Below are 57245 nucleotides of genomic sequence, written 5' to 3' on the forward strand. Positions count from 1 at the left end.
GGCCGGGGCGAGCGGGCCGGGCAGCAGCCGACCGGGCAGAGGTCGTGACTGGGCCCCAGCGCACCGAGCGCGCAGCGCTCCGGGGAGCGGCCGCGCTCGGCCGCCGCGCGCTCCAGCAGCAGGTCGCGGACGGCCGCGGCGAACCGCGGGTCGGCGCCGACGGTGGCGGAGCGGACCACCGGCAGGCCCAGCTCGGCGGCCTTGGCCGTGGCCTCCGTGTCGAGGTCGTACTTGACCTCCATGTGGTCCGAGACGAAGCCGATGGGGGCCATCACGACGGCCGGGACGCCCTGCGTGTGCAGCGTCTCCAGGTGGTCGCAGATGTCGGGCTCCAGCCAGGGGATGTGCGGGGCGCCGCTGCGGGACTGGTAGACGAGCCGCCAGGGGTGGGCCGTGCCGGTCTCCTCGCGCACCGCGTCGGCGATCACCTGGGCCACGTCGAGGTGCTGCGCGACATACGCGCCGCCCTCGCCGCCCTCGGTGTGCTCCTCCGGGCGCCCCGAGGTGTCGGCGGCGGCGGTGGGGATGGAGTGCGTGGTGAACGCGATGTGGGCGCCCGCGCGGACGTCGTCGGGCAGCTCGGCGAGCGAGGCCAGCACGCCGTCGACCATGGGGCGGACGAAGCCGGGGTGGTTGAAGTAGTGCCGCAACTTGTCGACCTGCGGCGGCTCCAGGCCCTCGGCCTCCAGGGTGGCCAGCGCGTCGGCCAGGTTCTCCCGGTACTGCCGGCAGCCCGAGTACGAGGCGTACGCGCTCGTGGCCAGCACCGCGATGCGGCGGTGGCCGTCACGGACCATCTCGCGCAGCGTGTCGGTCAGGTACGGCGCCCAGTTGCGGTTGCCCCAGTACACCGGCAGGTCCAGGCCGTGCTCGGCGAAGTCCTTGCGCAGCGCGTCCAGCAGCTCGCGGTTCTGCGCGTTGATCGGACTCACGCCGCCGAACAGGAAGTAGTGCTGTCCCACCTCCTTGAGGCGCTCACGGGGGATGCCGCGGCCGCGCGTCACGTTCTCCAGGAACGGGACCACGTCGTCGGGGCCCTCGGGCCCCCCGAAGGAGAGGAGGAGCAGGGCGTCGTAGGGAGCGGGCACTGGCTGTTCGGGCATGTTCCGATCCTCCCACCCGCCACTGACAGCCGGAAAACGGGAGGCGCCGACGGAGTGCCACCCGTAAGCTGTATCGCTGCAGTACGTTCCTTACTGCGGTCCTGACGCAGCTCACCGCGGTTCCCGCGGACCTCACCCGGCGGAGCGCCCCCTTGCCCAGTCCCTACCGTGCCCTGTTCGACCGGCCCGGCACGAAGTCCTTCACGGCCGCCGGGTTCCTGGGGCGCATGCCGCTCTCCATGACCGGCATCGGCATCGTCACGATGGTCTCCCAGCTCACCGGCCGGTACGGCCTGGCGGGCGCGCTCTCCGCGACCGTCGCGCTGTCCGCCGCCGTGCTCGGACCGCAGATCTCCCGGCTGGTGGACCGGCACGGCCAGCGCCGGGTGCTGCGGCCTGCCACCCTCGTCGCACTGGCCGCGCTCGCCGCCCTCCTGACGGCGGCCCAGCAGCGCTGGCCCGACTGGACGCTCTTCGTCTTCGCGGCCTGCGCGGGCTGCGTGCCCAGCGTCGGCGCGATGGTGCGCTCCCGGTGGGCGGAGGTGCACCGCGGCTCCCCCGGGATGCTGCACGCCGCGTACTCCTGGGAGTCGATCGTCGACGAGTTCTGCTTCATCGTCGGCCCGATCCTCGCCATCGGGCTCTCCACGTCGTGGTTCCCCGAGGCCGGGCCGCTGCTGGCCGCCGTCTTCCTGGCGGCGGGCGTCTTCTGGCTGACGGCGCAGCACGCGACCGAACCCGTACCGCACCCGCGTGAGCACCACACGAAGGGCTCCGCGCTGCGCTCCCGGGGACTGCAGGTCCTGGTCGTCACCTTCACGGCCACCGGCGCGATCTTCGGGGCGATCGACGTGGTCACGGTGGCCTTCGCGGAGGCCCAGGGCCACAAGGGCGCGGCCAGCCTCGTCCTGGCGGTCTACGCGCTGGGGTCCTGCTCCGCGGGCGCGGTCTTCGGGATGCTGCGCCCCTCGGGCCCGGCCGCACGGCGCTGGGTACTGGGCGTGCTCGCCATGGCCGTGAGTATGATCCCGCTCCAACTGGTCGGGAACCTGCCGTTTCTGGCCGTGGCGCTCTTCGTCGCGGGGCTGACCATCGCACCGACGATGGTGACCACCATGGCCCTCGTCGAGCAGCACGTACCACGCGCGCAACTGACCGAGGGAATGACCTGGACGAGCACCGGGCTCGCGGTCGGGGTGGCGCTCGGCTCGTCGGCCGCCGGCTGGGTGGTGGACGCGGCCGGGGCCCGTACGGGGTACGTCGTGCCGGTCGCGGCCGGAGCGCTCGCGGCCGCGGTCGCGTTCCTCGGATACCGCCGGCTGCGGCCGGCGGCGACGCGGGCGGGGGCACCCTCGCCCCGGGTGACGGGAGGGCTGGGCGCGCATGACAGTGACCGGAACGACTCGGGAGAGCGTGTGGCGTAACTGGGCGGGGAACGTCGAGGCCCGCCCCGTACGGAGCGTGGCACCGGCCTCCACGGAGGAGCTGGCGGCGGCCGTGCGGCAGGCGGCCTCCGAGGGGCTGACCGTGAAGGCGGCCGGCACCGGCCACTCCTTCACGCCCGCCGCGGCCACCGAAGGGCTCCTCATACGCCCCGAACGGCTGACCGGCATACGGAAGGTGGACCGCGCCGCCGGCACCGTCACCGTGGCCGCCGGCACGCCCCTGAAGGACATGAACGCGGCACTGTCGGCACACGGCCTGTCGCTGGCCAACATGGGCGACATCATGGAGCAGACCGTCTCGGGCGCCACCAGCACCGGTACGCACGGCACCGGCCGGGACTCCGCCTCGCTCTCCGCGCAGATCGTGGCCCTGGAGCTGGTCACCGCCGACGGCTCCGTACTGCGCTGCTCCGCACAGGAGAACGCGGACGTCTTCGCGGCGGCCCGGCTGGGCCTGGGCGCGCTCGGCGTCCTCACCGAGCTGACCTTCGCCGTCGAACCGGAGTTCCTGCTCGCGGCCCGTGAGGAGCCGATGCCGTTCGACCGGGTGACCGCGGACTTCGACGCGCTCGTCGCGGAGAACGAGCACTTCGAGTTCTACTGGTTCCCGCACACCGGGAACTGCAACACCAAGCGCAACAACCGGAGCCAGGGGCCCGCGGCACCGAACGGCGCCGTCAGCGGCTGGGTCGAGGACGAGCTGCTCTCCAACGGCGTCTTCCAGGTGGCCTGCGCGGTCGGCAGGGCACTGCCCGCCACCATCCCCGGCATCGCCAAGCTCTCCAGCCGCGCGCTGTCCGCCCGTACGTACACCGACATCCCGTACAAGGTGTTCACCAGCCCGCGCCGGGTGCGCTTCGTGGAGATGGAGTACGCCCTCCCCCGGGAGGCGGCGATCGCGGCGCTACGGGAGCTGCGCGCGCTGGTCGAGCGCTCCGGGCTGCGGATCAGCTTCCCCGTGGAGGTGCGCACCGCACCCGGGGACGACATCCCGCTGTCCACCGCCTCCGGGCGGGACACCGCCTACATAGCGATGCACATGTACCGGGGCACGCCCCACGAGGCGTACTTCACGGCCGCCGAGCGCATCATGACCGCGCACGGCGGCCGGCCGCACTGGGGGAAATTGCACACCCGGGACGCGGCGTACCTCGCCGCCGCCTACCCGCGGTTCGGCGAGTTCACCGCGCTGCGGGACCGGCTGGACCCGCAGCGGGTGTTCGACAACGCGTATCTGCGGCGCGTGCTCGGGGACTGACGCGGGGCGCGCCCCGGGCCCGGCTCAGGAGGAGCCGGGGGCCGGGGTCTGTCCGGCGTCCTGTGCGCCGTCGGCGCCGCTCCCGGTGTCCGGGCTGCTGCTCGCGCCGTCGTCCGAGCCGTCGGTCGGCGTGGGCGCCGGGTCCGAGGACTCGTCGCCATCGCTCGGCGACGGGCTGGGCGCGGTGGACTCGTCGTCCGAGCCGCTCCCCGTGTCGCTGCCGCGCTCCGCACCCGAGTGCGCGTCGGAGCCACTGTCCGTACTGCCGTCCGTGGCGTCAGGCTGCGGGGTCGGCCCCTCTGTGGCGCCGCCGTGGTCCGTGTCCTCGGTGGACGTGCTCGGCTGCGGCGTCGGCGTCGTCGGGGCGCTGTCGCCGCCCCCGCCGGAGCGGAAGAAGTTGCTGACCGACGTGCCGTTGCCGCCGGCGGCGTCGTGCCCGGTGGCCAGCTCGAAGGCGGTGACCCCGGCCATCGCGAGCAGGAAGACCGCGAGCGCGGCGAGCAGGGTGCGGCGCCGGCCGCGCAGCCGGGTGCCGTACAGCGTCCTGAACTCCGCGTCGGGGGCCGCCACGTCCGGGGTCTGGGCCACAGAGGCGCCGCCGGGCGGCTCCGCCACGGTACGCAGCGCCATCGTGCGCGCGTCCTGCTGCGGCGCCGGCCGGGTAGCGTCCTCCGCGCCGGGCGGGACGAGGACCTGCGTCTCGTCGGCCGTGGGCGGGGCGCTGAGGACCTGCGTCTCCTCGGCCGTCGGCGGGACCGTGAGGGCCTGCGTCTCGTCGGCCGCAGGTGTGGCCGTGAGGATCTGTGTCTGTGCCGCCTCGGCAGCCGAGGAGCGGGGCATGGCCCGGGTCGCGTCGGCGCTCCTGGCCGCCGCCACGGAGGTGATCTCGTCCTCCGTACCGCCGCGGTCGAACGTCGGGAGCACCATCGTCACGCCCGCCGAGGGCGCGGACCTGACGCGCGTCGCCCCGCGCGCACCCGTACCGGAGGCCGTCGTCCGGCTGCCGAGCTCCTGGCGGCGGCGCGGCCGGGGCCGCGTGCTGACCGTCGCCTCCTTGACCTGTTCCCCGGTGCGCCGGAAGAGGTGCTGGAAGATCGACCCGCCGGTGGTCGCGACCACGCTGACGATGCCGGCGCCGATGACCGTCCCGTAGACGCCGAGCCGTCCGGCCAGGTATGCGGCGACCGCCGCCGCGAGCGCGCTGCCCGCCACCTGGGCGACGCTCAGGTCGATCCGTTTCTCCTTCCCCGTCTTCTTTGTCTTGCTATCGGTTCTGTCGTCCATCCTCGGCCCTTGATCGACGCTTCGATCCGTCTTGCACAGAGAAGGGACATTTGGGCGGACTGGATAGTTCCATTTCTGGCCATTTTGTGAACCAGGTCACACCATTCCGTAAGACCTGCCGTCCGGTCGTATAAGTAGAGAGGTCGACAAGGCGACCGAACTCCCCTGGACAGGGAAAACTCGGCGGCGCGGCGCCCCACCCCGGTGGTCCGAATGGAGTACTGTTGCGAATCCTGGCCCCGGTTTCCCGTCCGGCTGCCCGGACCCACGGGAGGGGCCCGCAAGGCGGCTCTCGCCCCGGGGCGCCGCCACTCGGCACGGGGTGCTGGTACACAGGGCAACCGGTACGGTCACCGGAGGTTGCAAACTGGTTACCGTGTCATAACGGCGTTTCAGGGCCACAACCTGACACGCCGGGCAACTCGGCAATGTTGTGGCAGGCTGCACCCGGGCAGGCCACACTCGACTAGCGGAAGCAGCGACGCACGTGACGTCGGCAGGCACCACCCGGGAGGTCCCCATGCCCGAACTGCGTGTCGTGGCCGTTTCGAACGACGGCACACGGCTGGTGCTCAAGGCTGCGGACAGCACCGAGTACACGCTGCCGATCGACGAGCGGCTGCGTGCCGCGGTGCGCAATGACCGCGCACGCCTGGGCCAGATCGAGATCGAGGTGGAGAGCCACCTCCGGCCACGCGACATCCAGGCCCGTATAAGGGCCGGCGCCTCCGCCGAGGAGGTCGCACAGCTCGCCGGCATCCCCGTCGACCGGGTACGGCGCTTCGAGGGCCCGGTGCTCGCCGAGCGCGCCTTCATGGCCGAGCGCGCCCGCAAGACGCCCGTGCGCCGGCCCGGCGAGAACACCGGTCCGCAGCTGGGCGAGGCGGTCGCCGAGCGGCTGCTGCTGCGCGGCGCCGACAAGGACAGCGTGCAGTGGGACTCCTGGCGCCGGGACGACGGCACCTGGGAGGTACTGCTCGTCTACCGCGTCGCCGCCGAGCCGCACTCCGCGAGCTGGACGTACGACCCGCCCCGGCGGCTCGTGCAGGCCGTGGACGACGAGGCGCGGGCGCTGATCGGCGAGACCGACGACACCCCGGAGCCGAGCTTCCCGTTCGTGCCGCGGATCGCCCGGCTGCCCCGGGACCGGCCACTGGACCGGACCCTGGACCGTCCGCTGGAACGGCCGCAGCCCGCGGAGCGGCCCGCGCCGCCGGCCGCCGAGGAGGACGACGTGCCCGCGGCGTCGGCCGCCGTCGAGGAGACCGAGGAGCGGGACCCGCGCGACTCGCTGACCAGCCTGCTGGAGGCGGTGCCGAGCTTCCGGGGCGACCTGGTCGTCCCCGAGCCGAAGACGGCGCCGGACGACGAGCCGGCCACGGAGGCCGAGGTCGAGGAGCCGCCCGCCCCGGCGGCGAGCGCGGGCGCCGGATCCGCGTATGCCGACGTACTGATGCCGCGCGCCGTCGCGGGCCATCGGGACCGGCTCACGGGCACGACCGACCGCCAGGCCGAAGCGGACGGCGTCCGCCCCGGCCGCCGCGCCGCGGTGCCCAGCTGGGACGAGATCGTCTTCGGCACGCGGCGCAAGAAGCCGGACGCCTGACCCCGGAGCGGTCGGCTCAAGGCCTGTACGGCCTTGGGCTGCCCGCGAGCGGAAACGGTCCTGCGGGCAGCCCGGCCGGGGCTGAAACGGTTCTGCGAGCCGTCCGGCCGGGACCGAAACGGTTCTGCAAGGCGGTCCCGACCTTCGCGCGACCGCGCAAGCGGCCCCGCGTCCGTCCGCCGGGCGGCCTCGGCGGGTGCGATGCCCTCGCACCCGCCTGCGTACCGCCGTACCGCCTCCGGCGCGCGCTCTCAGCCCGCCTCGGGCCCCGTGGCCACCGGCCGGGACGCGTCGCCCGACCACTCGCTCCAGGAGCCGACGTAGAGGGCCGCCGGCACGCCCGCCACGGCGAGCGCCAGCACCTCATGCGCAGCGGAAACACCCGAGCCGCAGTAGACCCCGACCTCGGCGCCCGGCGCTGCCCCCAGGGCCCTGAAGCGCTCGGCCAGTTCGGCGGCCGGCCGGAACCTGCCGTCGGAGCCGACGTTCTCGACCGTCGGGGCGGAGCGTGCACCGGGGATGTGGCCGGCGACCGGGTCGATGGGCTCGGCCTCGCCCCGGTAGCGCTCCGCCGCCCGCGCGTCCAGGAGCACCCCGCGCCGGGCCAGCGCGGCCGCCTCGTCGGCGGTCAGCAGCGGCACCGCGCCGGGCGCCGCCGTGAAGTCGCCGGGCTTCGGAGCGGGTTCCTCGTCGGTCAGCTCACCGCCGGCTGCCCGCCAGGCCGCCAGGCCGCCGTCCAGGGCGCGTACGGCCTCGTGCCCCGCCCAGCGCAGCAGCCACCAGGCGCGGGCCGCCGCCCAGCCCTGTCCGCCGTCGTACACGACCACCTCGCGGTCCCGGGAGACGCCGGCCGCGCGCATGGCCGCCGCGAAGTCCTCCGGGTCCGGCAGCGGGTGGCGGCCCCCGGAGCCCGCGGGCCCGGCCAGATCGGCGTCGAGGTCGACGTAGACGGCGCCGGGCAGATGGCCGGTCGCGTACTCGGCGTGCCCTGACGGGCCGCCCTGCTCCCAGCGGACGTCGAGGAGCACCGGAGGCGTCCCGCCCGCCAGTTCGCTCGCCAGTTCGGTAGCGGAGATGATGGCATTCATAACCCCATCCTCGCGCAGTCGCGACCGGCCCACGCCGACCGCGGGCACGTCGTGAGGAAGTGCAGGAACCAGTTCCGCACGACGTGGACGAGGGAGCCCTCACACAGGACGGTGACATCGGCAGAAACGGCACTGCGTCATCAGATCGGGCACTCTACGGGCGGGCCGCACAACGGGTCGCGCGACCGGCGGCGCGGCCGACCCGCGCCGCCCACCGGGGAGTGCGAGCATCTGCACGGCACAGCCCGTAGGACGGCCCGTATCCGTACGGTCCCCACCCTTGATGGTCCGAGGAGCAAGCGACGATGACGACCGAGGCAGCGAGCCGGCGGACGCCCGGCACCCCTTGCTGGGTGAGTCTCATGGTGCACGACCTGCCCGCCACGCAGGACTTCTACAGTGCGCTGTTCGGCTGGGAGTTCCGGCCGGGGCCGCAGCAACTCGGTCCCTACGTACGGGCGCTGTCGGCCGGCCGGGAGGTGGCCGGGATGGGGACGCTGCCCCCGGAGCGGCAGCTGTCCATCGCCTGGACGCCCTATCTGGCGAGCGACGACGCGGACACCGTCACCGAGCGGATCCGCGCCTGCGGGGGCACGGTCGGCGTCGGCCCGCTGGACGCCGACCACGCGGGGCGGATGGCGCTCGCCTCGGACCCGCAGGGCGCGGTCTTCGGGATCTGGCAGGGGCACACCATGAAGGGCACGGCGGTGGTCGGCGAGCCGGGCACCCTGGCGTGGAACGAACTGGTGACCCCGGAGGCCGCGCCGGCCGGCAGATTCTACGAACACGTCTTCGGCTTCGAGACGGAGGCGGCGGGCCGCCCCGGAGACGACGACCTGACACTGTGCCTCAAGGGACGCCCGGTGGCGAGCATCCATGGTGCGGGCGACGCGCTGCCCCGGGAGCGGGGGCCGCACTGGACGACGTACTTCGCGGTCTCCGACGCGGACGCGGCGGCCCGCCGGGTCGCGGAGCTGGGCGGGCGGGTGATCGGCGCGCCGCGGGACTCGCCCCACGGCCGGCTGGCGACGGTCGCCGATCCGGAGGGCGCGGAGTTCATGGTGGTGCAGCGGCCCACCACACGGGCCGGCTGCTGACTTCGGAAAGAGGGCCCTCCGGTCAGGTTGCCGTTGACCGGAGGACCCCAGGATCGTGCCGAGGAGGAGACCGCCGTCCCGGTGCACCGGGACGGCGGCGGATCAGCGGATCAGCGGACCGGCTCGAGGTGGAACATCACGCTCTCCGCCGGTACGGAGATGGGGTGCTCGCCCACCAGACGCCAGCCGGCCTCTTCGAAGACCGGGCGCCACTCCTCCAGGGTGGGGAGGTAGTCGCCCATCACCGCGTGGGCGAACTCGAACGCCATGCTGAACACGGGCATCTCGGTGTCCGCGTACGCCGTGGTCCGCGTCGCGTCCGCGAGCAGGAAGTGCTTCAGGTCCGGGAAGACCTCGCGGATGCGGCGCAGCGACGCGACCGCTTCGGCGCGGGGCCAGAAGTCGTGGCCCATCATGAACGAGGTCAGCAGGTCGACCCCGGCGTACTCGGGGCGGGGCTCCAGCGCCGTCGCATCGCCCTGGGTGATGCTGATGCGGTCCGAGAGGCCCGCCTCGGCCACCGACTGGGTGGCGACCTCGATGGCTCCGTCGGCGAGGTCGATGCCCAGGCCGCGGACGCCCTCCCGGGACCGGGCCAGCTTGATCAGCCGCTCGCCGCTGCCGCAGCCGAGGTCGGCGGCGTGCGTGAAGTCCAGCCCGCTCACCACCGGCCAGAAGACCGGGTCCCACCACTCGGCGTTGATCTCACGGCAGGCGACGCTGATCGCCGCCGCGTCGCGCCGGTAGAAGGAGCCCTCGCGGTTCTCCTCGCGGATCAGGTCGGGGAGCGTCGAGAACAGCTCGCCGCAGCCCTTGGTCGTCCAGTGGAACAGCGACTTGGCGCGGTCCGCCTCGTCGAAGTTCGCGCCGGGTCGGACCTTTACACCGTCCCGCTCGACGACCTCCGCCGCGGCCAGCGCGCGGAACAGCTCCTGCATCGAGCGCGCGTCCAGTCCCCGCTCGGCCGCGAACGTCTCGGCGTCCAGGGGTCCTTCCGTCCGCAGTGCGTCGAAGACGCCGACCTCCCAGGCCGCGCTGATGGCCGAAGCCGCCACGGCGTGGTTGTACACCTCGGTGATCGTCGTACCGGTCTTACTCATGCCATACCCCTCGTTGTGATCATGTTCGGCAAGTTCTGCGGAAGTTCGGCTCGGAATGCCGAGCCCGGAATGCCGAGCTGGAAATCGGAATGTTCAGCTCGGAATGTTCAGCAAGCTTTTTCGTGGAGCCCATCGGTGATGTGCTCGAAGACGGCCTGCTCGTGCCGGTGGATGAAGAAGTGGTCGTCGTCCACGAGATGCAGCCGGAAATCGCGGGCCGTGTGCTCGCGCCAGCTCTCCACCGACCAAGTGGGCACCTGCGGATCGCGGGTTCCGCCCAGCGCCGTTACGGGCACGGGCAGCGGGTCCCGCGGGCGGTAGCGGTAGCTCGCCAGTACGGAGAAATCGGCGCGGATGCGCGGCAGGCACAGGTCGAGGAGGTCCTGGTCCTCGAACACCTCCTGCGGGGTGCCGTTGAGCCGCCGTACCGCCGCCACGAATTCCTCCCTGGGGAGGTCGTGGATGCGCCAGCTGGGGCGTTCCACGTCGGGCGCCGCGCAGGCGGAGACGGCGAGCCGTTCGGCCGGCCGTCCCGTCAACTCCTGCAAACGGTGAGCGAGTTCGTAGGAGAGCAGGCCGCCCATGCTGTGCCCGAAGAGGGCGTAACGCTCGCCCGTCCACGGCGCGATCGCCCGCGCCAGGCGCTCGGCGAGCGTGTCGAAATCGCGCTCCGGCTGCTCGTGGAGCCGGTTCTCGCGGCCCGGCAGCTGCACCGGGACGAACGACGCCGCGCCCGAGGCGGGCCGCCGGGTCCATGTGCGGTAGAGGCCGGCGCCGCCGCCCGCGTACGGCAGGCAGAAGACGCGCACGGGCGCTTCAGGATCGGGGGTGCCAAAAGGGAACAGCACACCCGGATCGTCAACCGTGGTGCTCATGTGGTCCTTTCGCAAGCACGTCACAAGACAGTCGAAGAAAGAAGATGGGAATCTCAGCCCGCCGGCGCCTCGTCCACCGCCGCCAATGCCTCCGCGAGCGCCGCCGCGCAGCCCGCGACCGTGCCGCTGTCCAGTACCGCTCGTACGGAGAACTCCACCTGCCATTCCTGGCGGATGCGGGACACGATGCGCGTGGCCTTGATGGAGTTGCCGCCCAGCGCGTAGTAGTCCTCGTGCGCGCCGACGGCCTCCAGGCCCAGCGTCTGCGCCCACAGTTCGGCCACCCGGCTCTCCAAGGGGGTGAGCGGCGCCGCCCGCCCGTCGGCCGGAAGGTTCCGCTCGGGCTCCGGCAGGGCCGCGTAGTCCAGCTTGCCGTTGGCGGTCAGCGGCAGGGAGTCCAGCGTGACGAAGGAGTTGGGCACCATGTAGTCCGGCAGCGTCCGGCGCAGGAAGACCCGCCAGTCCTCCTCCGGTCGCTCGTCCCCCGGCCGTATCACCAGGTACGCCACCAGCCGCTGGTCGGCACCGGTTCCGTCGGCGCCGTCGCGCACCTGTACGGCGGCGTCCTTCACGTCCGGGTGCTCGCGCAGCGCGCTCTCCACCTCGCCCGTCTCTATGCGCAGGCCCCTGATCTTCGCCTGGCCGTCCACCCGGCCGACGAAGTGGAGCTGCCCGTCGGGGCGCCTGCACAGCAGGTCGCCGCTCCGGTAGAGGCGGGCGCCGGGGGCGTCGGAGAAGGGGTCCGGCACAAAGCGTTCGGCGGTCAGCTCGGGCCGGTTCAGGTAGCCGCGGCCGACCTGGACGCCTCCGAGGCACAGCTCGCCGGGGATGCCGACCGGGACCGGCTGTCCGTTGCCGTCGAGCAGATGGAGCCGTACGCCGCGGACCGGCCGGCCGACCGACGGGGGCCGCCCGTCCGCCGCGCACTCCTCCACCGTGGCCCAGATGCTCGTCTCCGTGTGTCCGTACACGTTGAAGAGCCGTCGGCCGGGGCACCACCGTTCGAGCAGCGCCGGAGAGATCGACTCGCCGCCGAGCACGATGCCGCGCAGCGCGGGCAGCCGCCCCGACGCCTCCGCCGGGAGGGCGGCCAGCGCGGAGGGGGCCATGACCAGCCAGGTGATGCGCTCGCGCGCCAGCAGGTCGACGAGCCCGGGCCCCGGCATGACGTCTTCCTGGGAGGCCAGGCACAGCACCGCTCCCGCGCCCAGCGCGAGGAAGACCTCGAACACCGATGCGTCGAAGCTCGGGGACGCCCACTGGAGCACCCGGTCACCGGCCCCGACGCCGAACTCGTCCTTCTGCGCCAGGCAGCTGTTCACCAGCCCGTCGTGGGTGACGAGCGCTCCCTTGGGCCGTCCGGTCGAGCCCGAGGTGTAGATGACGTACGCGAGGCCGTCCGGGCGGACACCGGCGGCCACTGGGTCCGTGCTCTGCCGGTCGATCTCCTCGGCCTGCTCGTCCAGCAGCAGGGTGCGGACGCCGATCCCCGGCAGGTGCGCCTTGGCCGTGCTGCTCGTCAGGAGCAGCGACAGTCCGGCGTCCCGGCTCATGAAGTCGAGACGGTCCTCGGGGTAGGCGGGGTCGAGCGGCACGAACGCGCCGCCGGCCTTCAGTACGCCCAGCATCGCGACCACGAGGTCGGTCGAGCGCTCCAGGCAGAGTCCCACCCGGACCTCGGGACCGATGCCGTGCTCGCGCAGCAGGTGCGCCAACCGGTTGGCGCGCTCGTTGAGTTGACAGTACGTCAGGACACGCTCGCCGAAGGCCACCGCCGGTGCGTCCGGTGTCAGCTCCGCCTGCTCCTCGAACAGCCGCTGGGCGCACACGCCGGGCTGCTCGACCGCCGCGCCGGTGTTCCACTCGTCGAGCAGCTGCCGCTCCCCGCCGGTCAGCAGGGAGATCTGGCCGGCCGGGCGGGTGAGGTCGGCGGCCACCGTCTCCAGGATCGTGGCGAAGTGTCCGAGCATGCGCTCGACGGTGGCCGCGTCGAAGCGGGCCGGGTCGTAGCCGATGCGCAGGCTGATCTCGTCGTCGGGGATGACGAGCACGGCCAGCGGATAGTTGGTGTGGTAGCGGTACTCGCCCCGCTGGACCTCCAGTTCGCCGGTACGGCGCCCCAGGCTCGCGATCCGCGGCACGTTCAGGATCGTCATGATGCTCTCGAACAGCGGCTCGCCCGGTTCGGCGTCGCTCCACTGCTGGACATCGGCCAGCGGGCTGGCCAGGTGGCCCCGTACCCGCGTCTGCGCGGCCTGGACCTGGGCGCACGCCTCGGCGAAGGGGCGGTCGGGGGCGAGCTCCATGCGCAGCGGCAGGGTGTTGATGAACAGGCCGAGGGTGTCCTCGATCCCGTCCAGCTCGGCCGGCCGGTGCGTCATGGTCATGCCGAACACCACGTCCGGCTGATCGGTGTACCGGCTCAGCAGCAGGCCCCAGGCGGTCTGCAGCACGGTGCTGAGGGTGATCCGGTGCTCGCGGGCGAGTGCGCGCAGCGCGTCCCCGGTCTCCCGCCCGAGTACGAGCGACACCTCGGGGTTCTCCCGGCCGGCCTCCGCCTGCCCGCCGTCGGTGTCCTGCGCGGGGGCCTCCACGGCCAGCGGCGCGGGCCGGAAGCCCGCCAGCTCGCCGCGCCAGAACTCCTCGGCGGGGCCCAGGTCCTGACGGCGTACCCACTCCACGTAGTCGTGGTACGGCCGCACGGCCCGGGTCGGCGGCTCCTGTCCCCGTACGAGCTGGTCGTACGAGGACAGCGCCTCCTCCAGCAGCATCAGCGCGGACCAGGCATCGAGCAGGATGTGGTGGTAGCGGAAGACCAGGATGTGCCGCTGCTCGGCGACCCGGATGAGATGCAGCCGGAACAGCGGCGGGCGGTCCAGCCGGAACCCGCGGCGCCGGTCGGTGCGCAGGAAGTCCTCCAGCCGCTCCTCGACGCTGCCGCCGACCGCTACCGCATTCGATGCACCGTCAGGCGCGCCGTCCAATGCGGCGGATCGCCAGTCGTGCCGCTCGATGCGCACGGTGCCGCCGGCGTACACGACCTGTGCGGGCTCCGCGATCTCTTCCCAGTGGTAGGAGGACCGCAGGATGGTGTGCCGGTCGACGGCCCGCTGCCACGCCCGTTCCAGCGCCTCGGCGTCGAGGTGCCCGTCGAGCGTCTGGACGATCTGGTCGACGTAGAAGGACGTGCCGGGGTCGGCGATGGTGTGGTACAGCAGGCCCTGCTGCAGGGGCGAGAGGGGGTGTACGCCCTCAATGCTCGTGGTCATCGGGTCCGCCTTTCCGTGGTGTCGTTGTCGGGGCCGTCGTTGTCGGGGCCGTCGTTGTCCGCCGCGGTGGAGCCGATGCGGGACAGCAGCCGTTGCAGGTCGTCCTCGGCCAGGTGGGAGGCGCGGACACCGGCGCTCGCCGGTCCGTCCGCCGCCGGGGCCTGCCGCGCAGGAGCGTCGTCCGGCGCGGGAGCGGTGCTCGCGGTGGCCGCCAGCTCCGCCACGGTCGGGTGGGCGAAGAAGTCGGCCTCGCTGAGCCGGATGCCGGCCTGCTTGGCCCGGCTGATGATCCGCAGGCTGGTGATGGAGTCACCGCCCAGCCGGAAGAAGTCGTCCTCGACGCCGATGGGGCGGATGCCCAGGAGTGCTTCCCAGATGGCCACCAGCCCGGCCTCGGTCTCGTTCCGCGGCGCGAGCGCGGGAGGAAGGTCGGACGGGCGGTCGTACACGGTCTGCCCGGTCGCGGTGTCCCGGTGCCCGGCCGAGGACCGGTCCGCCACCGCGGAGCGGCCCGTACCGGACGCCGGCTCGCCGCCGTGGACGTACGCGTGCGGGATCCCGGCCCGCAGTACGTCCTCCAGCGCCCGGAACGCGGGCCCCGGTTCCAGCATCCCGAAGCCGCTCTCCCGCACCCGGCGTTCGGCGTGCGCGTCCAGCGTCGCGACCATCCCCCCGCCGCTCCACGGCCCCCACGCCACGCTGGTCGCGGGCAGTCCGAGGGATTCCCGGTGGTGCGCGAGGGCGTCGAGGAAGGAGTTGCCGGCGGCGTAACCGCTCTGGCCGAGGGAGCCCATGAGGGCGGCCACGGAGGAGTAGAGGACGAAGAAGTCCAGCTTCGCGTCCCGGGTCAGCAGGTGCAGGTTCCAGGCGCCGCGCATCTTCGGAGCCATCACCGCGCGCATCCGTTCGGCGCTCTGCCGCTGGATGCTGCCGTCGTCCAGCACACCGGCCGCGTGGATCACTCCGCGCAGCGGCGGCAGGGCGTCGTCCAGTCCGGCGAGCAGCCGCTGTACGGCGTCGAACTCCGCGACATCCGCCTGCCGGACGAGGACCTGGACGCCCGCCCGCTCCCACTCGCGGATGCGGCGGCCCGCGGCCTCCGAGGGAGCCCCGCGGCCGACCAGTACGAGGTGCCGGGCGCCGCCGCTCACCAGCCAGTCGGCGGTGTGCAGGCCCAGCGCCCCGAGCCCGCCGGTCACCAGGTAGGTGCCGTCGGCGCGGACCAGTTGCTCGGCCGCGGCGGCGTCGTGCGCGGGAGCCGTTGCGGGCGCCCCCGCGACGTGGCGCCGGCCACCGCGGAAGGCGATCCGTGTGTCGGGCGCGGTGCCGAGCGCCTCGGCGCACAGCGCCTCGGCCTCGCGCTCCGCCGCCCGCTCGTCCGGGTCGAGATCGACGAGGACGCAGCGTACGTCGGGGTTCTCCGCATTGGCGATCGCCGCCAGGCCCCACAGCGGGGCGTGCGCGACCCGTACCGGGTGCGCGGCGGGCGACTGCGCCCCCCGGGTCGCCACCAGGACCCGCGCGGCGCGGCCCCCGAGGGCCAGCTCCTGAAGGGCCGTCAACAGGGCGGCCGAACCGGCCTCCTGGGCCTGGTCGAGCGAGTCCGCGGTGAGTTCGTCCGGCTCGTCGAGGCCCCACAGGAAGGCGGCGTTCAACGGACGCTCGCCGGCCGCCCGTTCCCGTACGAGCGCCGCGAGATCCGCGGTGGCATCGGCCGGCACGACGGTGACCTCGCGGCCGGCCGCGCGCAGCTGTGCGGCCAGGGCGGTGCCGAGGCCCCCGCGGTCGGCCAGGACCAGCCAGTCCCCGGACGCCGATTCGGCGCCGTCGGAGACCGGCTGCGGGGCCGTCGCCTCCCAGACGGGCCGTCGTACGACGGCCGTCTCGCGGCGCAGCAGGGCATCGCCCGACACGCGGCGCAGCCACAGGCCGTCCATCGCCAGTACGAGGTTGCCGTCCTCGTCGGACAGCAGCAGGTCGGCCACGACCGTCTCGGCGTCCGGGCTCTGGTCCGGCCGCTCCTTGAGGTGACACCACAGGGGCGCGTCCGGCGGCGCCTGGTGGAACCGCAGGGCGTCCAGCCGGATGGGCACCCGTACGCCCAGCTCCGCGTCCGTGTCGGCGGACCAGACCAGGGCCACCACGGCCTGCACGCACGAGTCGACCAGTCCGGGCGCCAGGAGAAAGCGGCCGTCCCGTTCGTCCCACGCGGGCGGGAGCATCCGGATCAGCGCCTCGCCGGGGTGGCGGGTCACCTCGCTGATGTAACGGAAGCCGGGGCCGAGGTCGGCGCCGTTCTCGTGCATCGCCGTGTAGAAGTCGGCGCCGTCCAGGCGCAGGCCGCCCTGCCGCTCCAGGAACTCGCGCGGCTCGGGCGGGCGTACGGCCGTGCCCGATGCCTGCGGCACGTCCAGCGTGCCCGTGGCATGGGTGGTCCAGCCCTGCCGGTCCGTCGTCCCGGCCGGCGCGCTGACCACCCGGAAGCTGCGGGGCGCCGAGGCGTCGTCGCCCTCGATGATCAGCTGGATCTCCCGCTCGGCGTCGTCCAGGCTCAGCGCCTGCGGGAAGGAGACACCTTCCAGCAGCGCGCCGCCCGGGCGCTCCTGCACCGCGGCGGCCACGGTCATCGCCAGGTGGGACGCCGCGGGGACCACCACCTCGCCGAAGAGCACGTGATCGGCCAGGAAGGCGGGCGAGTCGGCGGTGAACCGGCTCCGGTACACCGTGTCCCGCAGCGCGGGCGAGCTGAGCCGGGTGCCGGGGAAGACGGGCGTGCCCGCGGGACGGGCGCCGCGCGCGGTCCGCGTGTCGCGCCAGTAACGCTTCCGCTCGAACGGATACGTGGGCAGCGGCACCCGCTTGCCGTCGGAACCGGCGTGCACGGCCTGCCAGTCGACGTCCGCGCCGGCCTCGTACAGGCTGCCCAGGGTCCGCAGGACCTGCTGCCAGTCGTCGGTGTGCCGGGACAGGGAGGGCAGCCAGCGCCGGTCCGTACGGGGGTCCAGGCCCTGCTTGGTGACCAGGCGGGTCAGTACGGGCTCCGGGCCGATCTCCAGGGCCGCGTCGAACCGCCGCTCCAGCAGCGTGCGGACGGCGGGGAGGAAGCGGACCGCGTCGCGGGCGTTGCGCGTCCAGTAGCCGTCCTCGGCCATGTCCGCGCCGTGGATCTGCTGACCCGTGACCGTGGAGATGACGGGGATGGTCCCCTTCTGGTGCGGCACGCCGGCGACCAGGGCGCCGAACGGCTCCAGCATCGGCTCCATGAGCGCGGAGTGGAAGGCGTGCGAAGTGTTGAGCCGCCGGGCGCCGACGCCTCTCTCGTGCAGCGCGCCGAGCAGCTCTTCAAGGGCGTCGGCGGGGCCCGAAACGACCGTCTGGAGCGGGCCGTTGACCGCGGCGACGCTCAGTCGGCCCGCGTACGGTCCGAGCAGATCGGACACGGTCGGCTCGTCCGCCATGACAACGGCCATGCCGCCGTCGCCCGGCAGTGCGGACATCAGCCGGCCGCGCTCGGCGACCAGCGGCAGCGCGTCCTCCAGGCGCAGGATTCCGGCGGCGACGGCGCCCGCGAGCTCGCCGACGCTGTGCCCGAGGACGGCGGAGGGCGTGATGCCCCACGCCCGCCACATGGAGACCAGCGCGTACGCCACCGAGAAGAGCGCGGGCTGCGCGTACTCCGTACGGTCGATCAGCGACCGGTCGCCGTCCCGCGCGTACAGGACGTCGGTCAGGGACCACCCGTACCGCTCCCGCAACAGCTCGGCACAGGCGTCGATGGCCTGCCGGAACACCGGCTGCCGGTCGTACAGGCCGGCGCCCATGCCGAAGTACTGGGACGCCTGGCCGGTGAAGAGGAACGCGGTACGGAAGTCGTGACCGGGGGTACGGGGATCGGCCGGGGTCTCCGCCGGCTCCCAGGACGCGAGCTGTGCCTTCAGGTCCTCGGTGTCCGAGGCGGCGAAGAAGGCGCGCCGGGCGAAGTGGGCGCGTCCGGTGTTCGCCGAGTACGCCACGTCCGCGCAGCAGGCGTCCGGGTGCCGCTCCAGGTGAATCCGGTAGCGCTCGACCATGCGGCGCAGCGCGGGCTCCGTGCGGGCCGACAGCGCGACGGGGTGGTGCCCGGGCTCCCGTACGGACGGCTGCCCGGGTTCCGCGGCGACCGGCGGCGCCTCCTCGACGATCACATGGGCGTTGGTGCCGCCGATCCCGAAGGAGCTGACGCCGGCCAGCCGCGGCCGCTCGCCGCGGCGCCACGGCCGGGCTTCGGTGGGCACGTCGAGCAGCAGGTCGTCCCAGGCGATCTGCGGATTGCGCGCGTCCAGGTGGAGATGGGCCGGCAGCTCCTCGTGGCGCAGGGACTGCACCACCTTCATGAGCCCGGCGATGCCCGCCGCCGCCTCCAGGTGCCCCAGGTTGGTCTTCACCGTGCCCATGAGCAGCGGGCGTTCGGGGGTGCGGCCCTGCTTGTACACGGCGCCGAGCGCGTTCGCCTCGATGGGATCACCGATCGGCGTGCCGGTACCGTGGGTCTCGACGTAGTCGATGTCCGCCGGGCTGACCCGCGCGGCCTTCAGCGCGGTGGTGATCAGGTCCTTCTGGGCGCTGCCGTTGGGGACGGTGAGGCCGCTGCCGCGGCCCCCGTGGTTGACGGCGGAGCCGCGGACCACGGCCAGCACCGTGTCCCCCGCCGCCCGGGCGTCCGACAGGCGCTTGAGCACGACGATTCCGGCGCCCTCGGCGCGGGCGTACCCGTCGGCCGAGGCGTCGAAGGCGCGGCTGCGGCCCTGCGGCGAGAGCACCCCGGCCTGGGAGAGCGAGACGGTCATGTCCGGCGCCGCCATGACGTGCACGCCGCCGGCGAGCGCGAGGTCGCACTCGCCCGAGCGCAGGCTCTGCATCGCCAGGTGGACCGTCACCAGGGACGAGGAGCAGCCGGTGTCCACGGCGAGGGAGGGGCCGTGCAGCCCCAGGAGGTAGGACAGGCGTCCGGCGGCCGCGCAGAAGAGGTTGCCGGTGGCCATGTGCCCGTCGATCCGGGCCGGGTCGCCGGTCTGCAGGAGCTTGTAGTCGTCGATACCGATGCCGACGAAGACACCGGTCCGGGTCCCCTGCAGCGCGGTGGGCGCCTGCCCCATGTGTTCCAGGGCCTCCCAGGCGACCTCCAGCAGCAGCCGGTGCTGCGGGTCGAGGGTCTCCGCCTCGCGCGGGGGTATGCCGAAGAACTCGGCGTCGAAGGTGTCGACGGAGTCGAGGAAGCCGCCGCGCTTGGTCCGTACGGTGCCGGGCGTCGCCGCCTCGGGGTCGTGCAGGCGCTCGGCGTCCCAGCGGCCCTCGGGCACGGTGCGGGTCGCGTCCGTACGGGACGTCAGCAGGTCCCAGAAGGACTCGGGGTCGTCGGCCCCGCCGGGGAAGCGGCAGCCCAGGCCCACCACGGCGATCGGTTCGGGAGCCGGGGCCGCGGCGCGCTGCTGTCGGCGCAGGCGGTCCGCCAGGAGGGCCCGCTGGGACGCGGGGAGCGCCGCGATCCGGTCGGCGATGTTACTCATGCGTCTGGTCCCTTCCGGGCTCGTTGCCGAGGGTGAGCTGGTCCAAGAAGTGCGCTGCCTCGTCGGCGGAGAGCGCCTCCACCTCGGCCAGGAGGTCCTCGACGGCGTCCTCGGCGCTGTCCTCGGCGCTGTCCTCGGCGGGCTGTTCGTCCTCGCCCGGGGCGAGTCCGAGCGCGCCGAGCAGGTGGGCGGCCAGTGCCGTACAGGTCGGATGGTCGAAGGGCAGGGTTCCCGGCAGGGTCAGCCGCTCGCCCATCGCCTCGCGCAGCCGGGTCACCAGCTTCAGGTTCATCAGCGAGTCCAGGCCGAGCTGGAAGAAGCCGGCGTCCGGGTCCACGGCGTGCTCCGCCGGGAATCCGGCGACGTCGGCCACCTGCCCGGCCAGGTACCCGACCAGGTGCTCCAGCCGGTCCCCGGGGTCGAGCGCGGCCAGCCGGTCGGGCAGGGCGGACGCGGGGTCCGCCTCTTCGGTGCGCGTGACGCCGGCCGGGGCGTGCACCAGGGCGAGCAGGTCGCGGCCCGCCGTGGCGGGCAGCCAGCCGTCGTACGTTTCCCAGTCGACCGCGTACACGCCCAGCTGCGGCACGGGCCGTGCCAGCATCCGGTCGAGGAGGCGGGCGCCCGCGGCGCGGGTGATCGTTTGGGCGCCGCGTTCGCTCCAGCGGTAGCGGGCCGCGGCGGCCGAGTCCGTCATGCCGACGCCTTCCCACGGCCCCCAGTTGACGCTGGTCGCGGGGAGCCCGAGCGAGACGCGGTGGTGGGCCAGGGCGTCCAGTACCGCGTTGGCCGCCGCATAGCCGCCCTGCCCGGGCGAGCCGAGCACGGCGACGAACGAGGAGAACAGCACGAAGAGGTCGAGCGACAGGTCCCGGGTGCAGACGTCCAGGTGGTGGGCGCCGGTCACCTTCGGTGCCAGGACGGCCCGGTAGCGGTCCCAGTCCTGCTGGAGCAGCGTGCCGTCGTCCAGGACGCCGGCGGCGTGGAACACACCGCGCAGCGCGGGGCGCCGCCGCCCGAATTCGCCCACCACGCGCTGGACGTCCTCGGCGCGGGTGACGTCGGCCTGGAGGACGTCGACGGTGGCGCCCGAGGCGGTCAGTTCCGCGAGCGTGGCGCGGGCCTCGGCGGACGGCGCGCGGCGGCCGAGCAGCACCAGGTGCCGGGCGCCTGCGGCGACCAGCCACCGGGCGACCACCAGGCCGATGCCGCCGAGCCCGCCGGTGATCAGGTAGCCGCCGTCCGGGCGGATCGCGGCCGGGGGCACGGAGTCGGGCGTCTCGCCGTCGGGTGCCACCCGTACGACGTGACGGCCGCCGCCGCGGAGGGCGACCTGATTCTCGCCGTCTCCGGCGAGGAGTTCGCGCACCAGCGCGTCCGCCGCGCGTACCGCGTCGTCGTGCGCCGGGTCGAGGTCCACCAACCCGCCCCAGAATTCGGGGTGTTCGAGGGCGACCACTCGGCCGAAGCCCCACAGTGCGCCGTGCGCCACGTTCCCCGCGGCGGGCCGCTCGCCCACGGGCTGGGCGCCCGAGGTGACCAGCCACAGCCGTGGCGCGGACCGTTCCGTCCAGGAAGCGAGCGCCTGCACCGTGGCCAGCGCCGGACGCAGGCAGTGCTCCAGGGCCTCTTCGTGGCCCGACTCCGCGTCTGCGTGGGCGAGTTGCAGCACGCCGCGGCACGGTACGGAGAACTCCCCCGCGGCCTGCCGCAGTGCCGCCGACAGCTCCCGCTCGCTGCCGGAACCGGCCGGGGTCCGGACAAGCGCGCAGCTCTGCCCGGCCGCGCGCAGCGCGTGCGCCACCGCGCGGGCGAACGGGCCCTCCGGGTCGCCGGTCAGCACGATCCAGCCGCCGGGTGCCGCGCTCTTCGCCGCCGTCGCGAGCGGCTTGTCGCGCCAGACGACGCGGTGCAGCCACTCGTGCGTGTCCTCGGCGCCGGCCGGGGCGAGGCGCTGGAGGATCTTGGGCAGCAGACCGGTCTCCGCGTCCGACAGGCCGCCCTGGCGGGCGAGCTCCTCGGCCACCCGGTCCAGGTCACCGCGCGCGAGCAGGTCCAGCAGGGTTCCGGTGGCCGGTTCCCGGGCGGTCAGCGGCGCCGGGTCGAGCCAGTACCGCGCACGCTGCCAGGGGTAGTCCGGCGTGGTCACCAGGCGGCCGGGACGGGTCCGCAGCGCCTTCCAGTCCACGGTGTGCCCGTGGGCCCAGAGGGTGCCGGCCGTCTCCCGCAGCGCCTGCTGCTCGCCGCCCTCGCGGCGCATGGTCGGCACGACGAGGCCGTCGTGCCCGTCCTGCTCCAGGCACTGGGACGCGGGGGCGACCAGCACCGGGTGCGGCCCGAGCTCCACGAACGAACGGTGGCCTTCGGCGGCGAGCGCCGCCATGGCCGCCGAGAACCGTACGGGCTCGGAGATCGTCCGCGTCCAGTAGCGGGCGTCGAAGTGCTCTCCGGGACGGAAGTCCGCGTCGATGGTGGAGAACACCGGTAGGTCGCCGGCCCGGGGCCGGACGTCCGCGAGCAGCCGGCCCAGCTCCTCCTCGTACACCCGCATCTGCGGGCTGTGCGAGGGGTAGCCGACGCGGAGCAGCCGCCGGAAGACGGCGGGGTCGAGGTCGTCGAGCAGTGCCTGCAGGGCCTCGGTCCCGCCGCTCAGCAGCGTGGTGCGCGGGCCGTTGACGGCGGCGACGGACACCCCCGTACGGCCTTCCAGGAGGCGGGCCGCATCCCGCTCGCCGAGGCCCACGGCGGCCATCCGGCCGGTGCCGGTGGCCCGCTGGAGGATCCGGCCGCGGTGCAGGGCGACGAGGAGTCCGTCCTCAAGGGTGAGCACGCCCGCGCAGTAGGCGCCCGCGATCTCACCGGCGCTGTGGCCGATGACCGCGGCGGGTCGGACGCCCCAGGAGCGCAGCAGTTCGGCCAGGCCCGCCTGGAGGGCGAACTGGACGGGCTGGGTGATCTCCGTGTCGTCGATCCGGGACGCGCCCTCGGGCTTGTGGAGCTCGGCGATCAGCGACCAGCCCGCCCGCTCGGCCAGCCACCGGTCGCACCGCTCCAGTACGTCCCGGAAGACCGGCTCGCGGTCCAGCAGCTCGCAGCCCATGCGGGCGGTCTGCGCGCCCTGGCCGGAGAAGAGGAACACCGGACCGGTCGGCCGGCGCCGGGCCCGGCCCGTCACCAGACCGGCCGGCGTGCGCCCCGCGGCGAACTCCCGGAGCTGGGCGGTGAGTTCCCCGTACGAGGCGAAGACCGCCGTCGCGCGGTGTTCGTGGTGGTCGCGGGCGAGCGCCGCGGTGTGGCACAGGTCGTCGAGGTCGATGTGTGCGGGTCCGTCGAGCAACTGCCCTGTTTCTCGGGCGAGTTGGCGCAGCGCCGGGAGGGAGTGGGCGCTCAGCGGGAGGGCGCGTACGGCATGGTCCTCCGCCGCGGGTACGGCGATCCGCTCGGCCGCCGCGGGGAGTTCGGCAAGGCGCAGGTCCGCGGGGTGGACGCGGCGCCAGTCGATGTCCCGGCCCGCGTGGTACAGCGCGCCGAGGGTTTCCAGCATGACCTCGCGCGGGCCCTCGCCACGGCGCTGCGACGGCAGGGCACGGGCTCGGCCGCCGTGATCCCCGGCGGTCACCGCCACCTGACCGGTGAGGACGGCGTGCGGGCTGATCTCGAGGAAGTGGTCGTACTTGTCGTCGAGCAGCCGCTCGACCGCCGGCCCGAACAGCACCGGTTCGCGCAGGTTGCGCACCCAGTACGCGGCGTCGAGCGCGGTGCCGTCGACGAAGTCCGCGGTCACCGAGGAGACGACCGGAACCGTGGCCCGCGACGGCCGGATGCCGGACAGGGCCTCGTGCAGCTCGGGCAGCAGCGGGTCGCACTGTCCGCTGTGGGAGGCGACGCCCATGTTCACCCGCCGGCACCGGATGCCGCGCTCGCTCAGCTCGGCCAGGCACGTGTCGAGTGCCATGGCGTCGCCCGAAACGACGGAGCTGCGCGTGCTGTTGGCGCCCGCGGCGTAGAGGCCGGGGTGACCGTCGAGCAGGTCCCGCACCTCGGCGAAGGGCAGGTCCACCACCGCCACGGCGCCCTCGCCCTCGATGCGGGCCATGAGGCGGCTGCGCTCGCAGACGACCCGGACCGCGTCCCCCAGGCTCAGCGCGCCCGCCACATGGGCCGCCGCCACCTCACCGAGGCTGTGCCCGACGACGGCGTCCGGCTCGATGCCCCACGAGCGCCACAGCGCCGCGAGCGCGACCTGGACCGCGAAGACGGCCGGCTGCATCACCGTCGTCGCGTCCAGCCGGGACGCGCCGGCGTCCCGGTTCAGCTCCTCGACGACCGAGATTCCGGCGTGGGCGCGGATCAGGCGGTCGCACTCCCGCAGTGCCTCGCGGAAGACGGGCTCGGTGTGCAGCAGGTCCAGGCCCATGCCGCACCACTGCGAGCCCTGGCCGGAGAAGACGAACGCGAGGCGCGGCGGGGTGCCGGGAGTCGGGCAGGAGCCGGCGGCGATGGTGTCCAGCGCGCCGAGCAGGTCGTCCCTGGTGCGGACGAGCGCCGTCGCCCGGTAGGGGTGGCCGCTCAGGCGCAGGGCGGCGGTCGCGCACCAGTCGGGCACGGAGCGCTCCGGCCCCTCGGCCACCGTCTCGCGCAGCCCGGCCGCGGCCGCCCGCAGCTCTTCGGGGCTCGACGCGGACAGCGGCAGCAGCTGTGCTTCGGAGGCGGGCGAACCCTCCACGACGACATGGCAGTTGGTGCCGCCGAAGCCGAAGGAGCTGAGCCCGGCGAGCATACGGGCGCCGTCGCCGGGCCAGTCGGTGAGCGCGGTGGGGACGGCGAGCCGCAGCTCGTCGAACGGGATCTCGGGGTTGGGCGCGTCGTGGTGCAGGGTCGCGGGGATGGCGCGGTGGCGCATCGCCAGGGCGACCTTGATGAGTCCGGCGATGCCGGCCGCCGCTTCCAGGTGGCCGATGTTGGTCTTCGCCGAGCCGATCAGCAGGGGCTCCTGGGCCGGGCGGCCCGCGCCCAGGACCGTGCCGAGCGCATGCGCCTCGATGGGGTCGCCCAGTGGGGTTCCGGTGCCGTGCGCCTCCACGTACTGCACGTCGTGCGCGCCGACGCCGGACCGCGCGTACGCCGCCCGGAGCATCGCTTCCTGCGCCGCGGGGTTCGGTGCGGTGAGGCCGTTGCTGGCGCCGTCGTTGTTGACCGCGCTGCCCCGGATCAGACAGTGGATACGGTCCCCGTCGGCCAGGGCCGCCGACAGCGGCTTGAGCACGACGATGCCGCCGCCCTCGCCCCGTACGTATCCGTCGGCGGAGGCCGCGAACGCCGCGGACCGGCCGTGCGGGCTCATGGCGCCGAACTTCGACATCGCGGCGCTGCTCTCCGGCGCGAGTACCAGGTTGACGCCGCCCGCGAGAGCCAGCGCGCTCTCGCCGGACCGCAGGCTCTGGCAGGCCAGGTGCACGGCGACGAGCGAGGAGGAGCAGGCGGTGTTGATGCCGATGCTCGGCCCCTGGAGGCCCAGGGTGTAGGAGACGCGGGCCGGCACGATGCTCGGCTCCTGGCCCGTGGCGGTGTGCTGCTGGATGTCGTCCAGGCCGCGCCCGGCGAGCCGCGCGTAATCGCTCCACAGGGTGCCCAGGAAGACGCCGGTGCTGCCGTCGCGCAGGGAGGCGGGCGGTATCCCGGCGTCCTGCAGGGAATTCCAGGCGAGTTCGAGTGCGAGCCGCTGCTGGGGGTCCATCTGGGCGGCCTCGCGCGGCGAGATGCCGAAGAACTGCGGGTCGAACCGGTCGATGTCACGCAGGAAGCCGCCGCGGCGGGTGCTCATCCGGCCGGGCTTGTGCGGGTCCGGGTCGTACAGCGCCTCGGCGTCCCAGCGCTCGGCGGGGATGCCGGTGACCGCGTCGGTGCCGGAGCGCAGCAGGTCCCAGTACGCGGCGGCATCGGGGGCGCCGGGGAACCGGCACGCCAGGCCGACGACGGCGATGGGCTCGTCGAACGGTACGGCGTTGCCCGTGCCGGCCGCGTCGGCCTGCGCCGGGGGGTTCACCGGGGCGTCCAGGCCGCCGGCGAGGGCGCCGGCCAGGGCGGCAATGGTCGGAAAATGCCAGGCGACCGTGGACGCGAGGGGCCTGCCGAGCCGCTTGGCCAACTGCGCGGTAAGGCCGGTCATCCCGGCGGAATCCATACCGAGGTCCCGGAACTGAGTTTCCAGGTCGGCATCACGGATCGCCGTACCGAGCTCACTTCCGATTCTTTGCCGCAGCCAGTCCGCTATGTCATCGACGGTATCCACAACCGCATCCCCCAGTTCATAAAAACAGAAAGCAGCTACCGATGAACGCGACCGGGAGTAAAACCGGTCGCCCTGCCTCAAAACGCCCGTACGGGCATGGCGAAAACCTCGCACCGAAACGGAATAACCATCGCTCCGGCAAGCCTGTCGAGGCCGCCGATCAAGATCAAATAATTAATAGCCTGGGAGCGGCGGAGAGTCAACCTGCGCAATGGTGGGCCTGGTTGGCATTTACAACTTCAAATGCGCACCATGGAAACGGATCGAGATGTCTGACCGTTATGCGGAACCCCCGCCGACCTCTCTGCCGCCCCCTCCGCCGACCTCTCATCGACGTCATCAGTAACCGGAATAAAGAATTCCGACTTCAATGCGCCGGGTCGCCGCGGCGCACGCAGAACGAACCGGCGCCGATGACGGCAAGGCCATCGGCGCCGGCAGGCACGGAGTTCTCCGGTGATTCGCCGCCCGGTCAGGAACCTTCGGGCGACGCCCCGTCGCCGGGCGAGCCCAGCCGGGGCAGGAAACGGTCACCGTCGAGCGACTGCAGGGCTTTCGCCATCGTGCGCACGTGAATCTCTTTTTCCTGACGCTCGAACATCAAGGACAGTGCGTCCCGCAGCGCCCGCGTCTCGGAGACGAGTGCCTGCGCGGCCCTGAGCGCCGTGTACGTACCCTTCGTCTGCGTGGGGTTGGCGTCGCCCAGCCGTTTCAGAACAGCCACATAAGCATCCACGACCTTGGACTCGGCCTCGGTGAGAGCCGGAATCTTGGGACCTTCGGGGAACATCACGGACGCGACCGCCTGCCTGCACTCGTCTTGATCACTCAGTCGGGAGATCGGCCCGGCTACTGGACGTTACGCGGCACCACGACCTGGTCCACGATCCCGTAATCACGGGCCATCTCGGCCGTCAGGATCTTGTCGCGCTCGATGTCCTCGCGGACCTTCTCGATCGGCGCGTCGGAGTGCTTGGAAAGCATCTCTTCCATCTGCGACCGCATACGCAGGATTTCATTGGCCTGGATCTCGAGGTCGGAGACCTGGCCGCGACCGGTTTCGGTGTACGGCTGATGAATCAGCACCCGGGCGTTGGGCAGCGCCAGCCGCTTTCCGGGGGTACCCGCCGCCAGCAGAATGGCCGCACCGGAGGCCGCCTGCCCCAGACAGACCGTCTGGATGTCGGGCTTGACGTACTGCATGGTGTCGTAGATCGCGGTCAGCGCGGTGAAAGAGCCGCCCGGGCTGTTGATGTAGAGCGAGATGTCCCGGTCCGGGTCCATCGATTCCAGGCAGATCAGCTGGGCCATGATGTCATTGGCCGAGGCGTCGTCGAGCTGCACACCCAGGAAGATGATGCGCTCCTCGAAGAGCTTGGCGTACGGATCGTACTCACGGACACCCTGCGAGGTGCGCTCCACAAAGCGCGGGACCACATAGCGCGCCTCGGCCTGGGGCAGTCGGGCGCGAGCATCGGAAAGATTGCTGGAGTTCACAGTACCGTCCTGTTGCAGAAGCGGAAAATAGCCTGGCGAGAAGTCGAACAATTCAAACAGAGAGACGTAGTTCACGCCTTTACGTCAAAAAGTTCACGTCTTTACAGCAAAAGCGTTTTCGACGGCCCGCTCGATGATGGGCGCGATCTCTCCCAGCCGGGCGTCGTCCATCATCGTGTAGTGCGTGCCGTCGGCCCAGGCGACGGTCGCCGGGCGGCCGGTCACCTCGGACCAGCCGAGGCACTCCGGCGCCGCGTTCCAGCCGGTTTCGTCCCGCGCCCGGATCACCAGGAGCGGCGCCGAACAGGGCCTGGCCTGCCAGCTGTTGTCGAAAATCCCCTGGTGCCAGCGGTAGATGTCCCAGAAGGGGCGCAGATCCTGGCCCGTGAGCCCCGGCACGTCATTCGCGACAGCGATCAGGTCCGCCGCGTGGTCGAGAAGCGCGGCGACCGCGGAGTCATCGGCCGAGGAGGCCCCGGCGGAGAATCCGGCGCCGGACATGTCGATCCCGAAGAGCCCGCCCACCTCCGTGGCCAGATCGGTCGTACGGCCCGCCAGCACCTCATGGGTCGCGCTGTCCAGCAGGATCACGCCGGCCGGAGCGACCCCCCGCTCCTCGGCGAGGCGCGCCATCTCCACGGCGACCGGCCCGCTGAAGGACCAGCCGACGAAGACGGGCACCGACCGGGAGTCGGTGGCCAGATACTCCGTCAGGTAGGCGTCCGCGATGCCCTCGATGGACCGGGGACGGCCGGGGTCGATGCCCGTGGCCTGGAAGGCGTAGACGGAGCAGTCCGAACGCAGATGCGGCTGCAGGGCGCGGAACGAGGCGGCCGAACCGCTCGCGGGGTGGATGAAGACCAGGGCGTGCCGCCCACTGGACGCCTTCAGGCAGACCAGGTTTCCGCCCACTTCACACAGCTCCTTGTCGGTCGGGCTCACGGCCGGCCGGCGGGGGCATGGCATGACCCTCCCCCTCAGCAGAAGCGCAAGCGCGTTCGCACGAACGTACAGGATGTACAGGACGTAGGATGGTGATCATGGCTTATGAGATTCCCGTGACGCAAGCCCGGGCCGAACTCGCCGACCTGATCAACCGCGCGGTGTACGGCGGGGAGCGCGTCGTCGTGACCCGCCACGGCAAGCCGCTCGTCGCCCTTGTGTCGGCCGCGGAGTTGGAACAGCTGGACGCCGCGGCTCAGGAGGCGCAGGAAGCCCAGGAGGTACAGGAACGGGTGATCGGGACCGTGTCCTTCGTCTCGGAGGTCCAGTCCCCCGGCGAACAGGGCCAGGGCCGCTTCGGCCTCGTCGCCGAATACGGCTCCCCGTACAACTCCGGCCCTTACGGCCCCTGACAGGGCGCGGCCCTCCCTGGTCCGGAGGGCTCAGCGGCGGGGCAGAACCCCGCAGTACGCGGCCGTAGTACGCGCCCGTAGTACGCACGGAAGCCGCCGGCCACAAGCCGACGACTCCCGTCTCTTCGGTGCGAACAGCACCGGTTCGACCGGTGCTACGACTCGCGGGGACGCTGTCGTTTTCTTTGTCCGCGTCACCTACAAGGGAAAACAGCGCAGCAGCAACCGCCACACCGCAGTCGCCGAGACCGGCTCCAACGTGGTCCGCTCGGAGTCACTCCTGATCACGGCCCACAGCCCGTCGGCGGTGTCGAGGACCCGCAGGGTGCGCGTGTGCGGGGTGCCCGCCGCATCGGGCCACCGCGTCGCCACCTCCCACCACCGCGCACCGTCCGCGGCGGAAGCACCGACCGCCTCCAGCACCGAGTGTCCGGTCAGCGGGCGGCCATCGTGCGGTTCGTTCTCGAACAGCTCCTCGACCTCGGCGGTGGGCAGCGGGACCGCAGCCGCGTCGGGCACCGGCCGGGGCGCGAGCCCGACGACACAGGCCACCGCGGCCGGCATCGACGCCGGGGCCGTGCCGGTCAGTTCCACCAGGTCGTCCGGGGCGTCCAGGAGCAGTGCCGCGGACTCCCCGCCCAGCCAGCCGGCACCGTGCACGCCGCTGCCGTCCGCGGCGGCGCCGTGGACGGAGAGCAGGCACGCCGGGTCGGACATGGCGTCCACCACCGGCGCGACGGCCGGGTGCGGCTTCCCGTCGGCCAGCACCCCGGCCTCCGAAAGCGTACGCAGCCCTTCGCCGTCGCCCCGCTCACCCTCCGCCCAGTCGTAGAAGGCCTCGAACAGTTCCGGGGACAGGCGCAGCCGGCCGCTGTCACCGTCGAAGAGCACCCCGGTCATGTGGGCACCTCCCGAAGACGGAAGCAGCCGGCGACCGAGGCGAACAGGTCCGCCTTCGCGTCGTAGTCGAATGTGGCGGCCGAGGCGGTCACGGTGAACCCCCGGCGCCCCGTCGTCCAGGACCACTGCTCCGCGGTGATGGCCCCGGCCTCGGGAAGGACATGGTGGAACAGCCGTCGCGTGCCGGAACCCATCGGCTCCTCGTCCACCAGCAAGTACTCCTGGAGGTGGTCCTCCAGCGCCCGGCCCACGGCCTGCTGCCACTGCCGTGCGTCCTCGACGTCCTCGGCCGTGACGACGACGTTGGCGCGGAACGCCTCGCCGTCCCCCGGCTCCACGGCGATCAGGGCGACCGGCGGCCCTGGGGATTCCACCGCCTCCCAGTGCTCCGGAAGGGCGATATTGAATTCCCGGTCTTCGTACGGCTGCAGTTCGTTGCTGGTCATGCGTGCTGCCCGGTCCGTTCCCTGATGAAGGCGGCCACCTTTCGCGCTCGGCCCCTGGCCACGTCGAATACATAGGCGCCGCTCGCGGTCCGCACGACCAGCCTGGGGAAGGGCGAACGCATCCAGAATCCCGGTCGTCGGCGACCGTCCGCGCCCGCCCGCGCGGGCACCACCTCGACCCCGGTGAGCTGACCGGCGGGAATCGTCACGACGGTCGGCTTCTGGCGAAGCGAGTCCTCCTGCTTGGTGGCGGCGAAGCCCAACCCCTGCGGATACCAGGCCAGCTTGCCCTCGACCGTTCCCTTGCGCGCGAGCCCGTGACCCTGCTCGTCGGTATCCGGATCGTGCACCCAGCCGCCCTTCCACTGGGCCACGGGCTCGGACACATCCCCGAATCTCTTCCCTATCTCTTCCTGACTGAGCAGGGTAGGAGTCTGTGCTGCGCAGGAATCCACCAAGGTCCCCAGAGCGCCCTGAGGCTGCGCGCCCTTGAAATCCTTCTTGTACTCGCCTCGGCGGAACCAACGGGGGCCCCACCATTTCGGGAGACCGAAGAACCCGGCGAGCAGGACCAGGAAGTGCAGAGCGCTGATGAAGGCGAAGGGGAGAACCACCAGCTTGGGGAGACCGAAGAGATAGTAAATCCCGCCCCCGAGCATCACGAAGGCAAAGAGGGGAATGCCGATGAGCGCCAGTTGCGGACCACGATCGATCACTGCCCAGGAACGGGCCTGCCGCGTACGACCGAGCCAGCACCACACCGTGTAGACAGATCCGAGACCGCCGACGACGGTTGCGGGAAGTCCCTGTATACCCCAGGACTTGGCGTGACTGGTTTCTAGGTAGACGCCCAGAAAAACCAAAGCCATCACGACCACTGGCGACCTCGCTGAAAAGATCGACAGGGTCCGCCGGCGCGCCACGATTACATCACTTCCCAATAATTCCGTTAATCCAGTCTCCGGCCGCACTGCCGAGGCCAGAACCTGCGGCAGCACCGACAAGACCACCCACCACCGCGCCCACCGGCGCGCCGACTCCGCCGAATGCGGCGCCTACCGCGGCACCGGCCGCTGCGCCGCCTTCCGCACCCGCCCACGTGCCGCCGGTCGTCGCGGCGGATTTGACCCCGGTGCGGGCGACGCGCTTCCCGGTGGACATGTTGGGGTCCTGGGAGTCCTGGCCCCACTGGCTCAGCCCCGAGGTAACAGCGGTGAGTCCCATACTCACCTTGCCGCCCCACTTGCCAACGGTCGCCCACTTGTTCCGGCTTGCGGCGGCATAGCTCTTGGCCTGCCAGTTCGTGCTCCACATGCGCCGGTAGGTGTTCTTCCACAGCGGCTCGTTCTTCCACGGCAGATAGCCGTACCTGCCGCCCGGCAGATATCCCCTGGGGGCGAACCTGCCGTACTTGTAGTAGCTCGCCCACGACACGCCGGCACCGAGCCCCGTCGTCCCGTAACCACCGAACCCCAGGTACTGACGCCCCTGCTCGGCCCAGTTGGTTCCGGGGCCGTCGTTCGTGGCATTGATCTTGTCAACGGCGGTCTGACTGGCCTCGTCATGGGCGGCGACCTTGACGCGTACGGCGGAGGTAATGCGATCGTTCTCCTCGACCAGGTCCGGCTTGTGCCGCCAGCCCTCGCCCAGCGGCTTCGCCTTGGCGACCAGACTCTCGGCATCGCGCTTCAGCTGCTTGAGCGACTTCTTTATCGGCGCACCGGCGTCAACGTACCCCTGCAGGACATCAGCGACGGTCTGGGCGGCCTCGGCGACCTTGCTCGCCTGCTGCTTGACGGGAATCAGCTTTTCAGCGAGGACCGCGCCGTTCGGCGCAAGGTAATTCAGGCCGACACCTGCTGCCCACGCACCGTCGATTTTCCCGCCGCGGTGCTCCATTCCAGAGGCGGCCCTCCGGATCGTCCGGACCTCCGCCTCCACATCCCCGAAGTGCACGTCGTCCAGGGAAGGGATCTCCTCCGGGTCGATCAGCGTGTCCGTCATTTAACGACCACCCTGCCCGAGCCAGCCGTTTTCTGAAGAATTCACCCCGCCCATTCCCTGGTTCGCGTTGCTTCTCATCTCGTCGTCCCCCTCCCCGAATATGCTGGTTGCCCGTCCGGCGCCGTCCACCGTGCACGCCACCCTGGACGACATGATGCCGGTCTTCTGTTGGACGTCCCCCGCGAACCTGGCCAGGGCCTCGGCGATCGGGCCGCCGCTCGCCGACCCCGCACCGTCGAGCGCGTCGAGCAGTGTCCGGACATCCGAGTCGAGGTCGTTGCCGTGGCGGGTGGCCTTCTGACCGGTTTCATTCATTCCGCTCGGCGAAATGTCGAACTTCATGACTCACCCCTCAGCCGATCCCGCCCGCCACGCTTTTGGTCTGCTGATGCGCGGGCCGGGCAGTGCCATCGTTCTTTTGCAGCGGCGAATTGACCAGACGAATGATGGAGTGAACTTCGCTCGCCGACTTGTTCCTGCGCTGTTCCGTGCCGTGGTACTGGCCCGAGACGCCGCCCGCCGGAATCCGGCCATCGCGGCCTTTCCTTACCGGTCTTGGCGCGCCGCTCAGCGAGTCGAGACCCGCGATGACACCGTGGAGGTTCGATTGCACCCCGCCCGATGCACCGGCGCCGTGGCTCCGCCGCCCCCTCATTACCCAACTCGCGCCCTCTCCCCCTTGGCCGTGGCCCCGTTCCCGTAGGTGTAAGCCCGTAGGTGTAGCCCGTAGGCGTATCAGCGCCCACCGTCGCTGCCACCTGCTCAACTCGCGCTACCGATCCCGCCACCCGGACCGACCGCCCAGCCCCGCAGACAAGGAAACATTCCCGCCCGACTGCACGCCCAGCCACGTAGAGCACGCGCGACACACAGCCAGGCGAACAAAGCTACCCATAGACGCATGCAGACTCAATCGACCTCCAGGCAGCGAAGTGCGCCTCACGCCGCGGCACGGCGCACGATGCGGGCGCATAGCGCGGACGTTGTCTCTCCTCGGCTTCCTGGCGGAGGTCTGCCGTCGTAGGGTCGCCAGGGGCTGTGCATGACTTTGCAGGCGTTTGTGGTGATCATTCGGAGTTCGCGGAGGTCCCGGAGTACCGGGTAGCCGTGCGGGCGGGTGACGTCCCATCTGTAGGCGTCGGCGAAGCGCTGATAGTGCGCCTTTTCGTATCCGAAGCGCCGACAGTCGACTTCAACTCCCCGGCGAGGAACCCAGCCGGGCGCAGCAATGAGGCGCGGTCTCCAGTCCTCACGCCGACGTGTTCAAGGAATCCCGGCTGTCGCAGCGGCGGCAGAGGTCAGTCGGAGGTGACCGGCAGTACGTCGGGTGACAGTGCCGACGCCCGTGCGGAAGCGCTCGTCATACGGCGGCGATGGTGGCGTCGGCACAGAACCTCATAGCCGACGACCTCCGTCGCCATATCCACATCTCCCACCACGACCTGCTCGCCCTCGACGACCATCTCGCCGCTCAGCGTACGAGCGTTGTGCGTGGCCCGGGCGCCGCACCAGCACATCGCCTCGACCTGCAGCGCCTCCACCCGGTCCGCCAGCTCAAACAGTCGCTGCGACCCGGGGAACAGCTTCGTGCGGAAGTCCGTGGTGATACCGAAGGCAAAGACGTCCAGGTCCAGATCGTCCACGATCCGGGCCGCCTGGTCGATCTGCTCCGGCAACAGGAACTGGGCCTCGTCCACGATGACGTAGTCGACCCTGCCGCCCCGCGACATGCGGTCCACGACGAACCCGTACAGATCCATCCCAGGCGTCGCCTCCACCGCGTCGGTGGTCAACCCCAAGCGCGACGACAGCTTGCCCTCACCCGCACGGTCATCCCGCGTAAAGATCACACTCTGCAGGCCACGGGCCGAACGGTTGTGCACGATTTGCAGCGCCAGAGTCGACTTTCCGCAGTCCATCGTGCCGCTGAAGAACACCAGTTCAGCCATGGGGGGTTGTTGCCTTTCGGGCGCGTCGGGGCCTGCCGACGGCAATCGGGTCGTATGGGGTGGAGGGCTCGGATGGGTGCGGTTTCGGCTCCCGCTGTCTCCGAGGAGGGCGGTTCGGGCCCCGAGAAGAGCGGTTCGGGCGCCGTACCGTTTCAGCCACCGCTTCCCCCGTTGGGGGGGACGCAGGACCCCTGCTCAACACAGTAACGGGTGCCACTGACAGCGCGGACGGAGCACGTCACGTACAGACTTCCGGCCGGGCGGAGCACCCGCGTGCGGGTTCCGCACAGTGCGCGTCACGGGGTGGGCTCTCCGGCGGAGTGCGTCAGGTGCGGACTTCCAGGAGGGGGACGAGTTGTTCGATCGGGGTCATGGAGCCGTGCATGCCGACCATGGCCGATTCGCGGGGTTCCTTCTCGCTCGCGATGATCACCATGTCGGCATGGGCGGCGGCCACCACATCACCGATTCTGCCCCGTACCCGGTCGTCGACGCGTGGCCCGAACCACCCCGCGGCGATCGCCTCCTCGCGGCCGGCCACCCACATCTGTTCGCCGACCACCTCGCGCCAGACCGCGAGCACGTCGTCGGCCGCGCCCGGATGCGCGTACACATGGCGGCAGCGGCCCTCGCCGCCCAGCAGCCGTACGCCCGCGCGCAGTTCCCAGTCCTCGTCGAAGTCGACGCGGGACTCCGGGTCGAACGGGATGTCGATCATGCCGTGGTCTGCGGTGATGTACAGGGCCGAGCGCGGCGGCAGCTGTTCGGCGAGCCGCTCCGCGAGCCGGTCGACGTACATCAGCTGGCCGCGCCAGGCGTCAGAGTCGACGCCGTAGCGGTGGCCCTTGCCGTCCACCTCGGAGTAGTACGTGTAGACGAGCGACCGGTCGCCGGCGGCCAGTTGTTCGGCGGCCAGGTCCATGCGGTCCTCGCCGGAGAGGCGGCCGTGGAAGGTGCCGCCGCTGAGCGCGATCTCGGTGAGCGGGGTGCGCTCGAAGTTCGGCGCGGAGACCTGGGCGGTGTGGATGCCCGCCGCGTGCGCCTGCTGGAAGACCGTGGGGTACGGCTGCCAGGCGTACGGGTCGGTCCACGGCTGCCAGCGCAGCTGGTTCATCAGCGCGCCGGTGTCGGGGTCTTGGACGGTGTATCCGGCGAGGCCGTGTGCGCCCGGTGGCAGGCCCGTGCCGACCGAGGCCAGGGAAGTGGCCGTGGTGGACGGGAAGCCGGCCGTCATGGGCAGCCCGGTGCCGTTCATGGACGTGCCGAGCAGCGAGGTCAGGAAGGGCGCCTCGTCCGGGTGGGCGCGTAGCAGCTCCCAGCCCAGGCCGTCGACGAGGAAGACGCAGGCGCGGTCGGCGGGCGCCAGCTCCAGGCTCGTCGGCTGCGCGTGCGCCAGGCCCTGGCCCGCGGTGATGGCGGGCAGGAGGTCGCAGAGCGCCCCCGTGCCGTAACGGGGCACCGGCGCGGTGGCGAGGTCCAGCGGCTCGGGCCAGGCGGACGCCGGGTCGACGGCGAAACCCGTCATCAGCGGGCGGCCGATGCGGCGGTGGCTTCGGAGAGCGCCTGGGCGAACGCGAGCGTCTGCCGGACGGTGTCCGGGCCGTCGCCGGCCTCGCTGACCCGCAGCGAGAGGTCGTCGGCGGTGGAGGAGCCGGTGTAGCCGTGGTCGGCCTCGCAGTTCGGGTCGCCGCAGCTGGCGGGCTCCAGGTCGAGCCGGGCGACGGCGCCCCAGCCGATGGTCAGCACGACCTCGCGGGGCAGCTGCCCCGGGGTGTACGACTCCGGGTTGGCCACGACGCGGCTGAGCACGACGGAGGAGATCCGGCCGAGCTTCACCGACTCGGTGGAGGTGGTCGCGTACGGCGTCGGCGACGTGGCGTCCGCGGCCTGCTCGTCGGTGTGGCTGACGATGAAGCGGGTGTCGGTGAGGACCAGCACCGTGACGTGGCGGCGCACTTCGTTCGCGTCGAAGGTGGTCTCCTGGTGGACCAGGTACGACACCACCGGCTCGCCGCCCACCGCGGCCTGCACCGCCTCGGCCACGAGTGCCGGGTAATAGCCGCTGCGCTCGATCGCCGCGCGCAGCCCCTGGGTCGTCGTACCGGTCTTAGCCATGCCGTCCATCCTACGGGGCGCCGGGGCCGCCACGGGCCGCAGGCGGCGGGCCGGGCTCAGTACGCAGGGAGGCGGCGCGGGCCGAGGTCGGTGGTGGCCGGGGGGCGGGCGAGGCGGACGGCGGCGCCGAGGACGGCGAGGCCCTGAGGGGCGACGACGACCGGTTCCAGGTCGATGCCGACGACCTCGGGGTGGTCGTCGACGAGCCGGGAGACGCGCAGCAGCAGTTCCTCCAGCGCGGCGCTGTCCACGGGCTGGGAGCCGCGCCACCCGAAGAGCAGCGGCGCGGTCCGGATGGAGCGGATCTGCTCGGCGACGTCGCGGTCGGTGGCGGGGATGAGGCGGTGCGCCATGTCGCCGAGGAGCTGGGAGGGGGCGCCGGCCAGGCCGAAGGAGAGGACGGCGCCGGCCGCCGGGTCGATGGAGGCGCGGATCACCGTGTCCACGCCGCGCGGCACCATCGCCTGCACCACCGGGCGCAGCTCTTCGGGCTTCCCGAGGAAGTCGGTCAGCTCCTCATAGGCGCGGCGCAGGGCGCGCTCTCCGGGGAGGTCGAGGCGCACACCCCCGAGGTCTGCGCGGTGCCTCAGGTGCGGCGCCGTGGTCTTCAGGGCGACGGGGTAGCCCAGGGACTCGGCGGCGCGTACGGCGGCGTCCGGGTCGGGTGCGGGGAGCGCGGCGCGGACGCGGATGCCGTAGCGGCCGAGCAGGGCGGCGGCCTCGTCGGGCGGCAGGGCCACGGAGCGGTGCGGCTCGGTGTCGGCGGTGAGCTCGTCGAGGAGCCGGTCGATGTCGGCGCCCGCTGCGGCCTCCTGGATGTCCTCGTACTCGGGGACCTTGCCCGGTACGGCGGACTCGCGGCGCCAGGCCGCGTACCGGACGGCCTCCGCGAGCGACCGGACGGCCCGCTCGGCCGAGGGGTAGGCGGGGATGCGGGGCGGGCCGGGGCGCGCCTCCTCCTTGTCCTGCGCTGCCTTCGTGTCCCGCGCCGCCTCCGGATGCAGCGCCGGCTCCGCTTGCGGCGCGGGCTCCTCTGTCGAGGCTGTCGCGCCCGTCGTCCCCGTCCCCGAGAGCGCCCCCGCCAGCTCCTCCATCGCCAGGTGGACGACGGTGACGGGCTTGGCGGGGCCCTCGGCCGCGGCCTCGCGCAGGGCCGTGGCGAGGGCCGCGATCTCCTCCGGGTCCGCGCTGCTGCCCTCGGCGACCCAGGGGATGGCGGTGAGGACGACCGCGTCGATGCGGTCGTTGGCCAGAGCCCGGGCCAGCGCCGCGCGGAAGTCGGCGGTCGTGGCGGCGAAGGGCAGCACATGGGGGCGCTGCGGGCGCAGCCCCTCGGTGAGGCACGCGTCGTACGCCAGGAGAGCGAGCGCTTCGGAGTTGCCCAGGATCGCCACCCGGGGGCCGGCGGGCAGCGGCTGGGAGGCCAGCAGCAGCCCCGCGTCGATCAGCTCGGTGAGGGTGCCGACCCGGATGACGCCGGCCTGCCGCATGAGCGCGGAGACGGTGGAGTCGGGTACGCGGGTGGTGGGGACGGTGTGGCCGAGCGGGACGGTGCCGCTGTGCCGGGCGCCCTTGACGACCACGACGGGCTTGGCGGCGGCGGTGCGGCGGGCGAGCCGGGTGAACTTGCGCGGGTTGCCGATGGACTCCAGGTACAGCAGCGCGACGTCCGTGTCGGGGTCCTCGTACCAGTACTGGAGCAGGTCGTTGCCGGAGACGTCGGCGCGGTTGCCGGCGGATACGAAGGTGGAGACGCCGGCGATCGCGCCGTCCCCGGGGCCGCGCTCCTGGAGGGCGCTGAGCAGGCCGATGCCGATCGCGCCGGACTGGGTGAACAGGCCGACGCGGCCCGCACCGGGCAGCCGGGGCGAGAGGGAGGCGTTGAGGCGGACGGCGGGCGCGGTGTTGATCAGCCCGAACGCGTTCGGGCCGACCAGCCGCATGCCGTACGAGCGGGCCTGGCGCAGCAGTGCGCGCTGCTTCTCGCGCCCTTCGGGTCCGGCCTCCGCGTAACCGGAGGTGAGGACGATCAGCCCCTGTACGCCGTGCTCGCCGCAGTCGCGCACGACATCGGGGACGTGCGCGGCGGGCACGGCGACGACGGCCAGGTCGACGGGGCCGGGGATGTCCCGGAGGGAGCGGTGGGCCGGTACGCCCTCCGGGTCCAGCGTGCTGCCGCCTTCGGGGAAGGCGTGGTTGACGGCGTACGTGCGGCCGGTGAAGCCGGAGTCGAGGATGTTGCGGAGGGCGGAGCGGCCGACGCCTCCGGGGGCGCGCCCCGTACCGATGACGGCGATCGACCCGGGGGCGAGCAGCCGCTGTACGGAGCGGGCCTCGGCGCGGTGCTCGCGGCCGCGCATGACGGCGACGGACTGCTCGGTGGGCTCCAGGTCGAATTCGAGGCGGACGACGCCGTCCTCGAAGGTGCGCTTCTGGGTGTATCCGGCGTCCGTGAACACCTTGATCATCTTGGTGTTGGCGGGCAGCACCTCGGCGGCGAAGCGCCGGATGCCGCGCTCGCGCGCGACCGCGGCGGCGTGCTCCATGAGCGCGGAGGCCACGCCGCGGCCCTGGTGCGCGTCCTGCACGAGGAAGGCGATCTCGGCCTGGTCGGCGTCGGGGCCGGTGGCGGGCCGGCCGTCGGCGTTGATGCGGTCGTACCGGACGGTGGCGATCATCTCGCCGCCCACGAAGGCGGCGAGCCCGACCCGGTCCACGTAGTCGTGGTGGGTGAAGCGGTGCACGTCGCGGTCGGAGAGCCGGGGGTAGGGCGCGAAGAAGCGGTAGTACTTCGACTCGTCGGAGACCTGCTCGTAGAAGGAGACCAGGCGCTCCGCGTCGTCCGGGGTGATGGGGCGGATCCGGGCGGTGCCGCCGTCACGCAGCACCACGTCGGCTTCCCAGTGAGCGGGGTAGGCGGCGGCATCCGACGACGTCTCCATGCGGACAGCGTACGACCGTGTGCGTATCCGGGGGCGGCCGAAGCGTCCGGGGCGCCTCGGGGACGACCGTACGTGCTCCGGGGCGGGACGGTGCGTACGACCGGGTCTCAGCATGCGTACAGCCTGGGCGTGACGCAGGCTTGGACTTCTAGGATCCGAGCGCTCACGGGGGCTGGGCACACCGGACCACCGGTGCCCGCGTGAGAGACTGGTCTAGACAACTTTCCCTACCCGAAGGGCAACACCATGGCTGAGCGCCGCGTCAATGTCGGATGGGCCGAGGGTCTGCACGCCCGCCCCGCCTCGATCTTCGTCCGTGCGGCCACCGCTTCCGGCGTGCCGGTCACGATCGCCAAGGGTGACGGCAACCCCGTCAACGCCGCCTCCATGCTCGCGGTCCTGGGCCTGGGCGCCCAGGGTGGCGAGGAGATCGTGCTGGCTTCGGACGCCGACGGCGCCGACGCCGCGCTGGACCGCCTGGCAAAGCTCGTCTCCGAGGGCCTCGAGGAGCTCCCGGAGACGGTCTGACCCTTCGGGCAGACCGGCGGCCGTACGCCGCCCGGTACCGCCGTCACGGCCCCGCCACAGTGACCCGCACACGGGTCATGGGCGGGGCCGTTCGCATTGCACGGAATTCCCCGCTTTCCCGTCGGCCGGGATCCGACGCAAAAGACATTCGGGCGCACGCAATCAGGTACGCACAATCGGGCCCACGCAAAAGTAATTCGGGCACGGCGGAGCAGGGGTACGGAATTCCCCAGGAGTTGTATACGGCAGCGGTGTTAATTCCGGACGCGCGCCGTGTTTACGGACCGTTTCACTTCCCTCACCGCCGGCGCCGGACGGCGCAGCCGGTGGGCGGGCAGCGCGTGCTCCACATGGGCGGCGGTCAGTGCGCGGGCGCGCTCGGCGTCGCCGCGCGCCACCGCGTCCACGATCGCGCCGTGCTCCTGCCAGGACCGGTCCGCCTCACCGGGCGACGGCTGGTCCAGGTCGATCGCGTACACCCAGTCGATCTTGCGGCGCAGCTGGGTGAGCAGCGCCGTCATGCTCGCGCTGCCGGACGCCTGGGCGAGCGTCTCGTGGAACCAGCAGTCCAGTTGCCGCAGGTCGGCGGCGCTGCCGTGGCGGGCCCTCGCACGCCCCAGGCGGACCAGGCCGCGCAGTACCTTCAGATGGGCGGCCGAGCGGCGGGCCGCGGCGCGGGCGGCGCCCAGGGGCTCCAGGAGGAGGCGGATGTCCAGGAGGTCGGCGGCCTCCTGCTCGGTCGGCTCGGCCACACACGCGCCCGCGTGCCGCCGCGTGGTGACGAACCCCTCGGACTCCAGCGTGCGCAGCGCTTCGCGTACGGGGACGCGGGAGACGCCGTACCGGGACGCGAGCAGTTCCTCGATCAGCCGGGAGCCGGGCGGGAACGTTCCGGAGACGATGTCGTCGCGAATCGCCGTGCAGACCGCATGCGCCGAAATGTTCCCTCGCATCGTCCGTGCCTCCGCCGTAATCCTCTGGAAACGCCGTCCGGGCGGCGCCTTTTCCGTGACTCTATGACACCGGACCGGCATTTCCGATGGCCGTCACGAATTCATGGATATTTTTTGGCCAATGGGCGGGAGTTCCGGGGAGGCGGGGACGGGAGCGCAACGGGAGCGCATACGGAGACGCCGAAGCCCCGGCCGGGGGCCGGGGCTTCGGGTGGTACACGGGGAACGCCGTACGGTGCGCGGCCCCTCAGAGGCTCGGGTCCCTCAGACGCTGACGCCGTGCGAACGCAGGTACGCGATCGGGTCGATGTCCGAGCCGTACTCCGGGCCGGTGCGCGCCTCGAAGTGCAGGTGCGGGCCGGTGGTGTTGCCGGTGTTGCCGGACAGCGCGATCTGCTGGTTCGCGGAGACCCGCTGGCCCACGGAGACGCCGATGGACGACAGGTGGCCGTACTGGGTGTAGGTGCCGTCGTTCATCTTGAGGACGATGTTGTTGCCGTACGCGCCGCCCCAGCCGGCCTCGACGACCGTGCCCGCGCCGACGGCGTGGACGGCGGTGCCGGAGGCGGCGTGGAAGTCGATGCCGGTGTGGCTGCCGGAGGACCACAGGCCGCTGGACGCCTTGTACGGGGTGGAGACGTAGCTGCCGGCGATCGGCGCGACGAAGCCACTGGCGCTGAGCGTGGTACGGGCGTCGGAGCGCGAGGCGCGCTTCTCCGCCGCCTTCTTCTTGGCGGCGGCCTTCTTCTCGGCCGCCTCGGCCGCGGCCTTGCGCTGAGCCTCCTGGGCCTTCTTCTTGGCGGCCTCGGCGTTCTTGACGGCGGCGTCCTCGACCTGCGTACGGGCGGCGGCGACCTCGGCGGCCTCCTCCTGCGCGTCGGCCTGGGCCACGATGTTGTCGGCGACCCGGTCGCCGGTGTCGGCGATGGCGCGGGTCAGGCCGGTGTCGGTGGCGGCCGGGTCCTCGGCGGCGGCCAGCGCCGGGGAGGCGATGGACACGACGACACCGGTCGCGGCGGCTATGCCGGCGATGTTGCGGGTGGTCCGGGCAGCACGGCCGGGGCGGCGGTGCTTGCCGGTGGCACGGGTGAACGCCATGACCGGCGCACTCCTTTCCTTCCTTCTCGCCTACCGGGTTAGCTGACGGGTTCGGAGCAGGAAGGTCTCCTACGGCGGCCTCCGGAGAGGACGCCGATTCACCCCAAGGGGACATGTGGGTCCCCGGCTCCCCTGGCTCGCGCCGTACGGGGACTCGGCGATGACTGTCCGGCGGCCGCGGGCGCGGCGCAGTTCTGACGAACAGCCGGACCGACGCTAAAGGGGACATCTCGCGATCAGCAAACAGAATCGAGAGTTTGTGCCGGACGCCACACGGGGCGGAGGCAACCACCTACAGCATTCCGGACAAAAACGAAGATCCCGGGCCGCTTTGGCGGCCCGGGACCCTTTATGTCCTGCTATGTGAGCGGCGTTGGCACGGTTCAAGACACCCAGTGACGGGACCGGTACGACGCGTTCCGGCCCGTCCTTCCGCCGTACCGCGCAGGCGAATTCACCACCGCAACCGCCCCGGGACGGCGCCGGTCCGCGACCGCCGCCGGCCCGCCCCGCGTCAGCCCGTGACGACCGACACCTCGCCGATGCCCAGCTTCCGCACCGGCTCCGCGATCTGCGCGGCATCGCCCACCAGGACCGTGACGAGCCGGTCCACCGGGAAGGCGCTGACCGCGGCGGCGGTCGCCTCGACCGTGCCGGTCTCGGCCATGCGCCGGTACAGCTCCGCCTGGAAGTCGTCGGGGAGGTGCTGCTCGACCTGGTCGGCCAGCGTCCCGGCGACGGCGGCGGCCGTCTCGTACTTCAGCGGCGCCACGCCGACCAGATTCTGCACCGCCACGTCGCGCTCGGCGTCGGTCAGGCCCTCGGCGGCCAGCGTCCGCAGCACCTTCCACAGGTCCTCCAGCGCCGGACCCGTGGACTCCGTGTCCACCGAACCGCTTATGGCCAGCATCGCCGCGCCCGTGCCGTCACCGGAGGAGCGCAGCACCTGCCCGAAGGCCCGTACGCCGTAGGTGTAGCCCTTCTCCTCGCGCAGCACGCGGTCCAGGCGGGAGGTGAGCGTGCCGCCCAGGCAGTACGTGCCGAGCACCTGGGCGGGCCAGACGCGGTCGTGCCGGTCGGCGCCGATGCGGCCGATCAGCAGCTGCGTCTGGACGGCGCCGGGCCGGTCGACGATGACCACACGGCCGCTGTCGTCGGCGGTGATGGGGGAGGCGGCCACCGGCTCGGCGGCGGAGCCGGTCCACGCGCCCAGGGTCTCCTCCAGCGCCGCGTCGAGGTCCACCCCGGTGAAGTCGCCGACGATGACGGCGGTGGCCGTGGCGGGGCGTACGTGCGCCTCGTAGAAGGCGCGGACAGCGGCGGCGTCGATGCGCGCCACCGTCTCCTCGGTGCCCTGGCGCGGCCGGGACATCCGGGAGGTGGCCGGGAACAGCTCCTTGGAGAGGGCCATCGCGGCGCGCCGGGCCGGGTTGGCCAGCTCGTGCGGGATCTCGTCCAGGCGGTTGCGCACCAGGCGCTCGACCTCGCTGTCCGGGAAGGCCGGGGCGCGCAGGGCGTCGGCGAGCAGGCCGAGCGCCTTCACGAGGCGGGAGGCCGGCACCTCCAGGGAGACGCGGAGGCCGGGGTGGTCCGCGTGCGCGTCCAGCGTGGCGCCGCAGCGCTCCAGCTCGGCGGCGAACTCCTCGGCGTCGTGCTTGTCGGTTCCCTCGGAGAACGCCCGCGCCATGATCGTGGCGACGCCGTCCAGGCCCTCGGGCTCGGCGTCCAGCGGCGCGACGAGGTTGATCTCGACGGCCACGACCTGCTGGCCCGGGCGGTCGGCGCGCAGCACCGTCAGGCCGTTGCCGAGCGCGCCGCGCACCGGGGCCGGGAACGCCCACGGCTTCGGCTGCCCGGCCTGCGGCTGCGGGTGGAAGGTCATGGTCGGGGTCACGGCGTCGGTCACTGGGCCGCCTCCTCGGTCTTGGTCTCGGTGTCGTTCTGGACGGCGGCCGCGGCGGGCTCCGGCTCCCCGGCGGCCGCGGCCTCGGCCCCGGCGGGCAGGGTCGGCTCGTAGACCAGCACCGCGCGGTTGTCGGGGCGCAGCCGGGCGGCGGCGACCGCCTGCACCTCGTCCGGGGTGATGTCCAGAACGCGCTGTACGGCGCTCAGCGCGAGCTGCGGGTCGCCGAACAGCACCGCGTACCGGGCCAGTTCGTCCGCGCGCCCGGCGACCGTCTCCAGGCGGTCCAGCCACTCGCGCTCCAACTGGGCCTGCGCGCGCTCCATCTCCTCGGCGGTCGGGCCCTCCTCGGCGAAGCGCTTCAGCTCCTCGTCGACGGCCCGCTCGATGGCGGGCACCTCGACGCCGTGCGAGGTCTTCACGTCCAGCCAGCCCAGCGAGGGCGCGCCCGCCAGGCGCAGCAGGCCGAAGCCCGCCGCGACGGCGCTGCGGTCGCGGCGCACCAGGCGGTTGTAGAGCCGGGAGGACTCGCCGCCACCCAGGATCGTCAACGCGACGTCCGCGGCATCAGCCTCACGGGTGCCGTCGTGCGGCAGCCGGTACGCCGCCATGAGGGCGCGCGAGGGCACCTCCTCCTCGACGACCTCGCGCAGCTCCCGGCCCATGATCTCGGGCAGCGAGCCGTCCCGCGGCGGCTGCTTGCCGTCGTGGCCGGGGATGGAGCCGAAGTACTTCTCCACCCAGGCGAGGGTCCGCTCGGGGTCGATGTCGCCCACGATGGACAGCACGGCGTTGTTGGGCGCGTAGTACGTGCGGAAGAAGTTCCGCGCGTCCTCCAGGGAGGCGGCGTCCAGGTCGGCCATGGACCCGATGGGCGTGTGGTGGTACGGGTGGCCCTCGGGGTAGGCCATCGCCGTCAGCTTCTCGAACGCGGTGCCGTACGGCACGTTGTCGTACCGCTGGCGGCGCTCGTTCTTCACCACGTCGCGCTGGTTCTCCAGCGACTCGTCGTCCAGTGCGGCCAGCAGCGAACCCATCCGGTCCGCCTCCAGCCACAGGGCGAGCTCGAGCTGGTGGGCGGGCATGGTCTCGAAGTAGTTCGTCCGCTCGAAGCTCGTGGTGCCGTTGAGCGAGCCGCCGGCGCCCTGCACCAGCTCGAAGTGACCGTTGCCCTTCACCTGCGCCGACCCTTGGAACATCAGGTGCTCGAAGAGGTGCGCAAGGCCCGTACGGCCCTTCACCTCGTGGCGGGAGCCGACGTCGTACCACAGGCAGACCGCCGCGACGGGGGTCAGGTGGTCCTCCGAGAGCACCACGCGCAGGCCATTGGCCAGCCGGTGCTCGGTTGCTGTCAGGCCGCCGGAGCCGGCTTGTTCTGTGGCCGTGTGACCCATGGGCATGTACGTCCCTTCGATCCGCTTGCGAGGAAGTTCTGTCACTGTATGCAAGCGCGTCGGCATCTGGCGAAGTTCCCGTCCGGCGCTCCCGCCGGTAGGAGATTCCCCGGATCGGGGCGCTCCGCACCTGCGTTCCGCTCTGGTGTTCGCCGCCTGTCGCGCGGTTTCCGGGCCCGGCACGGCCGTCGTCCGCGGGGCTTCGGCGGGGCTCCAGCGGGGTCCCGGCGGGGCTCCGGAGGCGGGTGACGGCCGGTGCGCAGGGGCGCTACGGACGGGTCGCGGTCGGCGATGTCAGTGCGGCGGTCCACAATGGTCCGCGACAGGTTCGGCCGTTGAGCGCGCCGGAGCACGGCAGATCCCGGCAGACTCAGCCGTCGGGCCTGCCCCGGCAGGGGACGCGAGCACCGCGCCGACCTGCCGGTCCAGCAGACGCCGTAGCCGTAAGCGAAGCAGAGTTCGAGCGAAGGAGCCGCAGCCGCGATGGCCCGCCGCAGCACGAAGACCCCGCCGTCAGGGGGCACACCGGAGCCCCAGGACTTCGAGGAGCGGATCCTCGACATCGACGTCGTCGATGAGATGCAGGGTTCCTTCCTGGAGTACGCGTATTCGGTCATCTACTCGCGCGCCCTGCCCGACGCACGCGACGGCCTCAAGCCCGTACACCGCCGCATCCTGTACCAAATGAACGAGATGGGCCTGCGCCCCGACCGCGGATACGTGAAGTGCGCCCGCGTCGTCGGCGAGGTCATGGGTAAGCTCCACCCGCACGGCGACGCGTCCATCTACGACGCGCTGGTGCGCATGGCGCAGCCCTTCTCCATGCGGCTGCCGCTGGTCGACGGCCACGGCAACTTCGGTTCGCTGGGGAACGACGACCCGCCGGCGGCCATGCGGTACACCGAGTGCCGGATGGACTCCGCGACGTCGCTGATGACGGAGTCCATCGACGAGGACACCGTCGACTTCCAACCGAACTACGACGGCCAGGAGCAGGAGCCCGTCGCCCTCCCGGCGGCGTATCCGAACCTCCTCGTCAACGGCGCCTCCGGCATCGCCGTCGGCATGGCGACGAACATGCCGCCGCACAACCTCGGCGAGGTCATCGCCGCCGCCCGGCACCTCATCAAGCACCCGAACGCCGACCTCGAAACGCTGATGCGGTACGTCCCGGGCCCCGACCTGCCCACGGGCGGCCGCATCGTCGGCCTCTCCGGCGTCCGGGACGCGTACGAGAAGGGCCGCGGCAGCTTCAAGATCCGCGCCACCGTCGCGGTGGAGAACGTCACGCCGCGCCGCAAGGGCCTGGTCGTCACCGAACTGCCCTTCACGGTCGGCCCCGAGAAGGTCATCTCCAAGATCAAGGACCTGGTCGGCTCGAAGAAGCTGCAGGGCATCGCGGACGTCAAGGACCTCACCGACCGCGAGCACGGCCTCCGCCTGGTCATCGAGATCAAGAACGGCTTCCACCCCGAAGCCGTCCTCGAGACGCTCTACAAGCTCACTCCCATGGAGGAGTCCTTCGGCATCAACAACGTCGCGCTGGTCGACGGCCAGCCGCTGACGCTGGGCCTGAAGGAGCTCCTGGAGGTCTACGTCGACCACCGCTTCACCGTCGTACGGCGGCGCAGCGAGTTCCGCCGCAGCAAGAAGCGCGACCGCCTCCACCTCGTCGAGGGCCTGCTCACCGCGCTGATCGACATCGACGAGGTCATCCGCCTCATCCGCTCCAGCGAGAACAGCGCGGAGGCCAAGCAGCGGCTGATCGAGCGCTTCGGGCTGAGCGACATCCAGACGCAGTACATCCTCGACACCCCGCTGCGCCGTCTCACCAAGTTCGACCGCATCGAGCTGGAGTCCGAGCGCGACACCCTCCGCGCCGACATCGAGAAGCTGACCAAGATCCTCGATTCCGACGCCGAGCTGCGCAAGCTGGTCTCCTCCGAACTGGCCTCGGTCGCCAAGAAGTACGGCACCGAGCGCCGCACGGTCCTGCTGGAGTCCTCCGGCGCGGCCGCTGCCGCCGCGGTGCCGCTGGAGGTCGCCGACGACCCCTGCCGCGTCCTGCTGTCCTCCACGGGGCTGCTGGCGCGTACGGCGGGCGGCGAGGGCTCCTTCGACACCGACGCCAAGCGTGCCAAGCACGACGTCATCGTCTCCGCCGTCCCGGCCACGGCCCGCGCCGAGGTCGGCGCGGTCACCTCCGCCGGGCGGCTGCTGCGCCTGTCGGTGATCGACCTGCCGCAGTTGCCGGAGACGGCCGCCACACCCAGCCTGTCCGGCGGCGCGAAGATCTCCGAGTTCCTCACCCTCGACGACGGCGAGGAGCTGGTCTGCCTGACCACCCTCGACGAATCCTCACCCGGCCTCGCCCTCGGTACGGAACAGGGCGTGGTCAAGAGAGTGGTGCCGGACTACCCGGCGAACAAGGAGGAGTTGGAGGTCATCTCCCTCCGGGACGGCGACCGCGTCGTCGGCGCCGTCGAGCTGCGCACCGGCGAGGAGGACCTGGTCTTCATCAGCGACGAGGCCCAACTGCTCCGTTACCCGGCCGCGCAGGTACGTCCGCAGGGCCGCGCCGCCGGCGGCATGGCCGGCATCAAGCTCGCCGAGGGCGCGAAGGTCATCTCCTTCACCGCCGTCGACCCGGCCGCCGACGCGGTGGTCTTCACCGTCTCCGGCTCCCACGGCACGCTGGACGACTCCATCAGTACTGCCAAGCTCACCCCCTTCGACCAGTACCCGCGCAAGGGCCGGGCGACCGGCGGCGTCCGCTGCCAGCGCTTCCTGAAGGGCGAGGACCATCTCACCCTGGCCTGGGCCGGCGCCGCCCCGGCCCGCGCCGCGGACGCCAAGGGCAGCCCGGTGCCGCTCCCGGACCCGGACCCGCGCCGCGACGGCTCGGGCGTCCCGCTCACGAAGAAGGTGGCCACGCTGGCGGGGCCGGTGTAGGGACGTCCGCCCCGCCCCTGGCTCGGTTCTCGGCGCCGTACGTCACTTCGGTGGCGTGCGGTGCCGAGGCTTTCGGTGGCGTGCGGCGCCGGGCCCGGGGGCCCCAGGGGTGTCGCTTACGCGTCCTTCATGTGCGCCCCTGCGAAGGTCTCGTCCTCCTCCGTCGTGTCCGGTTCCTCATCGGAAGCGGACGACGGTACGTACCGCAGCACTCCCCACATCGTGTGCGGGTCGGTCTCCTCGGGCGCGGTGTCGCGGCAGGCGTCCAGCTCCTTCCGCAGCGCCGGAGCGTCGATACCGGACCCGATGAGCACGAGCTGCGTCAGCCGCTCCTCCCCCTCGGCCCACGCCCCGGGATAGAACCGCAGAAAACCACCCACCGCGTGCACGGTGAACTTCTGCCCGCTCCCCGCCACCCCGAAGTGCACGAACCCCTTGATGCGGTACAGCCCGGCAGGCCGCGCGTCCAGGAACTCCATCAACCGCCGCGGGTGCATCGGCTCGGCCGAGGTGAACTCCACGGTGTCGTAACCGGCGTGCAGGTGACGTCGGTTCCCGTGTCCGCGTCCGTGTGCGTGTCCGTCACAGCTCCCGTCACCGGCACTCCCTCCGTGCGCCGCACACTCCTCGTTCTCCTCGTGCTCGTCGTTCTCGTCGTGTTCCTCGTGCTCGACCTCCTCCCTGAGCAGGTCCTCGAAGGACAGCTGTCCCTCGGCCACGCCTTCCCGGGGCCGGCGCTCGAAGAGCAGCTCCGGGTCGATGCGTCCGTACGCCGCGGGCACGACAGGCGTACCGGGCGCCAGCTCGCCGAGGGTGCCCAGCAGCTCCGCTCGCCGGGCGTCGCCGATCCGGTCGGCCTTGTTGAGGACCACCAGGTCCGCGATGGCCAGGTGCCGGTCCAGCTCCGGGTGGCGAGCGCGCGTGCCCTCGAACTCCGCCGCGTCGACCACCTCGACCAGCCCGCCGTACACGATCCGGTCGCTCTCGCTCGCGAGGATCATCCGGATCAGTTCCTGCGGCTCGGCCAGGCCACTGGCTTCGATGACGATGACGTCGATATGGGAGGACGGGCGCGCCAGCCGCTCCAGATACGTGTCCAGCTCGCTCGTGTCGACCGCGCAGCACAGGCAGCCGTTCCCCAACGACACCATCGAGTCGACCTGGCCCGCGACCAGCATCGCGTCGATCTCGATCGCCCCGAAGTCGTTGACGACCGCGCCGATCCGGGTGCCGCCGCTCCGGCTCAGCAGGTGATTGAGCAGGGTGGTCTTGCCGGACCCGAGGAACCCGGCGAGCACGACGACCGGGATCTGCCGCGGCACGGAGTCCCCGGCGGTCGGAGCCGGGTCCGAGCCCGGCCCCGGGCCCGTCCCCGGGCCCGCCGCCTCTCGGACAATCTCCTGTTCCCGGGCATCCGGGGCACGGGTGGCCGCGGCAGGAGTGGCCGGGCCAGGAGTGGCCGGGTGCTGCGTACTGGTCAAGGGGGCGCCTCCAGCGTGTCCGGTCGGTCCGCGTACGCCTGCCGGCTTCGGCCGCGGCGTACGTCGATCGAGCGTGGCGGGCACGGACCCGGCAGGCAGCGGTCGCTGCGGAGCGCATTGCTGCCCGGAGGACCTGGACGATCTTCAGGCCCGTCGCCCGCTCCAGGATATTGGCGCCATGTCCGGCTCCCGAGCCATGCCCCGCTCCCGAGCCACGTCCGGGTGCCGAGCCACGTCCCGCTCCCGAGCCACGTCCCGATCCCGAGGCGCCCAAGCCGCGCCCCGCTCCCGAGGCGCGCCGGCCCTCCCCGGATGCGCGGCCAGTATCGGCTCCGCCCGCTGGATGCCCGGCAAGACACCGCCCGGCAGGAGACCGGTGACGGGGCCAACCCGAAGCGCCCCGGCGAGGACCGGCCATTGCCGGCCCGCTGCCCGTCGGCGTCGCAGCCCGCAGGTTAGGGTCGCCTATGTGAGTACCTGTGCAACCGCTTCCCGCATGGCGGCCGAACCCCTGGCCGGTACGGCGGCCACCGCCCGGACCTGGCTGCTCGTCGAGCAGAGCGGCCCCTGGGGTGCCAAGGCGCTCACCGACAGCCACCTCGACCCGGCCGTCGGCCGCGCCCTGGAGGCCGCCGCCGCGGACACCGGTGTACGCGTCGCCCTGATCCGCCGCCCCGGCCGGCACGCCGACCGCGGGGCGAGCACGCCGCGCCGGGTCTTCCTCGCGCACACCGCCCCCGGCCGCTCCTGGATCCGTACGGCACGGATCGCCGACCCCGGCACGCTTCTCGACCTGGACTTCGCGGCGCTGGGCGCGGGTGCGCACGGCGATCTCTGGGAGCCGTACACCGGCCCGCCGCCGGTCCTCGTGTGCACCAACGGAAAGCGCGACCGCTGCTGTGCCGTACTGGGCCGGCCGCTCGCCGCGGAGCTGGCGGCGGACGGCATGGAGGCGTGGGAGGTCACGCACATCGGTGGTCATCGCTTCTCCCCCACGCTCTTCGTGCTGCCGTACGGATACGCGTACGGCCGGGCAGCGGCGCCGCTCGTCAAGGACGCCGTCGTCGCGGCGCGCGAGGGCCGGGTCGTCACCGACCACTGCCGCGGCCGTTCCACCTGGGACCGCCCGGCGCAGGCCGCCGACCTCGCCGTCCGCGATCTGATCGGCGAGGACCGCGCCGACGCCCTCGACGTCACCGGGATCGAGGCCCGCTCCTCCGGCGAAGGAACGCCTCCTTTCTGGGTCCTCACGCTCGCCCACGCCGACGGCCGCGTCTGGCGCGTCACCGTCGAGCAGCGCGCCGGCGACACCGCCACCCCGGCCAGCTGCGGAGCCTCCGCCATTCCTCCCGCACTCATGTCCGTCACAGACATCACTGCCCTCACCCCCGCCATCGCCGTCACACGATCGTCACGTTCCGTGACCACGACTGAAGATTAGAGCGATTCCGCCCGGCCGTGGCGGGCCTGTGGATAACTTTCGGCGGGGCCGTCGGCGACCGCGCGGGCCCGGTGATTACCCGAGCCACCGTCGTCCCGCTTACTGTTCGTTCGTATGGGCGACAAGGGCGAGGAGAGGGCGAGCGGGCCCGGCGCGGCCGGTGAGCCGCGCGGCGGCGGCCGGGCGCGACTGCGGCTGCGCTGGCCGCGCCGCGTGTTCGCGCAGGTCCTGCTCGTGCAGCTGGCCATCGCCGCCGGCGTGACCGCGCTGGCGACCGGTCTCTTCCTCGCGCCGCTCAGCGCCCAGCTGGACGACCAGGCCATGCGCCGCGCCCTGGCCATCGCGCAGACCACCGCCGCCCAGCCGCGCCTGGACGAGGCGCTGGAGGCGTCCCGCCCCGCCGCCGGCGGCCCGGTCCAGGCGGCCGCCGAGCGGATCCGGCGGGCGACCGGCGCCGAGTACGTCGTGATCATGGACGAGCACGGCGTGCGCTGGTCGCACACCGACCCGGGCGAGATCGGCCGGCACGTCTCCACCGATCCCAGTGCCGCCCTCTCCGGCCGGGAGGTCATGCAGATCGACGAGGGCACCCTCGGCCGCTCGGCGCGGGGCAAGGTCCCGCTGCGGGACGACCACGGACACATCGTCGGCGCCGTCTCGGTCGGCATCGCGTACGAGAGCGTGCAGCAACGGCTGCTGTCGACCGTGCCCGACCTGCTGGCGTACGCGGGCGGGGCGCTCGCCGTGGGCGCGCTGGCCGCGTACCTCGTCGCGCGCCGGCTCCAGCGCCGCACCCATGACCTGGCCTTCTCCGACATCTCCGCGCTGCTCGCCGAGCGGGAGGCCATGCTGCACGGCATCCGCGAGGGGTTCGTCGCGCTGGACCGGCACGGCCGCATCCGGCTGCTGAACGACGAGGCGCAGCGGCTGCTCGACCTGCGTGCGGAGGACATCGGCCGTCCCCTGGACACCGTGCTGCCCCCGGGCCGGACGACGGACGTGCTGGCGGGCCGGGCCTCCGGCGCCGACCTGCTCACCGTCAGCGGACAGCGGGTCCTGGTGGCCAACCGGATGCCGACCGACGACGGCGGCGCCGTGGTCACCCTGCGGGACCGTACGGAGCTGGAGCGGCTGGGCCGCGAGCTGGACGGTACGCGGGGGCTGATCGACGCGTTGCGCGCCCAGGACCATGAACACGCGAACCGGCTGCACACCCTCCTCGGGCTGCTGGAATTGGGGCTGTACGAGGAGGCGGTGGAGTTTGTGACGCACGCGGTCGGCGTGCACCGGGCGACCGCCGAGCAGGTCACCGAGCGCGTGCACGACCCCTTGCTGGCGGCGCTGCTGGTGGGGAAGGCGACCGTGGCCGCCGAGCGCGGCGTGTCGCTGAGCATCGCGACAGCGACCCGGCTGCCGGACCGGGTGGTCGACCCGCACGGCCTCGTCACGGTCGTCGGCAATCTGGTCGACAACGCGCTGGACGCGGCGGCCGGCGGACGGGACGGGCAGGTCGAGGTGGAGGTGCGCGCCGAGGGCCGGACGGCGACCGTGCGGGTCAGCGACAACGGCCCCGGCGTGCCGCGCGAGCGGCGCCAGGAGATCTTCACGGAGGGCTGGACGACGAAGGAGCCGCCGGCACACGGGCAGCGCGGTATCGGGCTGGTCCTCGTACGACGGCTGGCCGAGCGCTACGGGGGCGGCGCCGAGGTGGACGACCGTCCGGGCGGCGGCGCACGGTTCACCGTGACGCTCCCCGACGCGCTCGCGGACGCCCTGTCCGAGACGCATGTCTCCGACAGGAGCGGGGAAACGCTGCCGGATCCCCTGGGAGGCGCGCGATGATCGACGTACTCGTCGTCGACGACGACGTCCGGGTGGCCGGGATCAACGCCGCGTACGTCACGAAGATCGCCGGTTTCCGGGTCGTCGCGCAGGCGCACACCGCCGCCGAGGCGCTGGCCGTGCTGGAGAGCACGGCCGTCGATCTCGTCCTGCTGGATCACTACCTCCCGGACGAGACGGGCCTGCAGCTCGTGGCCCGGCTGCGGCAGCGCGGCCTGCACACGGACGTGATCATGGTGACGGCGGCCCGCGACGTCGCCACCGTACGGGCCGCCATGCGGCACGGCGCGCTCCAGTACCTGGTGAAGCCGTTCACGTTCGCCGGGCTGCGTTCGAAGCTGGAGGGGTATGCGGCGCTGCGGCGGACCTTCGAGGTCGGCGGGCAGGCCGAACAGTCCGAGGTGGACCGGATCTTCGGGGCGCTGGGGGCCGCCAACGCCGGTCCGGCCGAGCTGCCCAAGGGGCACTCCACGGCGACGGCCGACCGCGTACGGTCCGTCCTGCGCTCCGCCGAGACCCCGCTGTCGGCACAGGAGGTGGCCCGGCAGGCAGGCCTCAGCCGGCAGACCGCACAGCGCTACCTGAAGCTGCTGGAGCGGGCCGGCCGGGTCAAGCTGACGCTGCGGTACGGCGAGACGGGCCGGCCGGAGCATCGGTACGACTGGGTCTGAGCCGACCGGGCCCGCTGCGCCGCCTGTGCGGCCGTCACGCCGCCCCCGCGCCCGTCAGCGCCCGTACCTCGGTCTCCGCGTGCCGGGCGGCGGCGTCCGGGGCCTGCGGAGAGGTGATGGTGCCGAGCCAGCCGAGCGCGAAGCCCAGGGGGATGGAGACCAGGCCCGGGTTCTCCAGGGGGAAGAGCTGGAAGTCCAGGCCGGGGAAGATCGCCGTGGGGCTGCCGGAAACGACCGGTGAGAGGACCACGAGAGCGATCGCCGGGAGCAGCCCTCCGTAGACGGACCAGACGGCGCCCCGGGTGGTGAAGCGGCGCCAGAAGAGGGAGTAGAGCAGGACGGGGAGGTTGGCGGAGGCGGCGACCGCGAAGGCCAGTCCCACGAGGAAGGCGACGTTGAGGTCCTGGGCGAGCAGGCCGAGGCCGATGGCCGCCGCCCCGACGCCGACCGCCGCGGCCCGCGCGACGGCGACTTCCCCGAAGGCCGCGCCCCGCTCCCGGGAGGCGCCGTCACGCCCTTCGGAGGACGCGTCGTCGCCGTACGAGGACGCGGTGCCCCCGTAAGAAGGCCTGCTGCGCCGCAGCGCCCCGTACAGGTCGTGCGCGACCGACGCCGAAGACGCGAGCGTGATGCCCGCGACGACGGCGAGGATCGTGGCGAAGGCGACCGCCGCGACCACGGCGAAAAGGATCGTTCCGCCAGTGGAGTCGGGGCCGCCTCCCAGGTCGAGGGCGAGCAGCGGTACGGCGGTGTTGCCGGCCGGGTTGGCGGCCCGTACCGCGCCGGTCCCGAGCACGGCCGCGGCTCCGAAGCCGAGCACGATCGTCATCAGGTAGAAGCCGCCGATGAGCCCGATGGACCACACCACGGAGCGGCGGGCGGCGCGGGCGGTGGGCACGGTGTAGAAGCGCGACAGGATGTGCGGCAGGCCCGCGGTACCGAGGACCAGCGCGAGCCCGAGGCTGAGGAAGTCCAGCCGAGCGGTCCAGCTGCCGCCGTACTTGAGGCCCGGGGCGAGGAAGTCCGCGCCGTGGCCGCTCTGTCGCGCCGCGGTGGTGAGCAGCGTGCCGAGGTCCCCGTGGAAACGGACCAGCACGAGGAGGGTCAGCGCGATGGCGCCGCCCATGAGGAGCACGGCCTTGATGATCTGGATCCAGGTCGTGGCCCGCATGCCGCCGCAGATGACGTAGAAGACCATCAGGGCGCCGACGCCGACGACCGTCCACGTACGGGCCACCTGGCTCGTCCCGCCGAGCAGGAGGGCCACCAGGCTGCCCGCACCGACCATCTGGGCGACGAGGTAGAGCACGGAGACGGTGACGGAGGAGACGCCTGCGGCGATCCGTACGGGGCGGCGGCGCATACGGGCGGCGACCACGTCGGCGAGGGTGAAGCGGCCGCAGTTGCGCACCAGTTCGGCGACGAGGAAAAGCACGAGGAGCCAGGCGACGAGGAAGCCCACGGAGTACAGCAGGCCGTCGTACCCGAAGAGGGCGATGAGGCCGGAGATGCCGAGGAAGGACGCCGCCGACATGTAGTCACCGGCGATGGCGAAACCGTTCTCCATGGGCGAGAAGAGCCTGCCCCCGGCGTAGAACTCCTCTGCGGAACCGTGCCGTCGGCGGCCGGCCCAGGCCGTGACCGCGAGGGTCACGGCCACGAAGGCGCTGAAGAGGACGAGGGCCAGGATGTGGTGGTCATCGGGCGCCGCGGAGGCGGCGAGGGCGGACGGGCGGCCGGTCAACGGACGTTGCCCCCTGTCATGTCCTGGGTCTCCCAGCGCAGGTCGAGCGCGGCCCGGTCCCGGCGCAGCCGGGCGTGGCGGGCGTACGCCCAGGTGAGGAGGAAGGTCGTGGCGAACTGGCCGAGTCCGGCGAGCATGGCGACGTTGAGCGGGCCGATCACCTGGCGGGCCATCAGTCCGGGCGCGGTGACGGACGCGATGACGTACGCGAGGTACCAGGTCAGGAAGAGGGCTGTGGCGGGCACGACGAAGCTGCGGTAGCGGCGGCGCACTTCCTGGAAGGCGGCGCTGCGCTGGACGGCGAGGTACACCTCCTCGTGCGCCGGGTCGCCGGACGCCCCGGGGACGTCCGTGCGCTGCGCCGGGGGGCTCGGCCACGACAGGTCGGGGCCGTCCTCCGCCGTGGCGTCGGCCGTCTCGCGCTCCGTGTCGTCCGCGTCCGCCCATCCGGCCGCCCGCTGCGCCGGCACGCCGCCGTCCTCCCGTGCGGCCGCGCCCCGGTCGCCCCGTCCGGAGGCGAGGGTGTCGTACCAGGGGTCGTCGAGCCGTACGGCTCCGGCCGGGCGGCCGTCGCGCTTCTCCACCGGGCATCTCCTTGTTCCGCGGCCTGTCTGGCCGTGCGCCCAAGGATGGACAGACGCGGTGGTTCCCGGACATCCATTGCGAATCCTTCACCCCATCAGGTGACGGACCAACCGGGAGGTTTCCTGGCCTTGTGGCGCGCTGACAGGAGCGGTGTCACCCTTCCGGGTCACCCCGGGGGCTGCGCGATCCCGTGCCGGTACGCGTAGTGGATCGCCTGCGCCCGGTCGCGGAGCCCGGCCTTGGCGAAGAGGTTGTTGATGTGGGTCTTCACCGTCGCGGTGGAGACGTGCAGGCGGCGGGCGATCTCGGGGTTGGAGAGTCCCTCGGCGACCAGGGCGAGCACCTCGGTCTCGCGGGCAGTGAGGCCGTCGGGCGGCTCCGGAGGAGCGGCCGCAGCACTCGGTCGCGGTACGGACGGAGCCTCGGCGAACCGTTCCAGCAGCCGCCGCTGCACCTGCGGCGAGAGCCCGGCCTGACCGGACATGACGTCCTCGACGGCCCGTACGATCTCGTCGCCGTCGGCGTCCTTCGTGAGGTAGCCACGGGCGCCGGCCTGCAGGGCCGGGAAGAGGGACTCGTCGTCGGCGTACGTCGTCAGCACAACGACCTGGGTGCCGGGGTGCTGCTCCCGGATGCGGCGCGTCGCCTCCACCCCGTCGCAGCGCGGCATCCGCAGGTCCATCAGGACGACGTCCGGAGCGAATTCGGCGGTCATGCGGACCGCTTCGTCGCCGTCGGCCGCCGAGCCGACGACCTCGATGCCCGGCAGCAGTCCCAGAAGCATCACGATGCCCTCGCGCACCACGGTCTGGTCGTCGGCGACCACCACGCGCGCGCTCACGCCGGTACTCGCAGCCACACCACGAATCCCTCCTCACCCGGGCCGGACTCCAGCGTCCCGCCGAGCAGTTCGGCGCGCTCCCGCATTCCCCGCAGACCGTACCCGGAGCCGCTGGCCGCGAGGTCACCGGGCGCGCCGCGGCCACCGGAGTCGCGCACCCGCAGCCCCACCTCGCCCGCCGCGTACTCCAGGCGCAGCTCCACGCGCGCCCCGGGGGCGTGCTTGCGGACGTTGGTCATCGCCTCTTGGGCGACCCTGCGCAGCGTGAGCCCTGCCTCCGGGGACAGCGCGCGGCTCTCCCCCACCACGTCCAGCCGCGCGCCCTCGGTGGCGGCCAGCTCGCGCAGGAAGTCCTCCACGGGGCCCATCTCGCCCCGCAGCGCGGACAGCGCCTCCCGGGTGCCGTCCAGCCCTTCGCGCGCCATCCTGCGGGCCGCCGTCACCCGTTCGAGTACCTCGGTGCGGGAACCCTCCAGGTCAGGGCTTCGTTCGATGAGAAGACGGGCGGCTTCCAGGTGTACGAGCTGGGCGCTGAGGCTGTGCGCGAGCACGTCGTGGATCTCGCGGGCGATCCGGCCGCGCTCGGCCAGCGCCGCCGATTCGGCCTCGGCGGCACGGGCCTCGGCCTCGGCGGCGCGGGCGGC

The 57245-nt window shown here is 72.5% G+C and carries 40 protein-coding genes and 1 riboswitch; of the genes, 10 read left to right on the top strand and 30 right to left on the bottom strand.

The features are described from left to right. Nucleotides 1-1103 (bottom strand): ferrochelatase (locus ABT381_RS11375; RefSeq protein WP_351591252.1); only part of this gene is annotated, 1103 nt, incomplete at its 3' end. Nucleotides 1104-1255: 152 nt separating this feature from the next. On the opposite strand from ABT381_RS11375, the gene ABT381_RS11380 reads away from it, so the two are divergent. Then, nucleotides 1256-2527, top strand: coding sequence for an MFS transporter (locus ABT381_RS11380; protein ID WP_351591255.1), 1272 nt, complete (start codon nt 1256-1258; stop codon nt 2525-2527). Next, nucleotides 2487-3806 carry a D-arabinono-1,4-lactone oxidase gene (locus ABT381_RS11385; RefSeq protein ID WP_351591258.1) on the top strand — a complete coding sequence of 440 codons (1320 nt, stop codon included), beginning with the start codon at nt 2487-2489 and terminating at the stop codon, nt 3804-3806. The genes ABT381_RS11380 and ABT381_RS11385 overlap by 41 nt, the downstream gene beginning before the upstream one ends. 24 nt (nt 3807-3830) lie before the next feature. On the opposite strand, the gene ABT381_RS11390 is transcribed toward ABT381_RS11385, so the two are convergent. After that, nucleotides 3831-5090, bottom strand: coding sequence for a hypothetical protein (locus tag ABT381_RS11390; protein ID WP_351591261.1), 1260 nt, complete (start codon nt 5088-5090; stop codon nt 3831-3833). Between the two features lie 487 nt (nt 5091-5577). Between ABT381_RS11390 and sepH the strand changes: the two genes are divergently transcribed. Continuing rightward, entirely contained in the window at nt 5578-6696 is a 1119-nt protein-coding gene (gene sepH / locus ABT381_RS11395) for a septation protein SepH (RefSeq protein ID WP_351591264.1), read from the top strand. A gap of 251 nt (nt 6697-6947) precedes the next feature. On the opposite strand, the gene ABT381_RS11400 is transcribed toward sepH, so the two are convergent. Beyond that, on the bottom strand, nt 6948-7784 hold the full coding sequence (locus tag ABT381_RS11400; protein WP_351591267.1) for a sulfurtransferase: 837 nt from the start codon (nt 7782-7784) through the stop codon (nt 6948-6950). 305 nt (nt 7785-8089) lie between these two features. On the opposite strand from ABT381_RS11400, the gene ABT381_RS11405 reads away from it, so the two are divergent. Beyond that, nucleotides 8090-8881 carry a VOC family protein gene (locus ABT381_RS11405; RefSeq protein WP_351591270.1) on the top strand — a complete coding sequence of 264 codons (792 nt, stop codon included), beginning with the start codon at nt 8090-8092 and terminating at the stop codon, nt 8879-8881. 110 nt (nt 8882-8991) lie between these two features. Here the strand turns inward: ABT381_RS11405 and ABT381_RS11410 are convergent, their stop codons facing one another. The 8 genes from ABT381_RS11410 to ABT381_RS11445 all read right to left on the bottom strand — a co-directional run bounded on the left by ABT381_RS11410 (nt 8992) and on the right by ABT381_RS11445 (nt 28369). Next, nucleotides 8992-9981, bottom strand: a complete 990-nt coding sequence (locus ABT381_RS11410; RefSeq protein WP_351591273.1) for a class I SAM-dependent methyltransferase — start codon at nt 9979-9981, stop codon at nt 8992-8994. A 107-nt stretch (nt 9982-10088) separates the two neighbouring features. Continuing rightward, a complete protein-coding gene (locus tag ABT381_RS11415; RefSeq protein ID WP_351591276.1) occupies nt 10089-10856 on the bottom strand; it encodes a thioesterase II family protein in 768 nt (255 codons plus the stop codon). 53 nt (nt 10857-10909) lie between these two features. Beyond that, nucleotides 10910-14125: a non-ribosomal peptide synthetase gene (locus ABT381_RS11420; RefSeq protein WP_351591279.1), complete on the bottom strand. Its 3216-nt coding sequence runs from the start codon at nt 14123-14125 to the stop codon at nt 10910-10912. Then, nucleotides 14122-19671 carry a type I polyketide synthase gene (locus tag ABT381_RS11425; RefSeq protein ID WP_351591282.1) on the bottom strand — a complete coding sequence of 1850 codons (5550 nt, stop codon included), beginning with the start codon at nt 19669-19671 and terminating at the stop codon, nt 14122-14124. Before ABT381_RS11425 ends, ABT381_RS11420 begins: the two co-directional genes overlap by 4 nt. After that, nucleotides 19664-26074 (bottom strand): type I polyketide synthase, encoded by a 6411-nt coding sequence (locus ABT381_RS11430; RefSeq protein WP_351591285.1) that lies wholly within the window; start codon nt 26072-26074, stop codon nt 19664-19666. The genes ABT381_RS11425 and ABT381_RS11430 overlap by 8 nt, the downstream gene beginning before the upstream one ends. Nucleotides 26075-26432: 358 nt before the next feature. Then, complete coding sequence (locus ABT381_RS11435) at nt 26433-26750, bottom strand: hypothetical protein (RefSeq protein WP_351591350.1); 318 nt, start codon at nt 26748-26750, stop codon at nt 26433-26435. Between the two features lie 59 nt (nt 26751-26809). Further along, nucleotides 26810-27475, bottom strand: a complete 666-nt coding sequence (locus ABT381_RS11440) for an ATP-dependent Clp protease proteolytic subunit (protein WP_467754708.1) — start codon at nt 27473-27475, stop codon at nt 26810-26812. Nucleotides 27476-27550: 75 nt separating this feature from the next. Beyond that, entirely contained in the window at nt 27551-28369 is an 819-nt protein-coding gene (locus ABT381_RS11445; protein WP_351591287.1) for a thioesterase domain-containing protein, read from the bottom strand. A gap of 128 nt (nt 28370-28497) precedes the next feature. On the opposite strand from ABT381_RS11445, the gene ABT381_RS11450 reads away from it, so the two are divergent. Further along, nucleotides 28498-28812 (top strand): type II toxin-antitoxin system Phd/YefM family antitoxin, encoded by a 315-nt coding sequence (locus tag ABT381_RS11450; RefSeq protein ID WP_351591289.1) that lies wholly within the window; start codon nt 28498-28500, stop codon nt 28810-28812. Between the two features lie 198 nt (nt 28813-29010). Here the strand turns inward: ABT381_RS11450 and ABT381_RS11455 are convergent, their stop codons facing one another. From ABT381_RS11455 to ABT381_RS11500, 10 genes are all read right to left on the bottom strand, one after another. Beyond that, a complete protein-coding gene (locus tag ABT381_RS11455; protein WP_351591291.1) occupies nt 29011-29712 on the bottom strand; it encodes a hypothetical protein in 702 nt (233 codons plus the stop codon). Further along, nucleotides 29709-30158, bottom strand: coding sequence for a hypothetical protein (locus ABT381_RS11460; RefSeq protein ID WP_351591294.1), 450 nt, complete (start codon nt 30156-30158; stop codon nt 29709-29711). Before ABT381_RS11460 ends, ABT381_RS11455 begins: the two co-directional genes overlap by 4 nt. Continuing rightward, entirely contained in the window at nt 30155-31162 is a 1008-nt protein-coding gene (locus tag ABT381_RS11465) for a hypothetical protein (RefSeq protein WP_351591297.1), read from the bottom strand. Before ABT381_RS11465 ends, ABT381_RS11460 begins: the two co-directional genes overlap by 4 nt. Next, nucleotides 31089-32162, bottom strand: coding sequence for a hypothetical protein (locus ABT381_RS11470; RefSeq protein WP_351591299.1), 1074 nt, complete (start codon nt 32160-32162; stop codon nt 31089-31091). Before ABT381_RS11470 ends, ABT381_RS11465 begins: the two co-directional genes overlap by 74 nt. After that, on the bottom strand, nt 32163-32504 hold the full coding sequence (locus tag ABT381_RS11475) for a DUF6507 family protein (protein ID WP_351591302.1): 342 nt from the start codon (nt 32502-32504) through the stop codon (nt 32163-32165). It abuts the gene before it with no gap. A 10-nt stretch (nt 32505-32514) separates the two neighbouring features. Beyond that, a complete protein-coding gene (locus ABT381_RS11480) occupies nt 32515-32817 on the bottom strand; it encodes a hypothetical protein (RefSeq protein ID WP_502965702.1) in 303 nt (100 codons plus the stop codon). Nucleotides 32818-33460: 643 nt separating this feature from the next. Beyond that, nucleotides 33461-34111, bottom strand: coding sequence for a thymidine kinase (locus tag ABT381_RS11485; RefSeq protein WP_351591308.1), 651 nt, complete (start codon nt 34109-34111; stop codon nt 33461-33463). A gap of 325 nt (nt 34112-34436) precedes the next feature. Then, entirely contained in the window at nt 34437-35636 is a 1200-nt protein-coding gene (locus ABT381_RS11490) for an alkaline phosphatase family protein (protein WP_351591311.1), read from the bottom strand. Next, nucleotides 35636-36226, bottom strand: coding sequence for a DUF5998 family protein (locus tag ABT381_RS11495; RefSeq protein WP_351591314.1), 591 nt, complete (start codon nt 36224-36226; stop codon nt 35636-35638). Before ABT381_RS11495 ends, ABT381_RS11490 begins: the two co-directional genes overlap by 1 nt. Before the next feature lie 56 nt (nt 36227-36282). Further along, the gene (locus ABT381_RS11500) at nt 36283-39168 is read right to left on the bottom strand and encodes a bifunctional acetate--CoA ligase family protein/GNAT family N-acetyltransferase (protein WP_351591317.1); all 2886 of its coding nucleotides are present in this window, start codon (nt 39166-39168) and stop codon (nt 36283-36285) included. Between the two features lie 246 nt (nt 39169-39414). Between ABT381_RS11500 and ABT381_RS11505 the strand changes: the two genes are divergently transcribed. After that, on the top strand, nt 39415-39696 hold the full coding sequence (locus tag ABT381_RS11505) for an HPr family phosphocarrier protein (RefSeq protein WP_030260828.1): 282 nt from the start codon (nt 39415-39417) through the stop codon (nt 39694-39696). Nucleotides 39697-39950: 254 nt separating this feature from the next. Here the strand turns inward: ABT381_RS11505 and ABT381_RS11510 are convergent, their stop codons facing one another. From ABT381_RS11510 to ABT381_RS11525, 4 genes are all read right to left on the bottom strand, one after another. Beyond that, nucleotides 39951-40649 carry a GntR family transcriptional regulator gene (locus ABT381_RS11510; protein ID WP_351591320.1) on the bottom strand — a complete coding sequence of 233 codons (699 nt, stop codon included), beginning with the start codon at nt 40647-40649 and terminating at the stop codon, nt 39951-39953. Between the two features lie 264 nt (nt 40650-40913). Then, nucleotides 40914-41747, bottom strand: a complete 834-nt coding sequence (locus ABT381_RS11515; RefSeq protein ID WP_351591323.1) for a M23 family metallopeptidase — start codon at nt 41745-41747, stop codon at nt 40914-40916. Between the two features lie 12 nt (nt 41748-41759). Then, nucleotides 41760-41917, bottom strand: a riboswitch (cyclic di-AMP (ydaO/yuaA leader). 344 nt (nt 41918-42261) lie between these two features. Further along, nucleotides 42262-43629 carry a M16 family metallopeptidase gene (locus ABT381_RS11520; protein ID WP_351591356.1) on the bottom strand — a complete coding sequence of 456 codons (1368 nt, stop codon included), beginning with the start codon at nt 43627-43629 and terminating at the stop codon, nt 42262-42264. 20 nt (nt 43630-43649) lie between these two features. After that, nucleotides 43650-45044 carry a M16 family metallopeptidase gene (locus ABT381_RS11525; RefSeq protein ID WP_351591359.1) on the bottom strand — a complete coding sequence of 465 codons (1395 nt, stop codon included), beginning with the start codon at nt 45042-45044 and terminating at the stop codon, nt 43650-43652. Between the two features lie 483 nt (nt 45045-45527). On the opposite strand from ABT381_RS11525, the gene ABT381_RS11530 reads away from it, so the two are divergent. Beyond that, entirely contained in the window at nt 45528-47996 is a 2469-nt protein-coding gene (locus ABT381_RS11530; RefSeq protein ID WP_351591326.1) for a DNA gyrase/topoisomerase IV subunit A, read from the top strand. A gap of 116 nt (nt 47997-48112) precedes the next feature. Here ABT381_RS11530 and ABT381_RS11535 read toward each other — a convergent pair whose 3' ends face one another. After that, nucleotides 48113-49318, bottom strand: a complete 1206-nt coding sequence (locus ABT381_RS11535; protein ID WP_351591329.1) for a CobW family GTP-binding protein — start codon at nt 49316-49318, stop codon at nt 48113-48115. A gap of 628 nt (nt 49319-49946) precedes the next feature. Here ABT381_RS11535 and ABT381_RS11540 point away from each other — a divergent pair. From ABT381_RS11540 to ABT381_RS11550, 3 genes are all read left to right on the top strand, one after another. Then, a complete protein-coding gene (locus ABT381_RS11540) occupies nt 49947-50918 on the top strand; it encodes a ferredoxin family protein (RefSeq protein ID WP_351591332.1) in 972 nt (323 codons plus the stop codon). Between the two features lie 114 nt (nt 50919-51032). Continuing rightward, nucleotides 51033-52760 (top strand): ATP-binding protein, encoded by a 1728-nt coding sequence (locus tag ABT381_RS11545; RefSeq protein WP_351591335.1) that lies wholly within the window; start codon nt 51033-51035, stop codon nt 52758-52760. Next, nucleotides 52757-53431 (top strand): DUF7342 family protein, encoded by a 675-nt coding sequence (locus ABT381_RS11550; protein ID WP_351591338.1) that lies wholly within the window; start codon nt 52757-52759, stop codon nt 53429-53431. The genes ABT381_RS11545 and ABT381_RS11550 overlap by 4 nt, the downstream gene beginning before the upstream one ends. A 34-nt stretch (nt 53432-53465) precedes the next feature. Here ABT381_RS11550 and ABT381_RS11555 read toward each other — a convergent pair whose 3' ends face one another. The 4 genes from ABT381_RS11555 to ABT381_RS11570 all read right to left on the bottom strand — a co-directional run. Next, on the bottom strand, nt 53466-55175 hold the full coding sequence (locus tag ABT381_RS11555) for a solute symporter family protein (protein ID WP_467754696.1): 1710 nt from the start codon (nt 55173-55175) through the stop codon (nt 53466-53468). After that, nucleotides 55172-55759, bottom strand: a complete 588-nt coding sequence (locus tag ABT381_RS11560; RefSeq protein WP_351591341.1) for a DUF485 domain-containing protein — start codon at nt 55757-55759, stop codon at nt 55172-55174. The genes ABT381_RS11555 and ABT381_RS11560 overlap by 4 nt, the downstream gene beginning before the upstream one ends. 167 nt (nt 55760-55926) lie before the next feature. After that, nucleotides 55927-56619, bottom strand: a complete 693-nt coding sequence (locus ABT381_RS11565; RefSeq protein ID WP_351591344.1) for a response regulator transcription factor — start codon at nt 56617-56619, stop codon at nt 55927-55929. Beyond that, a partial coding sequence (locus tag ABT381_RS11570; RefSeq protein ID WP_351591347.1) for a sensor histidine kinase occupies nt 56598-57245 on the bottom strand: 648 nt, incomplete at its 5' end. The genes ABT381_RS11570 and ABT381_RS11565, both read right to left, overlap by 22 nt.

It is taken from the genome of Streptomyces sp. NPDC000151 (genome assembly GCF_040301705.1).
In the GTDB taxonomy this organism is placed as follows: Bacteria; Actinomycetota; Actinomycetes; order Streptomycetales; family Streptomycetaceae; genus Streptomyces.

Excerpts from the sequence above, each read along its gene's own strand:
- ABT381_RS11505 (WP_030260828.1), top strand. The coding sequence starts at position 39,415 with ATGGCTGAGCGCCGCGTCAATGTCGGATGGGCCGAGGGTCTGCACGCC.
- ABT381_RS11495 (WP_351591314.1), bottom strand. The coding sequence starts at position 36,226 with ATGGCTAAGACCGGTACGACGACCCAGGGGCTGCGCGCGGCGATCGAG.
- ABT381_RS11455 (WP_351591291.1), bottom strand. The coding sequence starts at position 29,712 with ATGACCGGGGTGCTCTTCGACGGTGACAGCGGCCGGCTGCGCCTGTCC.
- ABT381_RS11390 (WP_351591261.1), bottom strand. The coding sequence starts at position 5,090 with ATGGACGACAGAACCGATAGCAAGACAAAGAAGACGGGGAAGGAGAAA.
- ABT381_RS11410 (WP_351591273.1), bottom strand. The coding sequence starts at position 9,981 with ATGAGTAAGACCGGTACGACGATCACCGAGGTGTACAACCACGCCGTG.
- ABT381_RS11500 (WP_351591317.1), bottom strand. The coding sequence starts at position 39,168 with ATGGAGACGTCGTCGGATGCCGCCGCCTACCCCGCTCACTGGGAAGCC.
- ABT381_RS11475 (WP_351591302.1), bottom strand. The coding sequence starts at position 32,504 with ATGAAGTTCGACATTTCGCCGAGCGGAATGAATGAAACCGGTCAGAAG.
- ABT381_RS11480 (WP_502965702.1), bottom strand. The coding sequence starts at position 32,817 with ATGAGGGGGCGGCGGAGCCACGGCGCCGGTGCATCGGGCGGGGTGCAA.
- ABT381_RS11435 (WP_351591350.1), bottom strand. The coding sequence starts at position 26,750 with ATGTTCCCCGAAGGTCCCAAGATTCCGGCTCTCACCGAGGCCGAGTCC.
- ABT381_RS11425 (WP_351591282.1), bottom strand. The coding sequence starts at position 19,671 with ATGAGTAACATCGCCGACCGGATCGCGGCGCTCCCCGCGTCCCAGCGG.
- ABT381_RS11515 (WP_351591323.1), bottom strand. The coding sequence starts at position 41,747 with ATGGCGTTCACCCGTGCCACCGGCAAGCACCGCCGCCCCGGCCGTGCT.
- ABT381_RS11405 (WP_351591270.1), top strand. The coding sequence starts at position 8,090 with ATGACGACCGAGGCAGCGAGCCGGCGGACGCCCGGCACCCCTTGCTGG.
- ABT381_RS11520 (WP_351591356.1), bottom strand. The coding sequence starts at position 43,629 with ATGACCTTCCACCCGCAGCCGCAGGCCGGGCAGCCGAAGCCGTGGGCG.
- ABT381_RS11400 (WP_351591267.1), bottom strand. The coding sequence starts at position 7,784 with ATGAATGCCATCATCTCCGCTACCGAACTGGCGAGCGAACTGGCGGGC.
- ABT381_RS11460 (WP_351591294.1), bottom strand. The coding sequence starts at position 30,158 with ATGACCAGCAACGAACTGCAGCCGTACGAAGACCGGGAATTCAATATC.
- ABT381_RS11485 (WP_351591308.1), bottom strand. The coding sequence starts at position 34,111 with ATGGCTGAACTGGTGTTCTTCAGCGGCACGATGGACTGCGGAAAGTCG.
- ABT381_RS11545 (WP_351591335.1), top strand. The coding sequence starts at position 51,033 with ATGGGCGACAAGGGCGAGGAGAGGGCGAGCGGGCCCGGCGCGGCCGGT.
- ABT381_RS11385 (WP_351591258.1), top strand. The coding sequence starts at position 2,487 with ATGACAGTGACCGGAACGACTCGGGAGAGCGTGTGGCGTAACTGGGCG.
- ABT381_RS11470 (WP_351591299.1), bottom strand. The coding sequence starts at position 32,162 with ATGACGGACACGCTGATCGACCCGGAGGAGATCCCTTCCCTGGACGAC.
- ABT381_RS11525 (WP_351591359.1), bottom strand. The coding sequence starts at position 45,044 with ATGGGTCACACGGCCACAGAACAAGCCGGCTCCGGCGGCCTGACAGCA.
- ABT381_RS11420 (WP_351591279.1), bottom strand. The coding sequence starts at position 14,125 with ATGACCACGAGCATTGAGGGCGTACACCCCCTCTCGCCCCTGCAGCAG.
- ABT381_RS11415 (WP_351591276.1), bottom strand. The coding sequence starts at position 10,856 with ATGAGCACCACGGTTGACGATCCGGGTGTGCTGTTCCCTTTTGGCACC.
- ABT381_RS11550 (WP_351591338.1), top strand. The coding sequence starts at position 52,757 with ATGATCGACGTACTCGTCGTCGACGACGACGTCCGGGTGGCCGGGATC.
- ABT381_RS11510 (WP_351591320.1), bottom strand. The coding sequence starts at position 40,649 with ATGCGAGGGAACATTTCGGCGCATGCGGTCTGCACGGCGATTCGCGAC.
- ABT381_RS11490 (WP_351591311.1), bottom strand. The coding sequence starts at position 35,636 with ATGACGGGTTTCGCCGTCGACCCGGCGTCCGCCTGGCCCGAGCCGCTG.
- ABT381_RS11530 (WP_351591326.1), top strand. The coding sequence starts at position 45,528 with ATGGCCCGCCGCAGCACGAAGACCCCGCCGTCAGGGGGCACACCGGAG.
- ABT381_RS11450 (WP_351591289.1), top strand. The coding sequence starts at position 28,498 with ATGGCTTATGAGATTCCCGTGACGCAAGCCCGGGCCGAACTCGCCGAC.